This is a genomic window from Proteus hauseri (assembly GCF_040139125.1).
GTDB lineage: Bacteria > Pseudomonadota > Gammaproteobacteria > Enterobacterales > Enterobacteriaceae > Proteus > Proteus hauseri_B.
In genome coordinates this window covers 57,672-115,342 of the sequence record NZ_JBEEUB010000003.1, presented here as the reverse complement: position 1 = coordinate 115,342, position 57,671 = coordinate 57,672, and the positions used below count along the sequence as shown (strand labels likewise).

The following is a 57,671-nucleotide window of genomic DNA, read 5'->3' as shown; positions in this document are numbered from 1 at the left end:
GGTGGTAGATATCAAAGCTAACGCATTTGTGCATCATATGGTGAGAAACATTGTAGGGAGTTTACTGGAAATTGGTTGCGGTAATCAGGACATCACTTGGATGGCTGAGTTATTGGCATTAAAAGACAGAACTAAAGCCGCAGCAACAGCGAAAGCAAATGGGCTGTATTTAGTTGCCGTGGATTATCCTGACAATTTTGAGTTACCAAAACCTGCAATGGGACCGCTATTTTTAGCAGATAACCCATTTTAAATGTTTTAATAATAGAGCAGCCCCGATTTCTGAGGATTTATGGAATTATTAACGCAATTTGTTGATCTAATAAAATTTTTAATTGATTTTATTTTACATATCGATGCGCATTTAGCAGAGTTAGTTGCACAATATGGCACTTGGGTTTATGCCATTTTATTCCTGATTGTTTTTTGTGAAACAGGATTAGTGGTCACACCTTTCTTACCCGGTGATTCATTGTTGTTTGTTGCAGGGGCGCTTGCATCACTGGATACCAATGATGTGAATGTACATATTATTGTGGTGTTATTGCTTTGTGCGGCAATTTTAGGTGATGCAGTTAACTACTCAATTGGGCGGCTATTTGGTGAAAAACTATTTAGTAAGCCTAATTCTCGTATTTTCCGCCGTGAATATTTAGATAAAACACATGCTTTTTATGAAAAACATGGTGGTAAAGCAATAATTTTGGCAAGATTTGTGCCGATTATCCGAACCTTTGCACCATTCGTTGCAGGAATGGGTAAAATGTCTTATCGTCATTTTGCCTTTTATAATGTAACAGGGGCAATTGCATGGGTACTGCTATTTACTTATGCAGGATACTTTTTTGGTGACTTAGATATAGTTCAAAAGAACTTAAAATTGCTAATTGTTGCCATTATTGTTATTTCTATTTTACCGGGCGTTATTGAAATCATACGCCATCGCAGAGCGAGCGCAAAAGCGAAAAAAGAAAATGATAGCAAAGAGGTTTGAGCAGTTATCATTAGTTTTTGCCGTAGAATAGCCATAATAAAGAGATGCGCTGAAAATCAGTAAGCGGTATCATCGTAAACTTTGCTAACCACACAGCCAGTGCATTGTGGTTGATACGCTCACCATAACTCTACTTTAAATCATTAGAGGTGTAGCTAGGCGATAAGCGAATGAGTCACGAGAAGTATACAAAAGTATGTGTCTTGTGCGAATAAACGCAGTCAACAACGCTGCAACTTGAACTATGACGAGTATAAACTGGCGAAGGTCAGATTCAGACGAAAAGGTCCATTAATGAGCTGGATTGAAAAAATTCTTAATAAAAGCACTATCACAAGTTCACGTAAAGCCAATATCCCTGAAGGGGTTTGGACTAAGTGTGATAGCTGTGGACAGGTACTCTATCGCGCAGAGCTAGAGCGCAATTTAGAGGTTTGTCCTAAATGTGATCATCATATGCGCATTTCAGCGCGCCGTCGCCTTGAAACCTTTCTGGATTCAGGAAGTACCACAGAATTAGGTAGCGAATTAGAACCTAAAGATATTCTGAAATTCCGCGACTCTAAAAAATACAAAGACAGAATCAGCGCTGCTCAAAAGCAAACGCAAGAAAAAGACGCATTAATCGTCATGAAGGGAACACTAAAAACGATGCCTGTTGTTGCCGCATCTTTTGAGTTCGCATTTATGGGCGGTTCTATGGCTTCTGTCGTTGGTGCTCGTTTTGTTCGTGCTGTTGAACAAGCATTAGAAGATAACTGTCCACTGGTCTGTTTCTCAGCAAGTGGTGGTGCTCGTATGCAAGAAGCCTTGATGTCATTAATGCAGATGGCGAAAACCAGCGCAGCATTGGCAAAAATGCAAGAGCGTGGATTACCGTATATTTCTGTAATGACAGACCCAACAATGGGGGGTGTTTCTGCAAGCTTAGCTATGTTAGGTGATATCAATGTTGCTGAACCTAAAGCCTTGATCGGTTTTGCGGGACCTCGTGTTATTGAACAGACTGTACGAGAAAAACTGCCAGCAGGATTCCAACGTAGTGAATTCCTGTTAGAAAAAGGGGCGATAGACATGATTGTACGTCGTCCACAAATGCGTGATGAGCTGGCTGAATTACTGGCTAAATTGACTCAATACGATTTAGCAAAAGATGAAGATGAAATCATTGATGAAGCGTTTATCGCTGATGAGATTGAATCTGCAGATAATGAGCCAGAAATTAACATCGAAACGAATAAAAAAGAAGATGTCTAATATCATAACTGCTCCTAAAGCCACATCGCCTTTGTCGGTGTGGCTTTCTTATCATGAACATCTGCACTCTAGTGCCATTGATATGGGGTTAGAACGCGTTGCTCAGGTAGGAAAAATATTGGATGTGTTACGTCCTGCACCAAAAGTGATTACTGTTTCAGGCACTAATGGTAAAGGCACTACATGCCATATGTTAGAGTCAATTCTGATTGCATCAGGGTTGAAAGTTGGCGTTTACAGCTCACCGCATTTAGTTCGTTACACTGAACGTGTTCGTATTCAAGGTAAAGAGCTATCAGAATCTGCCTTTTGTGAGGTTTTTGCTCAAATCGAGCAAGCAAGAGGAGATATCTCCTTAACCTTTTTTGAGTATGGCACACTGGCCGCGCTGAAATTATTTCAGCAAGCACAGCTTGATGTGGTGATCCTCGAAGTGGGTTTAGGCGGTCGTCTTGATGCCACAAATATTGTTGATGCAGATATTGCTGCCATCACCAGTATTGCACTTGATCATACCGATTGGTTAGGTGCCGATAGAGAACATATTGGTAGAGAAAAAGCGGGTATCTTCCGTGCCCAACACTATGGTGTTGTTGGTGAGCCTGATATGCCTCAATCTATTGCTGATGTCGCAAATGAAAAGCACACTAAGCTTTTCCAACGCGGCGCAGATTGGTCATTTTCTGTCGATGGCGATTCTTGGCACTGGCGTTGTGCAGATAGACAATTTGAACAATTACCTATCCCCAATATTCCATTAGCTAATGCAGCAACGGCAATGGCTGTTGTGCGTTGTCTGTTACAATCAAATGATAAAGTCAGTCAGGGGATTACTCAGCAAAGTATTGTTGATGGTATGTCTCGTGCACAATTACCCGGTCGTTTCCAGGTTATTTCTCATCAGCCATTAGTGATTTTTGATGTTGCACATAATCCACATGCTGCTGGATATTTAACTGAAAAATTAGCACAATTACCGCGTCAATCTGATACCACAGTTCGTATCGTTGTTGGTATGCTAGGTGATAAAGATATCGCAGGTACATTGGCATGTTTAGCAAAACAAGCAGACAAATGGTATGTTGCACCACTAAATGAATTTCGTGGTGCAAAAGCGGATGTACTGGCTCAGTATCTTGATGCACCTGCGGTGTTTGACAGTGTAGAGCAGGCATGGCAACAAGCTATGTTAGATGCGAAAGCAAATGATATTGTTGTTGTCTGTGGTTCATTCCATACCGTTGCTCATGTAATGGAAATTTTGGAAAAGGAGAGTGTGGGTGGCTAGTAAATTTCAAAATCGCTTAGTCGGTGCCGTTGTGCTGGTGGCAGTGGGAGTCATTGTTTTACCTGCATTGCTTGACGGCGATAAGAAATATAACGAAGACCAGTTCGCCTCTATTCCGTTAGTTCCAAAACCAGGTGATGAGCAAGAAATTGAATCAATAGCACCGATTGAGCAAACAACAACACCGTCTACACCGTCAGAGGGTGCTTCTGAAGCAATGCTTTCTGAAGCGGTAACCGGTGTTGAGCAGCCCGCGGTTTCAACACCAGAGCCACCTGTTGTTCAACCAGTTACACCACAACCGCAGCCAGTGCCTGAACCACCTGCTGTAGTTAATCCACCTGTACAACCACCGTCACCACCCGTTGAGGAAACAAAACCACCAAAAGGTGAAGCGTGGGTTGTTCAACTTGGTGCATTAAAAAATATCGCTAAAGTTGAAGAGATTATTGCGAAAATGCATTTTTCAGGTTATCCGGTATATACCGTGCCAGCTCGTCCAGTATCAGGGCAAGTGACGCGAATTTATATTGGACCTAATGCCTCTAAATCAGAATTGCAGGCGATGTTACCTCATTTAAAAGAGTTAACTGGATTGCAAGGTGAGGTAAGAGCGTATAAACCTTAATATATTTTTAAATCTCATCAGATGAGTGATGTAACAAGGTGTTAACTTATTGCGGCGATTATGATTTTTCATATCGCCGTAAATTATTTTAAAATTATCGAAAATTAGCGTTACGCAAACGTTTTCGTTTTCTGTTAGAATGCTTCCGTATTAGTGCGGAGCATCGTTATTGGATAGAGAATTTATGGTCTGGATAGATTACGCCATTATTGCCATTATCGGGTTTTCCGCATTAGTCAGCCTGATCCGTGGCTTTGTTCGTGAAGCATTGTCACTTATCACCTGGGGTTGCGGTTTTTTTGTTGCTAGTCAGTTTTATCCTTATCTTGCCGTCTATTTTACCCGGTTTGAAGATGAACTGGTTCGTAACGGGATTGCGATAGTTTCATTGTTTATTGCAACATTAATTGTTGGTGCTGTAGTAAATTATGTTATTAGCTCTCTTGTTCAACGCACAGGGTTATCAGGTACAGATCGTGTATTGGGGGTCTGTTTCGGGGCATTAAGAGGCGTGCTTATTGTATCAGCACTGCTTTTTGTATTGGGTGCATTTACCCCAATGGCAGAGAGTGCTGATTGGCAACGTTCTGAACTTATTCCTCAATTCAACCATATCATTAGGTGGTTCTTTGACTACCTGCAAAATGCGTCAAGTTTCGTGTCGGAGAATGTAACCTCTCCGTCTGGCTGATGAGGATCTTTTCATGTGCGGTATTGTCGGTATCGCTGGAGTTAATCCAGTAAACCAATCAATTTATGATGCGTTAACGGTGTTACAACACCGTGGTCAGGATGCAGCAGGCATTGCAACGATAGACGGCAACAATGGTTTCCGTCTTCGTAAAGCTAACGGACTGGTGAAAGATGTTTTTGAAACTCGCCATATGCTGCGTTTAAAAGGAACTATCGGGATAGGTCATGTGCGTTATCCAACTGCGGGTAGTTCAAGTGCATCAGAAGCTCAGCCTTTTTATGTGAACTCTCCTTTTGGTATTACGTTGGCGCATAATGGTAATTTAACCAATGCGCATTTATTACGTCGCCAACTATTTGAGACTGCACGTAGGCATATCAATACCACCTCTGATTCTGAAATTTTACTCAATGTACTGGCATATGAATTAGACCGTTTCGATAACTTTCCCCTTGAGCCAGATAATATTTTTGCAGCTGTTGCAGCAATGCATAAAAAATTGCGTGGCGCTTATGCTTGCGTTGCGCTTATTATCAGTCATGGTCTTTTGGCATTTCGAGATCCCTTTGGTATTCGTCCTTTAGTGTTAGGTAAACGCACATTAGATGATGGTCGTTATGAATATATGGTGGCATCTGAAAGCGTTGCTTTAGACACCCTAGGCTTTGAGTTTTTACGTGATGTTGCTCCTGGTGAGGCTGTTTATATTACAGAACAAGGACAATTATTTACGCGCCAATGTGCAGAAAATCCACAATTAATGCCTTGCTTGTTTGAGTATGTTTATTTTGCCCGTCCTGATTCCTTTATTGATAAAATTTCTGTTTATAATGCGCGCTTGCGTATGGGGCAGAAGTTAGGGGCTAAAATTGCTAAAGAGTGGGATGATTTACAAATTGACGTGGTTATTCCTATTCCTGAAACATCATGTGATATTGCGTTAGAAATCGCCCATATACTCAATAAACCGTACCGCCAAGGTTTTGTTAAAAACCGTTATGTGGGGCGTACTTTTATTATGCCGGGTCAACAAGAGCGTCGTAAATCAGTGAGACGCAAACTTAATGCTAATCGTGCAGAGTTTCGTGATAAAAACGTACTCCTTATCGATGACTCCATCGTTCGTGGTACAACATCAGAGCAAATTGTTGAGTTAGCAAGAGAAGCAGGTGCAAAAAAAGTCTATTTTGCTTCAGCAGCACCAGAAGTTCGCTTCCCTAATGTGTATGGTATTGATATGCCAAATGCTAATGAACTGATTGCTCATGGACGTGAAGTTGATGAAATTCGCAAACTCATTGGCGCAGATGGCTTAATTTTTCAAGATTTATCAGATTTGATTGCCGCAGTTCAAGAAGAAAACCCAGATATTAGCCAGTTTGAATGTTCTGTATTTGATGGTGTATATATCACAAAAGATATTGATCAAGACTACTTAGATTACTTAGAAAATCTACGTCGTGATGATGAACATAAAATTCGTGATCAAAATGAAATAGAGAACTTAGAAATCTATAACGAAGGCTAAATTTGCGTTAATATAGCCACCTTATAAAGCGCTGATGCTAGAGTATTTCTACATCGGCGCTTGTTTTTTGAGGGTTAATCATCATAATGATTTGCGTTGATATATATTCTGAGGATTATAATGAAAAAGCTGATAGTTGGGCTAACTGGCGCTAGTGGTGCAATTTATGGCATACGCTTATTAGAGATACTAAAAGCGGTACCATCAGTAGAAACACATTTGGTAATAAGCCAAGCGGCTCGTCGTACTATCTCCTTAGAAACAACCTATTCGCTAAAAGAGATTCATGCACTAGCCGATGTCATTTATGACGATCGCGATATTGGCGCAGCCATCTCTTCAGGCTCATTTCGTGTTAGTGGCATGGTTATCTTGCCATGCTCAATTAAAAGCCTATCAGGTATTGTTCATAGCTATACTGATACACTTGTTACCCGTGCCGCCGATGTGGTGTTAAAAGAAGGGCGTAAATTAGTGCTATGTGTGCGTGAAACCCCGTTGCATTTAGGGCATTTACGCTTAATGACGCAAGCTGCTGAACTGGGTGCGGTGATTATGCCACCTGTTCCGGCATTTTATTTCCAGCCAAAAACAATTGATGACATTGTTAATCAAACCGTTAACCGCGTACTTGATCAATTTGATATTGATTTACCTGATGATTTATTTCAAAGGTGGGAGGGCGATAAGCCTGTTCGCTAAATATACTCGTCATACTTCAAGTTGTAGCGTTGTTGACTGCACTCATTCACGCTAGTCACATACTTTAGTATGCTCCTAGCGACTCATTCATTTGTCGCCTAGCTACATCTTGAATTATTTAGAGTATTTATTTAATAGAGTATCTATTCAATAGGGTATTTATTCCAACTGATTGAGAAGAGAAAAAGAGATTATTTTCCTGTGTTAATAATATCTTTTAGTGCCTCTTCTAATTGTGGGTAGCGAAATTCAAAGCCAGCATTGAGTAATTTCTCAGGGATAGCTTGTTGCCCTCCTAACACTAATGCTGCACTTTCACCCATAATAAAACGCAATGCTGTGGCTGGAACGGTCATTAATGCAGGGCGTTTAAATATTTTACCTAAAATACGAGTAAATTCGCTGTTTTGCACCGGATTAGGTGCTGTTAGATTAAATGCACCTTTAGCTTGTTCATCATTAAGTAGGAAAACAATGGCGTTGACCATATCATCGATATGGATCCACGGCATATATTGTGTTCCGCTACCTAATTTCCCGCCAAATCCTAGTTTAAAGGGCTTACTCATTTTAGGTAACGCACCACCTAATGTTGATAGCACAATGCCTGTACGTAGCAAACAGACCCTAGTTAATGGCGTTTGTGCCTCAAGGGCTATACGCTCCCACTTTGCACACAGTTCATGAGCGAACTCTGAGTTTGCTGGCGTTTTTTCAGTAACTAAGGTGTTTTTTTGATCACCATAAAAACCGACAGCTGAGCCTGAAATAAAAACAGAAGGTGGTGAATTACTTGCTTTAAATAAATTAACCAGCTTTTGCGTTAATTCACAGCGGCTATCAACTAATTTTCGTTTTTGTGCAGGTGTCCAGCGACTATCGGCTATTGGTTCTCCAGCAAGATTAATGACTGCATCGAACTCATCAAGATTTTTTTTATCACCTAATTGAGTCCAACAAGTTATCTCATTACAAAAATGTGAATAGACCTTTTGTGGCGAACGAGAAAGAACCGTAATTTCATGGTGATTAAGTGCAAGCTGGCAAACTAAAGCTTTGCCTATTAATCCGGTTCCGCCAGTGATAAGTATTTTCATCAAAAATCCTCCTGATTTTATTTCCTATATTGAAGATTAATATCATCCTGATGTGTTAGCCGATTTTTTATTAGCCAAATAACTTTTTAGATGCTGGGCGTTGGCTTATGGTATTAAACCACTTTTCTATTGCTGGATAATTAGCAAGATTAATATTGTGGTGATTGTGAGATCGCACCCATGTATAAGTAGCAATATCTGCAATACTGTAATGTGGACCACCAAGGTAAGGCGATTGGCTTAACCTTGTATTTAAAACGTTATATAAACGCTGAGTCTCTTCAGTATAACGTTTAATGGCATAAGGCACTTTTTCACTGGCATAACGAGTAAAATGATGATTTTGACCTATCATTGGACCAAATCCACCGACTTGCCAAAATAGCCATTGCAGTTGGTGTATTTTTTCTCGTTGTTCTTGGCTTAATAATTTGCCGCTTTTCTCTGCTAAATAAATCAAAATAGCGCCAGATTCAAAAATAGCGATAGGTTCGCCACCATCAGCTGGCGTGTTATCAACAATAGCAGGAATTTTATTATTGGGGGAAATAGCTAAGAATTCTGGTTTGAATTGATCACCTTTGCTGATATCAATGGCATGTAACTGATAAGGGATCCCGGCTTCTTCAAGAAAAAGCGTGATTTTCTGACCATTTGGGGTGTCGGCGTAATAAAGATCAATCATAGAAATCTCCAGAGTAAAACGAGCACTAAATGATAAGTATCTTCACAGTCTGCCTTTTAACACCACAAAAAGCAAAAAAGTGCAAGATGGATAAAACAACTAACGTATGATTATTATAGTGGTGAAATATAGCGGTTTTGATATATTCAGGATAAAAATTACGATAGTTTAGTATCGGTTAAAAAAGGTTTGTTGAGGATGGAACAAGAAAATACGGCAGTGGTCGAGTGGGTAGATATTGTTGATGATAAAAATGAAGTTGTTGCTCAAGCAACACGTCAACAAATGCGAGCGGAAAACCTACGACACAGAGCAACGTATATCGTCATTCATGATGGTATGGGTAAAATTCTGGCACAACGCCGAACAGAAACAAAAGATTTTTATCCGGGTTGGTTAGATGCCACAGCAGGTGGTGTTGTACAACAAGGTGAAAACTTACTAGAAAGCGCGCGTCGCGAAGCAGAAGAAGAACTCGGTATTGCGGGTGTTCCTTTTGCTGAACATGGGCAATTTTATTATGACGACGAAAGTTGTCGCGTATGGGGCAGCTTATTTAGTTGTGTTTCTCACGGTCCTTTCGCTTTACAAGCAGAAGAAATTGAGGAAGTTCGTTGGTTGACTCCCTCTGAAATCACAGAACGTTGTGATGAGTTCACTCCCGATTCACTAAAAGCACTTTCACTTTGGTTAACACGCAATAACAGCACACGTTTAGAAACAAGAGAAACTGTCGATTAAGGCGTACTTTGCCCTGTTTCAAAGCGATAAGCATGGTTGATAACGGTATCTTCAAATATAGCGTTATCATCTTCGTCTCGTAGTCGCTGTAAAAGTGTTATCAGATGTTTTCCAGCATCTTTGCCCATTTTATGATAATCAAAATGGATTGAGGTAAGTGAAGGAAAGATCTGAGCACTGTTATCAGAGCCTTCCAAACAAGCGATAGCCAAGTCCTGAGGGATCTTAATTAATCTACGCTGGCATTCAAATATCATTCCTAACGCAATACTTTCATGACTGCATATCACCGCATCTAATTCAGGTTGGCGTAATAAAATTTCGGTTAGCGCTTGTCGTCCATAAGCCATCGAAGCAGGATCAGGTGTCGTTACACTTTGCTCTGCATTTAAATAATTTTTAAGCAAAGCTCGAGACCAGCCTGTAATTTGCTGATGATGAAAACGTTGCCCTTGCAATGCACCAATGTAACCAATGCAACGCTTACCTTGGGAGACTAAATAGTCTGTTAACTCAAAAGTTGCCTGCTCATAAGGGCATTCAATACTAATAGCCGCTTGTTCATTAGATTGGCTTGCAACACTCACCACAGGTACATTGGCATTACTAATATGCAAAAAGTGGGTAGCACTTAATTGAGACCCAAAAGTGACTAATGCTGCGGGGTTACTTTGTAACAGCATATTGATGACATCAGTCGCTTTATGGGGTTGATGTTCATAACATCCTACTAAAATCTGATACTGATGACGATTAAGCACGTGTTGCAATGATTGCATAAAATCAGCACTGGCTTTATCGGTAAAAGAGGGCAAAAGAACTGAGACAATATGACTTTGTGCTGATGCTAATGCGCCAGCTGAAGCATTAGGGATATAGCCAAGCTCTTCAACCGCTTGGTTGACTTTTTCTCTTAATTTATCAGAAACAAGCTCAGGTGTGCGCAATGCGCGTGAAACGGTCATGGAACCGACACCTGCATGTTTGGCGACATCTTGTAAAGTGACGCGACCTGTATTTCTGCGCTTACGTGTTTTTATCATTCTTTTTTATACTTGTTTATCTCAATTTTCTTGGGTGCAGATCCTACCTGAAATCTTCTTATTATGCTGAAACAATACAGTGGCAATTGTTGGCATTTTCTGCAATTAACATTTTATTAAAATGATAGCGCTATCACAATTGTGAGTTTTCTATCTAGATAGCGCTACCATAAATGATTACTATCATTAGTAATAAAGCGAAAAGAATACTTCACTAAGGTTATAAATATGCTTAAAACATTACTAACACCTGATGTTGTGCAAGTTGTTTCACATGTCAGTGATTGGCGAGAAGCGATTAAAGTGGCATGTCAGCCATTGATCGATAAAGGTTATATTGAGCCTCGCTATGTCGATGCAATTTATAAATCACACGAACAAATTGGACCATACTATGTATTAGGTCCTGGCATTGCGATGCCGCATGCTCGACCAGAAGAGGGCGTTAATAAATTATCTTTAGCTTTAACCATTGTTGAGCAAGGTGTCGAATTTGGTGCTGATGAAAACGATCCAGTGAAACTACTGATAGTGTTGGCTGCAACAGATAACGATAGCCATATTAATGCCATTGTGAAATTAGCCGAATTATTTGATAACGATAAAGATATTCAAGCGTTACTTAATGCCAAAAGCAAAGCTGAAGTGTTTGCGGTTATCAACAACTATTAATTAACAATTATTGAAATTACCAAGGGGAATATAATGAAAATTACCGTTGTTTGTGGAAATGGTTTAGGAAGTAGCTTGATGATGGAAATTAGCATCAAAAGCATACTAAAAGATTTAGCGGTAAATGCAGAAGTTGATCACGTAGATTTAGGTTCAGCAAAAGGTACTCCAAGTGATATTTATGTAGGCACCCGAGATATCGCCGAACAATTAAATGCACAAGCCGTAAATGGAATCGTTGTCTCATTGGATAATATGATTGATAAAGTGGCAATGAAAGAGAAACTTTCTGCCGCATTACGTGAATTAGGCGCGCTATAAGGAGCCTATTATGGACTTTTTCCGCTTTCTAATGAGTGATGTGCTTTCAGAGCCTGCTATTTTAGTGGGGTTAATTGCACTGATAGGTTTAATTGCTCAGAAAAAACCAGTTACAGAGTGCATAAAAGGCACAGTAAAAACCATTATGGGTTTTGTTATTTTAGGTGCTGGTGCTGGCTTGGTTATTAATTCACTGGGTGATTTCTCTACTATTTTCCAACACGCTTTTGGTATTCAAGGTGTTGTGCCAAATAACGAAGCGATAGTCTCTATTGCACAAAAAAGTTTTGGTAAAGAGATGGCGTTGATTATGTTCTTTGCCATGCTGATTAATATTTTGATTGCTCGTTTAACACCGTGGAAATTTATTTTCTTAACGGGGCATCACACGCTATTTATGTCGATGATGGTCGCGGTTATTTTGGCAACAGCAGGTTTAGAAGGCACCGTATTAGTTGCGGTAGGTTCATTAGTTGTTGGGGTGTCAATGGTATTTTTCCCTGCTATTGCACATCCTTATATGAAAAAAATTACCGGTTCTGATGATGTTGCATTAGGGCATTTCTCAACTATCTCGTATGTGTTAGCTGGTTTTATTGGTAGTAAATTTGGTAATAAAGAGCATTCAACGGAAGAGATGAATGTACCAAAAAGCTTACTATTTTTACGTGACACACCAGTGGCTATCGCCTTTACTATGGGGATTATTTTTATCATTACTTGTTTATTTGCGGGCGATGCATTTGTTCGTGAAGTGAGTGGTGGTAAAAACTGGTTTATGTTCTCGTTAATGCAATCTATTACCTTTGCAGCGGGTGTTTATATCATTCTGCAAGGTGTCCGTATGGTTATTGCTGAAATTGTTCCTGCATTTAAAGGTATTTCAGATAAATTGGTACCTAATGCAAAACCTGCTTTAGATTGCCCAGTTGTTTTTCCTTATGCACCAAACGCAGTATTAGTTGGCTTTTTAAGTAGCTTTGCCGCGGGTGTTATTGGAATGTTTATACTTTATTTATTAGATTGGACAGTAATTATTCCGGGGGTTGTTCCACACTTTTTTGTGGGTGCAACCGCAGGTGTATTTGGTAATGCAACGGGAGGACGCCGTGGTGCAATATTAGGTGCATTTGCTCAAGGTTTATTAATTACGTTCTTACCTGTATTCCTATTGCCAGTACTTGGCGATATAGGGATTGCGAATACGACATTTAGTGATGCTGACTTTGGTGTTATCGGTATTCTATTAGGTATTATTGTTCGTTGATTGTTTTAATAATTAAGCTAAATAAAGCGCCTTATTAAAGTTAATTTATTAGGGCGTTTTTTTTATGTTTTTTTGGTAAAAAAGAGAGAGTTAAATTTCTTTTTTATATTCAATCTATTATGATTAGAGTGTTCCCCGTATACACGGGGATAAACCGATAGTCTTGTAGATGGTATTAATTATCGCGCAGTGTTCCCCGTATACACGGGGATAAACCGTGAGCAGGGTATACCTTATTCTGTATTGCTAAGTGTTCCCCGTATACACGGGGATAAACCGGTGTTGAAATTACCTCATCCTCTGTTTGTACTGTGTTCCCCGTATACACGGGGATAAACCGACGATTCTATCACTGATAAAAACGGTGCAATGGTGTTCCCCGTATACACGGGGATAAACCGAGATGTTAGTAACGTATCGAAATAATCATATTGTGTTCCCCGTATACACGGGGATAAACCGAATTATTATTACTAAAAGATAGTAGTGAAGAAGTGTTCCCCGTATACACGGGGATAAACCGGAAATTGGGCTGGGATCTTGTAGTCTGTACGTGTGTTCCCCGTATACACGGGGATAAACCGCCCTCTTTCTATATAAGAAAGTCTATCCATGAGTGTTCCCCGTATACACGGGGATAAACCGCTAAAAGAAATTGGCGACCAGTGGTGTACACCGTGTTCCCCGTATACACGGGGATAAACCGCCTATGTTAATGGGTTAGCCGAGGCTTACGGGGTGTTCCCCGTATACACGGGGATAAACCGGCAATTCAATCAATTAGTGGTGCTACAAAAAAGTGTTCCCCGTATACACGGGGATAAACCGCCTATCGCTGTTTCGGGGATTTGGAATTCATCGTGTTCCCCGTATACACGGGGATAAACCGTTTAATGGAAAACCACATATTTGGATTAAATAGTGTTCCCCGTATACACGGGGATAAACCGGCTATCAGGGCTTTCAACTGGAGTTCTTGACCGTGTTCCCCGTATACACGGGGATAAACCGCCTGACAAACGTCATCAGGCATAGAGTGATAAGTGTTCCCCGTATACACGGGGATAAACCGCGTTAAACGACATGATTAGCGATGGTAAATATGTGTTCCCCGTATACACGGGGATAAACCGGTTACGGCTCTTTGTTATGCGTACCGTGATTTGTGTTCCCCGTATACACGGGGATAAACCGGCGAAGAAGTACAAGCTGTAGCAGAGATGGACGTGTTCCCCGTATACACGGGGATAAACCGATAAATTCTGTGTTCGGGGAGGCAGGGGTAGTGTGTTCCCCGTATACACGGGGATAAACCATCAGTGTCGTATCTCGGTTGTTCATCATCTCCGTGTTCCCCGTATACACGGGGATAAACCGGAGGAGGGGTTAGCTTTCTTGTTTCCTTTCTAGTGTTCCCCGTATACACGGGGATAAACCGCCAGCTATCTCGTGATGTTGAAAAGAGACCGAGTGTTCCCCGTATACACGGGGATAAACCGTGGGCGAATGGTTAAATTTGGATATGGCGTATGTGTTCCCCGTATACACGGGGATAAACCGCAACGAGAATTCATCAAGTGGCGTCTCTGTTTGTGTTCCCCGTATACACGGGGATAAACCGGATTGGTTCATTAGGTAAATCAGCATCCATATGTGTTCCCCGTATACACGGGGATAAACCGGCATGGACGAAGACGAAATGCGCGAGCTTCTGGTGTTCCCCGTATACACGGGGATAAACCGTTACTGGCATTCCAGTGTGTAGAGCATGTTGAGTGTTCCCCGTATACACGGGGATAAACCGCCAAAGGTGTACGGCCTCTGGCTTCGGTTTGCGTGTTCCCCGTATACACGGGGATAAACCGCCTATATGTTTCGCGAATACATTATCAAAATGGTGTTCCCCGTATACACGGGGATAAACCGGGAAAAACGAGTTCTCAGATGAGTTTATGGCAGTGTTCCCCGTATGCACGGGGATAAACCGCTATATTTGAACTATTAAAAAGCGCGGATTAAGTGTTCCCCGTATGCACGGGGATAAACCGCCTTACCTTCATATTTCGCGTGTGTGCTTGACGTGTTCCCCGTATGCACGGGGATAAACCGTAAATATACATCACTAACCAATCAATTAACTTGTGTTCCCCGTATGCACGGGGATAATTATTCTTAAATATATATTGCTTCTAATTTTATTTTATAAAATAAACGAATAAGTAATAGTTAGTATTTTTTATTATTTTTAACAATAAAATGACATTTATAAAATTATTGTTTGTATACCGAGTAAAATAGTAGAGTTATAAATAAATAGGGGTCGGTCTAGTTTTTAGTATTAAATTAAGAAAATAGTTGTTATTTATTATAGACTGCAAAATATAGAAAATAGTGATTAGGTTAATATGAATAAAGACTATTACAGCTATTGGGGTAAATTTAAATCAGACAGTAATAGTGAGTGTTATCACTTACTTCCTTACCATAGTCTCGATGTAGCAGCTGTTGGCTCTATATTATTTTCAGCAGATACAAAAATTGTGAAAGATATTTCTAATTTCTTACAGATTAACCCCGAAGACTTCGTTAAATTATTTGGTTTTATACTCTCTCTTCATGATTTGGGGAAATTTTCTTCTTCATTTCAATATATTAGTCAAAATATTATTGATAAAAAGCAAATACCTGAAAGTCGGTTTTCTTACGATGGAAAAAATTATCGCCATGATCGTTTAGGTTATTATTTTTGGAACGAAATAAAAGAAACGATTTTTTCTTTGGTAATACCGGGCGGTGATTATAATAAGCGTAAATTATCAAATGGTTTTCTGATAATTATTGAAACAGTATTAGGGCATCATGGAAAACCAATTAATAAGAATGACATTGAGCATATGGAAAACTTTATCCATAAAAATAATAAAAATTCAGCGGTTAATTTTGCTTGTGATGCTTTTAAATTATTTAACCCTAGCATTTCAGCAGCGCTTTTTTATGATAAAGAGTGGCTAGGTAGATTAAAACAGATATCATGGCTTCTTGCGGGAATGACAACACTCGCTGACTGGATTGGTTCTAATAATGAGTATTTTCCTTATTATAAAAATAGAGTTTCATTATCTGAGTATTGGTTATTAACGTTAAAGCAAGCAGAGAAAGCTATATTATCAAGTGGTTTTAAGCGAGATTACCAAATATCTCCTTTTATTTCTGTTGAGCATAATTTTGGTTATAGACCCACACCACTACAGCAATGGGCTGAAAAAGTACCAATAAATGAACATCCCCAACTTTTTATATTAGAAGACACTACGGGAGCGGGTAAAACTGAAGCAGCATTAACATTAGCCCATCGATTAATGGAAGCTGATGCTGCTGATGGGTTCTATTTTGGTTTGCCTACAATGGCGACGTCTAATGCCATGTTTTCAAGAATTGTCAATTATTATACTAAAATATTTGATGAAAATAGCGAAGCACCCAGTATTGTACTTGCACATGGTGCTAGCATTATGAATGAACAATTTACTAATATTATTAGAGATGGGAACGAACAATATAATAGTCGAGATAATACTGCATCTGCACAATGCTATCAGTGGTTATCTGATTCTCGTAAAAAAGCGTTATTAGCAACAATTGGTGTCGGAACGCTAGATCAAGCTTTATTAGCCATGCTCCCTAGAAGGCACCAACCTTTAAGATTATTAGGATTAAATAGAAAAGTTATCATCTTTGATGAAATTCACTCTGCAGATGAATTTATGTTTGAAATTATTGAACATTTGTTATCTGCACATCTATATCAAGGTGGTTCTGTTATTCTACTAACAGCCACTTTATCACTTAAGCAAAGACAAAGAATTATTAATAGCTGGTTTGATGCACTAGATCAGCCGCAAAAAATGATACAGTCAAAAAGTTTTCCATTAGCAACACACTTAACATATTCCCCCAAAGTAGCAATGATGGAATATCCTTTAGAAAGTAGAAAGGAAGTCAGTCGACAAGTAAACGTTGAAATAATAAATGAAGAACAAGACTGTATTAATATTATAGTGAGTGCAGTAAATAATGGAAACTGTGTTGTTTGGATTAGAAATACGGTTAATGATGCTATTAAAGCATATCGTGATATAAATCAAAGGCTACCTGAAAATCAAGATAATTGCCTGTTATTCCATAGCCGATTTACACTACAAGATAGGAAAATACGTGAAGAACAAGTATTAAATCGATTTGGAAAACTGAGCACAGCTAAACAAAGAAAAGGTACAGTCTTAATTGCGACTCAAGTATTTCAAGAGAGTTTAGATGCTGATGCAGATATTATGATTTCAGATATTTGTCCTATTGACGATCTTATTCAACGATCAGGACGACTGCATCGACATACTCGCACAATAACTGGTGATTATACTGCAACAGAACAAGATAAACGTACAGCGCCTATATTATATGTGCATGCACCATTATTTACAGACGAACCTTCAAGTAATTGGCTTTCTCACTATTTTTCATCTACAGAAGCGGTTTATCGCTCCCCGGGGCGTTTATGGTTAACGTTAAGAAGCTTAATGCAATTAGGTGAAATAAAAATGCCACAAGATGCGCGGCAATTAATTGAGTCAGTTTATAGCGATAATGCTTATAATGAAATTCCACTATCGTTAATTCGACAAGAAAATAATAGTTTGGGTGAACAAAGAGCAAAAGCAGTAAAAGCTCAATTGCAACTATTAAAATTAAATAAGGGCTACAGTGAAGAGAGTTCAGAATTTTGGACAGAAGATTATTATGATATAAGCACACGATACAGCGATATCGAAATAGCTAATGTCCTTTTATTAAAGAAAATAGAAGATAATTATCTTCCTTGGGTAGAGGATCCTAATTTTTCTATTGCTTTAAGTACTGTAAAAATTTCGAAAAATAAATATGCCGATAAGCTCACTACTGTAACTGAAAATATAAAAGAAAAGATAAATAAACAATATCCACAAACGCGCTATTTACAATTGTGGATACCAGAAGAAGATATAAATTATCAATATGATCCTTTAATCGGTTTTAGTGAAAGACAGGAATTGTCATGAATATTATTAATCAACCTTGGTTGCCTTTTCGTTTTCGTAATGGAGAGATAAAAACCCTTCCTATCTCAGCTATTTCTCACCCTGATATTATCGACTTTGCTTTAAATAGAGCCGATTTTCAAGGTGCTGCTTACCAATTTGCAATCGGGTTATTACAAACGGTATTTGCACCAGAAGATGAAGATGAGTGGGAAGAATATTTTGCAACACCGCCTTCAGATAACACGCTAAAAAGTGCCTTTGATAAAGTCGCTCATGCTTTTAATGTAACAGGTGAAGCACCTTTATTTATGCAGGATTTTTCTTCATTAGAAGAGCAAAAAAATATACCTATAGCGCAATTATTAATTGATGCACCGGGTGAAAATGGAATAAAGCAGAATACTGATCACTTTATTAAACGAGGCATTGCTGATGTAATGTCATTAGAAATGGCAGTATTAGCACTGTTTACGCTACAGATAAATGCGCCTAGTGGAGGTCAAGGCCATCGAGTAAGTTTAAGGGGAGGCGGTCCTTTAACTACCTTGATATCACCTACCGATACAGAGGCAACGTTATGGCAAAAGCTATGGCTAAATGTGATTAATCGTGATTTTTGGGAATATGATGAGCCAAATTTTTACGATGGTAGTATTTTCCCTTGGTTAGTACCATTGAACTTAAAAGAGGGAATGGGAGAAAAAGTTTATCCTAATGATGTTCATCCTCTTCATATGTATTGGGCTATGCCTCGTAGAATAAGATTACAAGCAGAAAATAAGCCTGCAACATGCCAAATTAGTGGTGAAAATAGCAATATTACAGTGCAATACTATTTAACTAAAAATTATGGTTTAGATTACCAAGAAGGGTGGCTACACCCATTAACGCCTTATTACTGGGACACTAAAAAACCCGATACTTTCCCTAATTCTATTAAAGGAAGGGAAGGCGGAATTCATTATAATCTTTGGGATAGATTACTATTATCAAGTAGTGAAAATGGACAAAAATGTGCCACTGTAGTTAGTCATTATCTAAAGTTATATCAATCATTAGAGTTTACAAGAAAACCTCGATTACTTATTTTTGGTTATGATATGGATAATATGAAACCGAGAGGATGGTATGCTTTAGAAATGCCTATTTTTCATATAGAAGATAAATATCATAATAAAGTAATTAATGAAATAAAACTTATTCAATCATTGACTACTGAATGCTTGAAAAGTTTAAGAAATCAGATAAAAGCGGCATGGTTTGAACGACCTAAAGATATAAAAGGCGATATAAGTTTTATTGATTTAACCTTTTGGCAAAGAAGCGAGAGTATATTTTTTTCAACAGTACAAAATATTATTGAACAAACTCAGGAAGATGACTTTTTAACACCTGAACAAGCTAGCCTTTGGCTAAATAGTATAAGAAATATTTGTTTTTCCATCTTTGATGAATATGCATTGTCTTCATTAGGCACACAAAAAACAGTGAGTGGATGTATAAAGGCTAGGCAAAATTTAATCAGAGATCTTTATGGCAATAAAAAAATAAAAAGCTTTGCTACAGATTTTAAAATTACTAAGAAAAATGGAGAGGAACATGGGGTTTTATAAATCGGATAATATTACTCTGCATAGTCATCCAGAATTACAAGCTAATGTGCTACGTTGGTGGGAAAGCCTATTTTTATCGCCGGATGAATTAAGAAAAAAAGGAATTGCACCAGCACCTAATCGATATAAAGCAGAATTAAAACGTTGCGAATCTATTACTGCAATTATGTTAACGGAAGGGTTTCGCGCATTATGGCTTAGTTTTCCAACGGATTTAATTAATCAAGCTAAAACAGAGGATATTGAGCGTTGGGCAACGATTACTGCGGTGTTAGTTTATATTACACAAAATAGTGATAAACACTTTGCTACGGTAGCGGGTGAAAAAGATGAAAGTAAAAAGTCAATTATCAGCGAGTCACGTTTTTTACAACTTCAATCTTCTCGTACTTATGATGAATTTATAAGGCGCTTAAGACGAATTCTAATTCAAATTAAAGGAAAAGCATCTGTATTTTCAATGTGTAAAGATATTGAAAAATGGGTTTTAGAAAAACAAAGAATTCGAACTGTAAAAACTAATCAACAAGTTATCGTTGAGTGGGCAATGAAATATTATCAAGCCGCAATTTAACTATTTTAATAAAATTAAACAGGATAAAGACAATGAGCCAATTTATTCAGTTACATATTCTTACTTCTTACGCACCTTCTAATTTAAATCGTGATGATTTAGGCCGCCCAAAAACAGCAAGAATGGGTGGTTTTGAGCGTTTAAGAATAAGTTCACAAAGTTTAAAGCGTCATTGGCGTACTTCTGAGTTATTTGATGTTGCACTTTCAGGCAATATAGGGACTCGTACTAAGCAGTTTGGATTACAAATATATGATGAATTAATTAAAGGTGGTATTGCGGAAAAAGAAGCTAAAAAATGGACAGAGTTAATGGTTGACCAATATGGCAAACTAAAAAAAGAGAGTATTGAAACTGAACAACTTGTTCATATTAGTCATTTTGAAAAAGTGAAAGCATTCGATTTAATAAAATTACTTATTGAAGAACGTAGAGAACCAACGAAAGCAGAATTAGATGATTTAAAATCGAATAAAACATCTGTTGATATTGCATTATTTGGTCGAATGCTAGCATCCGCTCCAAAATATAATGTCGAAGCCGCTTGCCAAGTCGCTCATGCTATTAGTGTTCATAGTGCGGTTGTTGAAGATGACTATTTTACTGCTGTAGATGATTTAAATGATGGTAAAACAGATGCAGGGTCTGCTCATATTGGTGAAATGGGTTTTGCGGCTGCGCTTTTTTATAGTTATATCTGCATTAATAAAACTCAGTTAATTGAATCATTAGAGGGCAATGAAGAGCTCGCCAATAAAGCAATTCAAGCGTTAACTGAAGTAGCTATCAAAGTATCGCCAACAGGTAAGCAAAACAGTTTTGCCTCTCGTGCATATGCAAGTTATGTTTTAGCTGAAAAAGGAAGTTATCAACCACGCTCTTTATCTGTCGCATTTTTAAAACCTATCGATGATGAAGAGATGGAATTTTCTGCAATAACAGCATTAAATCAACGCATGGAAAATTTTGATAAAGTTTATGGCGCTTGTGCAGATTCACGTTATCAGCTAAATGCCGCAACAGGAGAAGGCTCGCTCTCTGAATTATTACAATTTATCGCTGAATAATAAGGAGATATCATGGCACAATATCTCGTTTTTCGGCTTTATGGACCCCTTGCTAGTTGGGGATTACCCGCTGTTGGTGGCGATAGGCAAACTGGGCTGGCGCCATCGCGTTCAGCTATCCTAGGTTTTCTTGGTGCTGCATTAGGAATTAAGCGAGAAGATGAATTAGCACTTACTCAATTACAGCAGAGTGTTTTAGTTGCAGTAAAACAGAAAGTGCCGAGTACTTTATTAAGAGACTACCATACTGCTCAGGTGCCTTCTGCACGCAAGAATATAATACATTCAACCCGGCGCAGCGAATTAGCTGAAAAAGATCTAAATACTGTTTTATCTAATCGAGACTATCGATGTGATGCCGTATGGATTATAGCAATTAAGCTGACTGATCATTCGAAATATACACTAGATAAACTTAAAAATGCATTACTTATGCCTACTTACACATTAAGTTTAGGTCGTAAGTCTTGTCCGCTATCTTTACCAATGATGCCTCAAATTGTAGAAACAGAACAACTACAAGACGCATTAGATATAACATTCCCAGCTATTATGTCTTCTGATAAAGCGGATAATTATTGGTTTAGTTCAGATGGGTGGGTAACTTACTATTGGGAAGGAAGTCGTCAAGAAATTGCGGGTAAAAATATAATGACGTTGCATCCGTGGGATGAGCCTGTAAATAGACAGCACTGGCAATTTCGCCAACGCGAAATGTACCAAATGAGTGTAAGAAAGGAGGGCGAATAATGTACTTGTCTAGAATTACAATAGGCGGTTCCACTGACTATTTACACTCGTTGCTCGCAAACGAACGGCAGGCAGGATATACCATTCATCAGTTATTGTGGCAGCTATTTACTGAAGAAACTGAACGCTCATTTCTTTATCGAGTAGAAATGGAGAAAAATGGAACGCCTATTTTTTATATACTTTCTTCTGTAATGCCAACTATTCAACACCGTTTTTTTAAAATAGAAACCAAACCTTTTTTACCCAAATTAACCACAAAAATGAAATTGGCATTTTCATTAAGAGCAAATCCAACGATTTGTATTACCGATAAAGAGGGAAAACAACATCGTCATGATGTTCTTATGCATGCTAAAAAGCAGGCTCAATTAAATGCCAACAATTATAATCAAGATGATATTCATAATTTAATGCAACAAGCCGCATTAAATTGGATAAGTTCTGAAAAGCGTTTAAATAAGTGGGGGATTTCATTAAATCATTTGCCAGATATTAAAGCCTATACGCCTGAACGTATTAAAAAATCGTCAGGAAAAATAATGGCTTTTTCTTCTGTTGATTATCAAGGTACCCTTACGATTGAAGATCCTGCTCTTTTTTGGCAACAATACCAACAAGGATTTGGTAGAGCAAAAGCCTTTGGCTGTGGGTTGATGCTAATTAGGACTATTTAATGGCGTTTATTCCTTTAAAGCCTATTCCAATTAAAGATCGTTATTCAATGATTTTTATTGGCATGGGGCGAATTGATGTAAAAGATGGTTCATTTGTTGTTATCGATGAAGTTAATGGCGAAAGGATGCTTATTCCCGTAGGTTCGCTGGCTTGTATTTTACTGGAACCTGGTACGCGTATTAGCCATGCGGCGGTTAAATTAGCAGCAACAACAGGAACGTTATTGATATGGGTTGGTGAGGCAGGTGTTCGGCTTTACTCTGTAGGACAACCCGGTGGTGCGCGTTCAGATAGATTACTTTATCAGGCAAAATTAGCGCTAGATAATGATTTACGACTAAAAGTTGTGCGTAAAATGTTTGAACTTCGTTTTGGCGAACCCGCGCCACTAAAACGAAGCGTTGATCAATTAAGAGGAATTGAAGGCGCGCGAGTTAGAAAACAGTATCAAATGTTAGCGAAAGAATTTAACGTCGATTGGAATGGTCGGCGTTATGATCCAAAAGATTGGGAAGCTGGAGATATTATTAATCGCTGTATTAGTGCGGCAACAGCTTGTTTATATGGTGTAACAGAGGCAGCTATTTTAGCAGCTGGTTATGCTCCTGCGATTGGTTTTTTGCATACAGGAAAGCCGCTTTCATTTGTTTATGATATTGCTGATATCATAAAATTTGATACCGTGGTGCCTGTTGCTTTTAAAGTAGCGTCATATAAAGTAATTTCCCCTGATCGTGAAGTTCGTCTTGCCTGCCGAGAAGCATTTCGTAAACATCAAACATTAAATAAGCTTATTCCTCTAATTGAGGAAATTCTTTCTGCTGGTGATATTTTGCCTCCTGAACCACCTTCTGATGCTCAACCTCCTGCGATCCCTCAAGCACGACCTTTTGGTGATGAAGGTCATAGAGAAAAATAGCAATGAGTATGATTGTCGTTGTTACTGAATCTGTACCACCTCGATTAAGAGGTCGATTAGCCGTATGGCTATTAGAAGTTAGGGCTGGTGTTTATATAGGTAATGTCTCAGCACGAATAAGAGAAATGATTTGGCAACAAATTAATGTATTAGCAGAGGATGGCAATGTTGTTATGGCATGGGGAACAAATACTGAGTCAGGTTTTGATTTTCAAACCTATGGAGAAAATCGCCGTGAACCGATTGACTTTGATGGTTTAAGATTAGTGTTATTTAAACCGTTAGAAGAGGAAGAATAATATTTGGTAGAAATAAATATGTTTTTTTATTTAATTAAATCAATTAAATATATTTAGAGTGTTCCCCGTATGCACGGGGATAAACCGGGTGTTTAAATATGTTTTCTTTGTGTCTGACCGTGTTCCCCGTATGCACGGGGATAAACCGCAAACTAACTCATTTGCGTTTCCTACTAACTAGTGTTCCCCGTATGCACGGGGATAAACCGTCTTCTAACACAGCGGCTTTTCCAGTTGAACCGTGTTCCCCGTATGCACGGGGATAAACCGATATTAGAGAGTTCATATATACACACGATAATGTGTTCCCCGTATGCACGGGGATAAACCGCCAGAACTCGCTCAAGTAAAACCGCGATATCAGTGTTCCCCGTATGCACGGGGATAAACCGGCTTTCTTGAGTGACGTTTATGTGACTGTTAAGTGTTCCCCGTATGCACGGGGATAAACCGCTGAAAGATGATTTATACGAAATGTTCGATAAGTGTTCCCCGTATGCACGGGGATAAACCTGAACATAGACACTATATTCAGCGCCCTACTTCGTGTTCCCCGTATGCACGGGGATAAACCGATTATTAACTGCAACATTTGCCAGATAATCATGTGTTCCCCGTATGCACGGGGATAAACCGCTAGTGCGGCATTAACACCTTCGGTTGAGCAGGTGTTCCCCGTATGCACGGGGATAAACCGCGAATGAAATCCATATTCACTTGTAGGGCTCGGTGTTCCCCGTATGCACGGGGATAAACCGCACAGGGCTATAACTGGATTGCAAAGATACACAGTGTTCCCCGTATGCACGGGGATAAACCGCAGTATGACGAGAAGTTAGAAGAAGCTCAGAAGTGTTCCCCGTATGCACGGGGATAAACCGAGGTTATAACATGGCACAATGCCCTGATGATAGTGTTCCCCGTATGCACGGGGATAAACCGGAATATAAAATGAAATATGAAGAGTATGATCAGTGTTCCCCGTATGCACGGGGATAAACCGGAATTTCAGTAACCCACTTATCCCCGTTACCAGTGTTCCCCGTATGCACGGGGATAAACCGAATGATTACTATTTTATAAATGCAGGAAATGGGTGTTCCCCGTATGCACGGGGATAAAACCAATCCACTGTAAACTATCAAATAAAAACACTATCAGTGATAGTTTTTCAAATTTTATCTAAAAAGAGAGCTAGCACCTGCCTTGGCAGGTTTTTTTGTTATATCAATAATAACATATGAATTTATATGTTTATTTTATGAATAAAAATGCTTATTATCCTTAGTGAATATTCACATTGTGTATATTTTCGTGCCTAATTAATTACAACAAAATAATTGGTTCAAGGTCTTACATCACAATCACTAAGGAAAAATAAGATGTCTTTTGGTTTACGATATCTTGCGCTGTTACCTCTTTTGGTTATCACTGCTTGTCAACAACCGGTTAATTACAATCCACCAGTAACGCAAACAACTCAGGTTCAGCCTGCAATTGTTAATAACTCATGGATTGAAATTTCACGCAGTGCGCTTGATTTTAATGTGAAAAAAGTTCAATCGCTGTTAGGCGAGAAATCTTCTCTTTGTGCAGTATTAAAAGGGGATGCTTATGGTCATGATTTATCACTCGTTGCACCAGTAATGATTGAAAACAATGTGCAATGTATTGGTGTGACCAATAACCAAGAGTTAAAACAGGTACGTGATTTAGGTTTTAACGGGCGTTTAATGCGAGTTCGTAACGCGACAGAGCAAGAGATGTCTCAAGCCACTGCCTATAATGTAGAAGAGTTAATTGGCAATCTTGATATGGCAAAAAAATTAGATGTTATTGCTAAACAACAAAATAAAATTATCCCTATCCATTTGGCGTTAAATTCAGGTGGAATGTCGCGTAATGGCTTAGAGGTAAATAACAAAGCAGGGCTTGAAGAAGCGAAGCAAATTGCCCAGTTAGCTAACCTTAAAGTGGTTGGTATTATGTCTCACTATCCTGAAGAAGATGCGGATAAAGTAAGAGAAGATCTTGCACGTTTTAAACAGCAATCGCAAAAGGTATTGGAAGTTACAGGGCTAGATCGTAAAGATGTGATACTACATATGGCAAATACCTTTGCCACGATCACGGTGCCTGAATCATGGTTAGATATGGTACGTGTTGGTGGTATTTTCTATGGTGATACTATCGCAAGCACAGACTACAAACGTGTGATGACGTTTAAATCAAATATTGCATCAATCAATTATTATCCTAAAGGTAATACAGTGGGTTATGATCGTACTTATACCTTAAAACGTGACTCTGTATTAGCCAATATTCCCGTTGGTTATGCTGATGGTTATCGACGAGTATTCAGTAATGCAGGGCATGCATTAATTGGTGGTCAACGTGTTCCTGTGTTGGGTAAAACCTCCATGAATACTGTGATTGTTGATATAACCTCCCTTAAAAATATCAAATCAGGTGATGAAGTGGTGTTTTTTGGTCAGCAAGGTAATGCTGAGATTACAGCTGAAGAAGTTGAAGATATCAGTGGTGCGCTATTTACTGAAATGTCCATTTTATGGGGCGCAACTAATCAACGTGTGTTAGTTGATTAAAGTAGGGTGCTTGTAACCACAAAACGCAACAACGTGTTATGAGAAATTGTGGGGGAAAATTCCCCCACAAAGCTATTTATCGCAAGATAAAGTCGCTTGAACTACTGTATGACCACTACGAATATTGAAAGAGCATAATCTTTCATGCCTAAGTAGTGATAAACACAGTGCTGTCATGCAGACAGCAATCAGCCCTATCAGGGCAAATTTAGTCATTTCTCTTGACTCTCCTTTTTAAAGGAGACAGAATCGACGTTGTCTGGCGTTGAGACTGCCTCGGATTTTAGTAAATTAAAATTCGGGGCTTTCGTCTTTTTGGCGCTCGCAAATGCTTGAACCAAAATGATCCAAGCACCCACCTGCATACTAACAGAAATCGACCTCATTCCTATCTTTTTTTGAGTAAAAACAGTGTAAATACATTAGTTAAATCAATGCGTTAGTTGGTTTTATTATTGTGAAAATAAGAGTGAAAGAGAGGGGGCGAGAAGTGGGGTACTCATCTGTGTATTGTAAGTCATTAAAGTAGGGTGCTTGTAACCACAAAACGCAACAACGTGTTATGAGAAATTGTGGGGGAAAATTCCCCCACAAAGCTATTTATCGCAAGATAAAGTCGCTTGAACTACTGTATGACCACTACGAATATTGAAAGAGCATAATCTTTCATGCCTAAGTAGTGATAAACACAGTGCTGTCATGCAGACAGCAATCAGCCCTATCAGGGCAAATTTAGTCATTTCTCTTGACTCTCCTTTTTAAAGGAGACAGAATCGACGTTGTCTGGCGTTGAGACTGCCTCGGATTTTAGTAAATTAAAATTCGGGGCTTTCGTCTTTTTGGCGCTCGCAAATGCTTGAACCAAAATGATCCAAGCACCCACCTGCATACTAACAGAAATCGACCTCATTCCTATCTTTTTCTGAATAAAAATAGTCTAAATAAATAAGTAAAATCAATGTATTAGTTGTTTTTGTATGGTGTGTTTATAAGTGGGGTTTCTCTTGACTCTCCTTTTTAAAGGAGACAGAATCAAGTTGTTGAGCTCTTGAGACTGCCTCGAATTTTAGTTAAATAGAAAATCAGTAGAATAAAAAACGCCAGATGAAATTAATCATCTGGCGTTGTTCTAATTGAAGCAAACTTCAATAATTATGCGTTTTCTTGTTGGCTTGCTTGAATTGCTGTCAAGGCAACGGTGTAGACGATATCGTCAACTAATGCACCACGAGAAAGGTCATTCACTGGTTTACGCATACCTTGTAACATTGGTCCGATTGAAACCAAGTCAGCTGAACGTTGTACCGCTTTATAAGTGGTGTTACCGGTGTTCAGATCAGGGAAGATAAACACAGTCGCTTTACCTGCAACTGGTGAATTTGGTGCTTTAGATTTAGCAACGTCAGCCATAACTGCTGCGTCGTATTGTAAAGGACCATCAATCATCAGATCAGGACGTTTTTCTTGTGCTAAACGAGTTGCTTCACGGACTTTCTCTACATCACTACCTGCACCTGAGTTACCAGTAGAGTAAGAGATCATTGCAACACGTGGGTCGATACCGAATGCAATGGCAGAATCTGCAGATTGAATTGCGATTTCAGCCAGTTGTTCAGCGGTTGGATCTGGGTTAATTGCACAGTCACCATAAACATAAACTTGTTCTGGTAACAGCATAAAGAACACAGAAGAAACCAGTGAGCTACCTGGTGCCGTTTTAATTAACTGTAGTGGTGGGCGAATAGTGTTTGCGGTGGTATGAACAGCACCAGAAACTAAACCATCAACTTCACCTTTTTCTAGCATTAATGTGCCAAGAACAACGTTATCTTCTAACTGTTCACGAGCAACAACTTCAGTCATGCCTTTATTTTTGCGCAGATCAACTAAACGAGGTACATAGATTTCACGTACTTCTTTAGGATTAACAAGCTCAATACCAGTGCCTAATTCAACACCTTGAGCTGCTGCTACGCGGCGAATTTCTTCAGGATCACCTAACAGAACACATGTTGCGATACCGCGCTCAGCACAAATAGAGGCTGCTTTAACCGTACGTGGTTCATCACCTTCTGGCAGAACGATGCGTTTTTTCGCTTTACGAGCTAGTTCAGTTAATTGATAACGGAATGCTGGTGGAGATAAACGGTTAGGGCGTTCTGAATTAGCGGTTAATGAATCAATCCATTCTGCATTGATATGTTGAGCAACGTAGTTTTGAATTTTTTCAATACGTTCATGGTCGTCTGCTGGTACTTCTAAGCTAAAGCTTTGCAGATTTAAAGAGGTCTGCCAAGTATTTGCATTTACCATAAAGATAGGCAAGCCAGTTTCAAATGCACGTTCACAAAGCTGTTTGATTGGAGCATCGATTTGATAACCACCAGTCAGTAAAATAGCACCGATTTCAACACCATTCATTGCAGCAAGACATGCAGAAACTAATACATCAGGACGATCCGCTGAAGTCACTAACAGTGAACCAGGACGGAAGTGTTCTAACATATGTGGGATACTGCGAGCACAGAACGTGACAGACTTAATACGACGAGTTTCGATATCGCCTTTATTAACGATAGTCGCATTTAAGTGTTTTGCCATATCCGTTGCACGGGTAGCAATTAAGTCAAAGTTCCATGGAATGCAACCCAGTAAAGGTAGTGGGCTGTTTTTTTCGATGGTTTGTAAATCAACATTTGAGATAGTTGCTTTGCTTGAATCATCAAAGATTTCTGATAAATCAGGGCGAGTACGACCTTGATCATCAACAGGTGCGTTAAGTTTATTAACGATAACACCCGTAATATTCTGATTTTTAATACCACCGAACTCAGCACGAGCAAATTCAATACGCTCTTTTAGCTGTTCTGCGGTGTTGTTACCTAATGCAGTAACGAAAACAATTTCAGCACCTAATGTTTTGGCAATCTCATAGTTTAATGATTGAGCAAAAGGATGCTTACGCATAGGTACCAAACCTTCGATGAGAATAACTTCTGCATCAGCGGTATTTTCATGGTATCTAGCAACAATCTCTTCCATCAGAACATCTTTTTGGTTTGAGCTGAGTAGTGACTCAACATAATCCATATTTAAAGGTTCTGAAGATTGAATAGTAGAGTGGGAGCGGATAATTGCGGTTGTCTGATCTAATGCACCTTTAACACGAGGCTGTGCAATAGGTTTGAACACACTCAGGCTAACGCCTTTTTGTTCCATAGAACGGATAACACCCAAGCTGACGCTGGTTAAACCTACGCGTGTATCAGTTGGGACTAGCATAATTGTACGGGACACGGAAACCTCTTTAGATATCGGTTGCTCGTTATGTAGAACAGTACTGCCAGCTTAAAAACTGGCAGTACATCAAAAAACTTAAGCGGTCAGACGGCTTGCGTCTTGAGCGATTACTAACTCTTCGTTAGTTGGAATAACAACAGCAAGACGGCTGTTATCGGTAGTGATAGTGCCTGATTTACCGAAACGAGCATCTAAGTTACGTTGATGATCAACTTCAAAACCTAATAGAGCTAGTTTTTTCAGCGATAATTCACGTACCATTGCTGCGTTTTCACCGATACCACCTGTAAAGATAATAGCATCTAAACGACCTTCCATCAGTGCACAGTAAGAACCGATGTATTTCGCTAAACGATGGCAATAAACATCCATTGCACGTTTTGCATCTGCTTTAGTGTCGTAGTTATCTTCAACATAACGGCAGTCACTGGTGACTTCAGTTAAACCTAACAGACCCGATTCTTTAGTCAGCAGTTTGTTGATATCTTCAACGCTCATACCTAAAGTGTCGTGTAAATGGAATACGATAGCAGGATCGATATCACCACTACGTGTACCCATTACTAAACCTTCTAATGGAGTCAGACCCATAGAAGTATCAACACATTTACCGTTAACAATAGCAGAAACAGAACCACCATTACCTAAGTGGCAAGTGATTACGTTCAGTTCATCAACAGGTTTATTTAACATTTTAGCGGCTTCACGAGAAACATAGAAATGGCTTGTTCCGTGAGCACCGTAACGACGAATGCTGTGATCTTTATATAAGCTGTATGGCAGAGCATACAGATAAGCTTCTTCAGGCATTGTTTGGTGGAATGCAGTATCAAATACAGCAACCATTTTTTCAATTAAATGAGGGAACGCTTTGCGTGCTTCTTCGATACCAATAAGGTGAGCTGGGTTATGCAGTGGTGCAAACGGAATAGCTGCTTCGATACCGTCGATAACTTCATCAGTAATGATGACAGACTTAGTGAATTTCTCGCCACCGTGAACAATACGATGACCAATTGATGCTATTTGTGCAGAAAGCTCTGGTTTTTCAGCCAGAATAGTATTAACAATAAAGTTTAATGCTTCGCTATGGGCAGCACCGGCGCCTAAAGCCGCTTCGTGTTTCTGACCATCCATTTTCCACTTCAGGCGGGCTTCAGGTAGGTTGAAGCACTCAGCCAAACCTGAAAGGAATTCTTCACCATTTTCTGGGTTGATAATTGCAAATTTAAGAGAAGAACTACCGCAGTTCAGTACCAGCACCAGCTTACTTGACATGGAATTACCTATTTATCTTGTTGTCGTAGTGTCTTTTATATTATAAAGACGGTGGTTAATAAAACGTCAATCATAAAAGCCTATCGCATTACTATGATGACATTAATGACGCGCATCATGCTTAAAGTGAAAAACCTGATGCTAATTATAGTTGCCAATCATTAATTGGACGATTTTTATTCACCCTAGAGCGATTTCTAGTAAAATCGGCGAAAAGGGTCAAAAATCACGCCGGCAAACAAAATATAGCGCTTTATTGCCACAAAGCTTTAGAATGGGCACAGGATACAGAGTAAAGGCAACAAAGACAAAATATACTTAATTCTACTAAAAGATTTTTATTCTTTATAGATATTTTTTAAAAGTTACAGAAGAAATTGATTGAGGTCATTATGAGCGAACCGACAGTCACTCCCCCAGGCTTCTTTAAAAAGCTACGTTTGGGTAATGAGTATTTAAAAACCTGGCCGGTTGAAAAGCAGTTAGCCCCTGTTTTTCCTGAAAATCGAATGGTCAAAGCAACGCGATTTGGTATTCGTTATATGCCTCCTATCGCTATTTTTACTATGACGTGGCAAATTGCTTTAGGTGGTAACTTAGGCCCTGCAATTACAACCGCGTTATTTGCCTGTAGTCTGCCAATGCAAGGATTATGGTGGTTAGGTAAACGAGCTGCGACACCTTTACCCGCAACATTGCTGCGTTGGTTTTTTGATATTCGGACTAAATTTGAACAAGCTGGCATCGCATTAGCCCCTGTCGAACAAACACCGACTTATCTCTCTTTAGCAAAATTACTAAAGCGTGCTTTTAAGCAATTAGATCGCTCTTTTCTTGATGATGTGTAGAAGATTTATCTTGCTTCTTTGGTTTGCCATCTAGCTTGTATCAAATACCCCTGTTGAGATCAAAAAACGGCTAGTTAGGACTACTCAAGCGTTTTGATTAATGCCATGATTCTGCCAATAATTTCTTTGGAGAATAATGATGGAAATGACACACGCACAACGCCTGATCCTCTCTAATCAATACAAAATGATGACAATGATGGATCCTGATAACGCTGAACGTTATCGCCGCTATCAGACAATTATCGAACGTGGCTATGGCTTGCAATTACGCGAGCTTGATCGTGACTTTGATGAGATGTCAGAAGAGACTTGCCGTACCATTATTAATGTCATGGAAATGTATCATGCTCTACAGGTGTCTCGTGACAACCTAAAAGAGTCAGATATGATGGATATTCGACGTGTCGCATTTATGGGCTTTGATGCAGCAACAGAATCTCGCTATCTTAGTTATGTGCGGTTTATGGTAAACACAGAAGGGCGCTATACCCATTTTGATAGTGGCAGTCATGGATTTAACTCTCAAACACCAATGTGGGAAAAATACCAAAGAATGCTAGCGGTATGGTTAGCTTGCCCGCGTCAATATCATCTTAGCGCAGTTGAAATTCAACAAATTCTTAATGCGTAATAGTTAACGCATCACTGCAAGGTAGAGATAAAAAATGGCAATCACATGTAAAGGTTTTCTGTTTGATTTAGATGGTACATTAGTTGATTCATTGCCTGTTGTTGAACATTGTTGGGCGCTGTTTGGTGAAAGAGTGGGCGTATCAACACAGGAAATTAATGACTATATTCATGGAAAGCCTGCCATAGAGTCGATTCGCCATTTTATGCCTAATGCGAGTGAACAAGAAATTACAGAAACCTTCCGCTGGTTAGAAAAACTAGAATCTACCCAAACGGAAGGTTTAGCACCACTTCCTGGTGCGATAGCGCTTATTAATCGTCTTAATGAATTAACTATTCCTTGGGCAATAGTGACATCAGGTACTGTACCTATTGCAACAACACGTCAATCTGTCACGGGTATTCCTGAACCAAAGCATTGGGTTACTGCAGAATGTATCAATAAAGGTAAACCAAATCCTGAGCCTTATCTTTTAGGGGCTAAAAAACTTGGTTTATTGCCACAAGAGTGTGTGGTTTTTGAAGATGCAGCTGCGGGAATTTACTCAGGATTAGACGCGGGTTGTCAGGTAATTGCGGTTCACGCTCCTCTTACACTTCCTCGCCGTAATGAGATTCATTTAATTATTGAATCACTAAAAGATATTCAAATCGAAAAGCAAGCTGAAAAGGTTGTAATAAAGCACAAAAGTTAATCATTTATTTGATCATACTAGAAGACTTATAGTTACAAAAATGGTCTACTTATCAATGTAGTGAATTGATGTCTTAACCTGTTTTCACTTATTGCTGATCGAGGCCATTTTGAATAGCGAATTGTTATGGGTTTTAAGCCTGCTATTGATAGCTATTGTCCTTTTTACGACCAACAAAATCCGCATGGATGTGGTCGCTTTACTTGTCATTATCGCATTTGTTCTTAGCGGTACACTCACCTTAAATGAAGCTACGGTAGGATTTAGTGATCCTAACGTATTACTCATTGCGGCTCTATTTGTTATAGGGGAAGGGTTAGTCAGAACCGGTGTTGCTTATCAAATGGGTGATTGGCTGGTTCGAGTTGCGGGTAGTAGCGAAATAAAAATGCTTGTATTACTGATGATATGCGTTGCCAGTCTTGGTGCATTTATGAGTTCAACAGGCGTTGTCGCGATATTTATTCCCGTCGTTCTTAGTGTGGCAGCACGAATGAAAATATCGCCTGGTCGCTTAATGATGCCTCTGGGTTTTGCGGGTCTTATTAGTGGATTAATGACATTAGTCGCTACACCACCCAATATGGTGGTAAACAGTGAGTTAGTAAGAGAAGGGCTGCCAAGTTTTCAATTTTTCTCAATTACGCCAATTGGTATCGCCGTATTATTCGCAGGCATCCTATATATGCTGGTGGTACGCCGCTGGCTAGGAAATAACGATAATGGTAAGCAAAAAGAAGCTTATCGTCGTACTTTCCGTGATCTTATTCGTGATTATCAGTTAGCGGGGCGTGCTCGTCGTTTGGCAATTCGTAAAGGTTCACCGCTAGTAGGCCATTCACTTGATGAATTACATTTACGTTCTCGTTATGGTGCAAACGTTGTCGGTATTGAACGTTGGAGGCGCTTTCGGCGTGTCATGGTAAGTGCGACAGGTGGCACTGAATTAAGAGAGCGTGATGTTTTATTAGTTGATATGTCAGCCAGTGATGTCGATTTACGCGAATTTTGCCGTGAACAGATGTTAGAACCCATGGTATTACGTGGTGAATATTTTTCTGAGCAATCACGTGATGTGGGTTTAGCTGAAGTTTCCATGAACCCAGATTCTGAGTTGCTCGGAAAATCGTTAAGAGAAATTAAATTCCGTACTCGCTATGGATTAAACGTGGTTGCGATTCGCCGTGAAGGTGGGGCATTACCAGGTAAGATTGTTGATGAACCTTTACGTTTAGGGGATGTGTTGTTAGTTATTGGGGATTGGAAATTAATCCGCATACTATCAACGAAACCTCGCAACTTTATTGTGCTTAATTTAGCGGCTGAAGTTGAAGCCGTTGCTCCGGCATCATCGCAAGCCCCCCACGCTCTATTTTCACTCGCCTTAATGGTGGCATTAATGGTAACCAATGAAGTACCTAACTTTATTGCAGCATTAATTGCGTGTTTGTTGATGGGGAAATTCCGTTGCCTTGATATGGAAAGTGCTTATCGTTCTATCCACTGGCCAAGTATTATTTTGATTGTGGGTATGATGCCATTTGCCGCAGCACTGCAAAAAACGGGCGGTATTGAGCTAATTGTTAATGGCTTAATGGATGTTGCGGGTAGTGCCGGTCCTCAAGTAATGCTGGTGTGTTTATTTATATTGTGTGCGGCTATTGGATTGTTTATTTCTAATACTGCAACTGCGGTACTTATGGCACCTATTGCCATTGCGGCGGCGAATCAGATGGAAGTATCGCCACTACCATTTGCCATGGTGATAGGCGTTGCGGCATCAGCAGCATTTATGACCCCAGTTTCATCCCCTGTGAATACGCTGATACTTGAACCGGGTGGTTATAAGTTTGCCGACTTTATTAAAATTGGTGTGCCATTTACCATTATTGTGATGTTTATTAGTGTCTTTTTAATCCCGATACTATTTCCATTCTAAATAGCTGAATGTTGCTGAAACGTCGTTTGTTAATTAATAAACGACGTTTTTTATTTATTAGTCAGTGGTTTTTTATTTGATGCATGCATCATATCTATTGGTGTGTGTTTTTTGAAAATGATTTTCAATTAAAAGTGTATGCTTTATATATACATTTATTTATAGATAAAGAGATAATTATGAGTATTACATTTCAAACTACTAACAATAGCGGAAAAGTTGTTGGTATAGGTTCTAATGAAAAAAGTAAATCAATTTTTTCAAAATTAGCATCCAGTATTAATAGTATTAAAAATAATATTGCCAATTTTTTTAATGCAACTAAATCGAATGTTACGATAGAAAATCCTATAAATTTAAATCAGATACAGAAAGACTTATTAGGTAAAAATGAAGAGGAAAAAAATATTAGGCAAACTTATAATAAGCACTCATCGAAAAATTTAAAGGAAAGTATTCAAGCAAGTATTTCAAAATATCCACAAGAAATAGAATATAAATCTTTTGAAAACTATAATAATCCACAAGCTGAAAAAATAAATTTAAATAGAAATTTGTGGATTTCAACAGTGATGCGTACAGATGAACCTCAACTAGAAAATAAAGGATCTGTTAGTCGTATTCAGTATGAAAGTTCACCTTACTTCCAGTCTATTAGTAATAAAAATACTTTTAAAAATTAATATTGATTGAAAAATCAGCTTACGATGTTACATCATCATAAGCTGATTTTTTTACTCACTAATCTCATCAAGCGATAAACTAAATCCGGGTACAAAAATCTTCATAAAATAGTCCATTTCAGGGCTATTTCTTTCGGCTAAGGTCTTTTCTAAACGATTCTTTGCCAGATTAAATTCACTATTACCTGCGGCTAACTCTTCAAGGCATTTTAAATAAGCACATAAACTATCAGCTTGTTTTACAATAAACGCCTCTTCTTCATTATGCAGTTGCTCATCAATCAGTGGGCGAAAATCGTCTTGTAGCGCTTCTGGCAGCATTTCAATCAATTTTTGCTGTGCGTATTTTTCTATTTTTTTATATTCGTGAGCAATTTGTGGATTGTGATATTTAATGGGGGTTGGCATATCACCAGTAATGACTTCACTGGCATCATGATACATCGCCTGTAATGCAATACGTTCAGCATTGACATTACCATCAAAGATACGATTTTTTATCACCGCTAAAGCATGAGCAACAAAAGCCACTTGTAAGCTGTGTTCAGACACATTTTCTTGGCGAATATTACGCATTAAAGGCCAACGAGTAATGAGTTTTAAACGAGAAAGGTGGGCAAAAAAGTAACTCATAATATCTCCCAATTGCGTGATTGAAGACATTATTGTGAGTGGTTCAATAACAGATGTAAACGACTTACAAGAATAAAATAAAAAAGACAGCATAATCAGATATCGTGCTGTCTTTTATGTGAGGTGACGATCAGTATTTACTGATGATAACCGGCAATAAAGCGACCAAATTTTTGAATCGCCATATCTAAATCATCTTCACGAGGAAGAGTCACGATACGGAAATGGTCTGGATATGGCCAGTTAAATGCCGTTCCTTGTACTAACAATACTTTCTCTTGTAGTAACAGGTCGAGGATCATCTTTTGATCATCTTTAATACTAAAGCGGTTCAAGTCTATTTTAGGGAACATATATAATGCGCCCATTGGCTTAACGCAAGAAACACCCGGGATTTGGTTAATCAGTTCCCAAGCGCGATTACGTTGCTCATATAAACGACCACCCGGTAGAATAAACTCACTAATACTTTGGTAACCACCTAATGCCGTTTGAATCGCATGTTGCATGGGTACGTTGGCACATAAACGCATCGATGCCAGCATATCTAAGCCTTCAATATAACTTTTAGCATGCTTTTTGGGACCGTTTAAAACCATCCAACCTTGACGAAAACCGGCTACACGATAAGTTTTTGATAAACCATTAAAGGTAACAGTGAGTAAATCAGGCGCCATTGCCGCAATAGAGTGGTGCTCTGCATCGTCATAAAGAATTTTGTCATAAATCTCATCAGCAAAGATGATTAGATTATGTTGACGGGCAATCTCAACGATTTCCATCAAGATATCTTTGCTATATACCGCACCTGTTGGGTTATTTGGGTTGATGATAACAATACCGCGGGTATTGTTAGTAATTTTACTGCGAATATCATCTAAATCAGGGAACCAACCTTGTTGCTCATCACACATATAATGTACTGCTGTACCACCTGATAGTGATACTGCCGCAGTCCATAGTGGATAATCTGGTGCTGGTACTAACATTTCGTCGCCATCATTTAGCAACGCTTGCATGGCTTGGACGATGAGTTCAGAAACACCATTACCAATATAGATATCTTCAACAGTCACATCACGCATATCACGGGCTTGGTAGTGTTGCATGATAGCTTTACGTGCAGAAAACAGCCCTTTGGAGTCGCTATAGCCCTGCGAACTTGGTAGGTTGCGAATAACATCAACCAAAATTTCATCAGGCGCTTCAAAACCAAAAGGTGCCGGGTTACCAATGTTGAGTTTTAATACTTTATTACCTTCTTCTTCCAGACGCTTTGCTTCTTGCAAAACCGGACCTCGAATGTCGTAGCAGACATGATCGAGCTTATTTGATTTTTTAATCTGATTCATAGCACGCTTACCTAATAGGGTATGACTTATATCTACATAGTAACGACATAACGACACATTAGTTCAGAGCGTTATCACTATATAAGATACAAATGAAAAGGCTGTCCCAGCAAAATGACTGTTCTAACACTCTACTCTTACGTTACAAACTTTTGAAGATGTTGAGTAATTTTTGGTGTAAAAGGTCGGTATATTCTAAGAATGTTATTTTGATAACTGATTGTATTGTTTAAGTTAGATGTATGTTCTAGTTTCTTTTAAAATATTGAAGTATTTAACTAGTGAAAAGGGGGTTTTTAGTGTGCGGTTTGAAAATAACTTAGCGTAATACACAGGTTGATGAAATGTTGCATAATCAATTATTGAATAATTTTATTGAGTTTGTATTATCTGACTTAATATATTAAATTTTCAAATATTATGGTTAAATCTACTTTATTCTATAGCAATCAAATAGTTTAAGTATAAATTAAATTTAAATCTTAAATTTAGTTTATAGGGGAAGATACTTAAACGAGAGTGCATAGTTAAGATAATTTAAATTATTTTCAAATTGTTAAAATTTATGAATGGAAAGACAATATAGTATGATCCAAGTCTAACTTGTGATGACGGCTGGCAGTTCTTTCTTGTTAATACTCGAAATGATAATAAAATTTAATTTGTTACAAAAAGATGCAATTCCTTTCTATCTAGGAGGTGTAAACCATAAGAAACAAATGTAAAGTATCCAGTATGTCTTTGCTCTCTTTTTCAGAGTAGAGTACTGTCTAAATCGGAGGTCTCTTTTAGACTTTTGATATAAAACACCAGGTATATGTAATTTAAAAATCAAAAATAAGTGAAGAATAAACAATGATTAATGCAAATCGTCCGATAATGAACCTCGACCTCGATCTGCTAAGAACGTTTGTCGCTGTTGCAGATTTAAACACTTTTGCAGCCGCGGCAGCAGCAGTTTGTCGAACCCAATCTGCGGTAAGTCAGCAGATGCAACGTTTAGAGCAATTGGTTGGCAGAGAGCTGTTTGCCCGCCATGGTCGTAATAAACTTTTAACAGAACATGGCCTACAACTGCTAGGTTATGCTCGTCAAATTCTACGTGCTAACGATGATGCTACGGCTTCATTAACTTATAGCGATGCTGAAGGTGAGTTACGTATTGGCGCTTCAGATGATTCAGTAGACACTTTATTACCGTTTCTACTCAATCGTATTGCGTCAGTTTATCCGCGTTTAGCTGTTGATGTACGTATTAAGCGTTCTCAATATTTTGAGACAATGCTTGATAACCATGAAATTGATTTGGCACTAACAACGGCGCGTATTGGTCATCATCCACGCACCGCGTTACGTACATCGCCTGTTTTATGGCATTGTGCGCCAGATTACCAAATACAAATGAATGAACCACTGCCATTAGTGGTTATGGATGAAACCAATCCATTCCGCCAATTGGCAACCAATACGTTAGATGATGCTGGTATTCAATGGCGCATTGCTTATGAAGCTGCTTCTTTATCAGCAGTTCGTGCAGCAGTGAATGCAGAGGTGGGGATCACTGCACGTCCACTTGAAATGCAAAATGCTGATTTACGTATTTTAGGTGAAAGTGAAGGTTTACCTCGCTTACCAGAAACACAGTATTGGTTATATCGTAATTTCGATGAGCAAAATGAAGCGGTATTAACGGTATTCAATGCTATCGAAAATAAGAAAACACCTTATACAGTAACAGCAGCAGAAGATATTAGCTCGACAGAACTTGAGTAATCACTTTATGCCAAAGTGTTATTTTTAATACCAAGGCATAAGCTACGTTTTAATGTACCGTTAAAAATTAAATAACAGTCAAATAAGACTGAATAGTGATGAATAAGATGAACGGAAATAAGTGCAAGATTTTGCATTTGTTTCCGTTTTTTTATGGTTATTTTTTGTGGTAGTAACATAACTTTAATATTTATGTAAATTAATACATTCATCTTTGTGACATAGTTCTCTCCATCGTCCGCTTATATTTGTTAAAAGAATGTATGCCTTTGACCTCGGTTACACGCTTGTAGGATTTGTTAACAAATAAAAGGTTTGTCTAGGTATTCCTAGAATAAACTCGCAAATTAAAAAGGATATTTGACCTCCTCCACATTATTGGAAAGTTAATTTGTTAAAATTTGGATAAAATTTAAACTGTTTATGTATTTTTTCGACTATTTTGTGAGTTTGATCAAGAAAATAAGGCACATTTGCCTATATTGAGTCAGGTTTTTCCTGAGATACTGGTGTAGTAAAATCGAATTATCGGTTAGACTGAACGTGTTAGCAGAAAATTTGTAGGTTGACTGACACGTTTTAGCATTAGCCAATAATTGGGTGTTAAAATAGCGTGTTAAATTTGTTAAAAAGCGATGGGGAACTGAGTGGTTTATCGCAAAGTTTTCCAAAAAAGAAGAAAGGTTTGAATAGACTGTTATCATTTGTTTAATTAGCAAGTCTGTTCTTTACGCCTTTTTTTTCGTAATTATAAATGTGGTGTAAACCGCCGGATAAGAGTTGGTTAATTGACACCACCTTTGATGAGTAAGCAATGAGTATGTCTACAACCACCGAAGTTATCGCCCATCATTGGGCATTTGCTGTCTTTCTGTTAGGTGCATTGGGGTTATGTTCGCTCATGTTGCTGGGTGCCCGCTATTTAGGCGGACGTGCGCAAGCAAGGGCAAAACATGTTCCTTATGAATCAGGCCTTGATTCAGTCGGCAGCGCTCGTCTGCGCATGTCAGCCAAATTCTATTTGGTTGCTATGTTTTTCGTTATTTTCGATGTTGAAGCACTGTTTCTTTATGCCTGGGCTGTTTCCGTTCGTGAAGTAGGCTGGCTAGGCTTTATTGAAGCGGCCGTCTTCATCGCTATCTTATTAGCTGGATTATTCTATTTAGTTCGTATTGGTGCATTAAATTGGACACCTGTTCGCTCTCGTCGTGAAAGCGCAGGAAATACACACGTTAGATTAACCAGCGGCAAACATCCGCAGCAGTAATAAGCGAGGCATTAGAAATGGATTATACGCTCACCCGCATAGATCCGAACGGTGAGAATGACCGTTATCCCCTGCAAACACAGGAAATTGTCAGTGACCCATTAGATGCTCACGTTCATCGCAGCGTGTATATGGGAAAACTGGAACATGCGTTGCATGACGTTGTGAACTGGGGAAGAAAAAACTCTTTATGGCCGTATAACTTCGGTCTTTCCTGTTGTTACGTTGAAATGGTGACGTCATTTACTGCTGTACATGACGTGGCGCGTTTTGGTTCTGAAGTATTACGAGCATCACCGCGTCAAGCCGACTTTATGGTGGTTGCAGGAACCTGCTTTACTAAAATGGCACCCGTTATTCAACGTTTATACGATCAGATGCTAGAGCCAAAATGGGTTATCTCCATGGGCGCTTGTGCTAATTCTGGTGGTATGTACGACATTTATTCAGTGGTTCAGGGTGTTGATAAATTTATTCCAGTCGATGTGTATATTCCTGGATGTCCACCCCGTCCTGAAGCTTATATGCAGGCACTGATGCTGTTACAAGAATCCATTGGTAAAGAGCGTCGCCCATTGTCATGGGTTGTCGGCGACCAAGGTGTTTATCGTGCCAATATGCAGTCAGAACGAGAAAGAAAGCACGGTGAACGTATCGCAGTTAAAAATCTGCGTACACCAGACGAAATTTAAAGGCTTTTGCCTAAGACGTAACCAGAGCAATGTGTTGCGATCATAGTAACCCTGATCAAAGTTGTGGTGAATAGAAATGACCGATCAGATAGCGCAAAAAGGCGCTCGGCCAACGTGGGAAACAACCGATCATATCGATGATCAGGTTGTTAATGAACTGCGTCAGAAGTTTGGGCCAGATGCGTTTACATTCCAGCCTACTCGCACTGGCATGCCAGTTGTGTGGGTAAAGCGGGAACAACTTATTGAGGTAATGCTATACCTCAAATCTTTACCAAAACCTTATGTCATGCTGTTTGATATGCATGGCTTTGATGAGCGTCTACGTACACATCGTCAAGGCTTGCCAGCAGCTGATTTTTCCGTTTTCTATCACTTGATATCAATTGACAGAAATAAGGATATCATGCTGAAAGTCGCATTAAGTGAAAATGACCTTAATGTTCCGACAATCACATCGATCTTCCCTAATTCCAATTGGTATGAGCGTGAAGTCTGGGATATGTTTGGGATTGTCTTTAATGGACACCCAAATTTACGCCGTATCATGATGCTTCCTGATTGGGAAGGTCATCCACTGCGTAAAGATTATCCAGCTCGTGCGACCGAGTTTGATCCCTATGTGCTGACAAAGCAGAAACAGGATCTGGAAATGGAGTCGCTGACATTCAAACCTGAAGAGTGGGGGATGAAACGCGGTACTGAGAATGAGGACTTTATGTTCTTAAACCTTGGTCCTAACCATCCATCCTCTCACGGTGCATTCCGTATTATTCTTCAGCTTGATGGTGAGGAAATCGTCGACTGTGTACCTGATGTGGGTTACCACCATCGTGGTGCAGAAAAAATGGGTGAACGCCAATCTTGGCATAGCTATATCCCATATACAGACAGAATCGAATACCTTGGCGGATGTGTTAACGAAATGCCTTATGTACTCGCAGTTGAAAAACTGGCGGGTATTGAAGTGCCTGAACGCGTTAAAGTCATTCGTGTCATGCTATCAGAGCTATTTCGTATTAATAGCCACTTACTGTATATCAGTACCTTTATTCAAGACGTTGGTGCGATGACACCAGTCTTCTTCGCTTTTACTGACCGCCAAAAAGTGTACAACATTGTTGAAGCGATTACGGGTTTCCGTATGCATCCAGCATGGTTCCGTATTGGTGGTGTCGCGCATGACTTACCTCGCGGTTGGGAGCGTCTGTTACGTGAATTCTTAGACTGGATGCCAAAACGTCTAGATTCTTACGTAAAAGCGGCACTAGAAAATAGCATCTTAAAAGGTCGTACTATCGGTGTTGCCTCTTATAACTCAAAAGAAGCGTTAGAGTGGGGGGTTACAGGTGCGGGTCTTCGTGCAACTGGTGTAGAGTTTGACGTTCGTAAATGGCGTCCATACTCAGGTTATGAAAACTTTGAGTTTGAAATTCCTGTAGCAAGTAACGGCGACTGTTATGACCGCGTTATGCTTAAAGTTGAAGAATTACGTCAAAGCTTACGTATTCTTGAACAGTGCTATAAAAATATGCCAGAAGGTCCATTTAAAGCAGACCATCCATTGACAACGCCTCCACCAAAAGAGCGCACATTACAGCATATCGAAACCATGATTAACCACTTCTTACAGGTTTCATGGGGTCCGGTTATGCCTGCTAATGAATCATTCCAGATGGTTGAAGCCACTAAAGGGATCAACAGCTATTACTTAACCAGTGATGGCAGCACAATGAGCTATCGTACCCGTATTCGTACACCGAGTTTTGCTCACTTGCAACAAATCCCAGCGGTTATCCGCGGTAGTCTGGTTTCTGACTTGATTGTCTATCTGGGTAGTATTGATTTTGTAATGTCGGATGTGGATCGTTAATCATGCAAAATGAATTTAACCAAAAAGATGATGCAGTGCAGATCGAGATTGTTGATGTCACGCATTCAAAGAAAGCGACGTTTGTGTTAACTGAAGAAGAACGCGCTGAAATTGAACAAGAAAAACATCACTACGAAGATCCGCGTGCAGCGTCTATTGAAGCACTGAAAATTGTGCAAAAGAACCGTGGTTGGGTCGAAGACGGAGCAATTTATGCCATTGCTGATGTGCTTGGGATCCCCGCTAGTGATGTTGAAGGCGTTGCTACGTTCTATAGCCAAATTTTCCGCCAGCCTGTTGGTCGTCACATTATCCGCTTTTGCGACAGTGTGGTTTGCCATATTACAGGTTATCAAGGCATTCAGGCAGCCATTGAAAAGCATCTAAATATCATTCCGGGACAAACTACACCGGATGGTCGCTTTACATTGCTGCCAACCTGTTGTTTAGGTAACTGTGATAAAGGTCCTACCATGATGGTAGATGACGACACACACAGTTATGTCAAACCTGAAAATATTGAACAGTTACTGGAGCAATATCCATGACAGCAATTTCAGGAGTGAAACCGGTTATTCGTAGCGCAGAAACGCATCCGCTTACGTGGCGTTTACGTGAAGACCGTCAGCCTGTATGGCTGGATGAATACCGTGCAACAAACGGTTATAAAGCGGCAGAAAAAGCACTAAAAGGTATGTCACCAACTGAGGTGACAAACGAAGTGAAAGATGCTGGGCTAAAAGGGCGTGGTGGTGCGGGATTCTCAACAGGCTTGAAATGGAGCCTGATGCCAAAAGATGAAAGCATGAATATTCGCTACATCCTTTGTAATGCGGATGAAATGGAGCCGGGTACTTATAAAGACCGTCTTCTAATGGAAGAACTTCCACATCTGCTCATCGAAGGGATGATTATTGGCGCTCACGCACTGAAAGCTTATCGCGGTTATATTTTCCTTCGTGGTGAATATATTGAGGCAGCCAAAAATCTGCGTCATGCAATAGAAGAAGCGAAAGCGGCAGGGTTTTTAGGAAAAAACATCTTTGGTTCAGGTGTTGATTTCGAACTGTTTGTTCACACAGGTGCTGGTCGTTACATCTGTGGTGAAGAAACGGCATTGATTAACTCCCTTGAAGGGCGTCGTGCTAACCCACGTTCTAAACCACCATTCCCAGCAACATCGGGTGCATGGGGCAAACCAACTTGTGTGAATAACGTTGAGACACTGTGTAACGTGCCAGCGATTATCGAACACGGTAAAGATTGGTATATCGGTTTAAGCGCAGGAAAGAGCCCAGACGCAGGGACGAAATTGATGGGTTTCTCTGGCAGAGTGAAAAATCCGGGTTTATGGGAACTCCCTTTTGGTACCACTGCGCGTGAAATTCTTGAAGATTACGCAGGCGGTATGCGCGATGGTCTTAAGCTAAAAGCGTGGCAGCCAGGTGGTGCAGGGACTGACTTCTTAACGGAAGATCATCTCGATCTCCCAATGGATTTTGGCACGATAGCAAAAGCAGGTAGCCGTTTAGGTACTGCACTCGCGATGGCGGTCGATAATGAAATTAATATGGTTTCATTAACCCGTAACTTAGAAGAGTTTTTTGCTCGTGAATCTTGTGGCTGGTGTACACCTTGTCGTGATGGTTTACCGTGGAGTGTTGAAATCTTACGTGCGATAGAAAATGGTAAAGGTCGCCCTGGAGATATCGAAACACTTGAGCATTTATGTCGCTCATTAAGCTCTGGGCATACATTCTGTGCTCACGCGCCGGGTGCGGTAGAACCTCTACAAAGCGCAATTAAATATTTCCGTGAAGAATTTGAGGCAGGCATCATTCAAGAAGATTATACGAATGCCAACCTTATCAGAGGTATTCAGCCTAACTTGCTGAAAGATCGCTGGTAGTTTTTTACGATACATTCTAGGTTTAACGCCTGCAATGCAGGCCTTTGGGAAGCATGCTGACTATGGCTACGATTCATGTAGACGGCAAAGAATACGAAGTTAACGGGGCTGATAACCTGTTAGAAGCCTGCCTTACCTTGGGGCTCGATATTCCTTATTTTTGCTGGCACCCGGCGCTTGGAAGCGTTGGCGCTTGCCGCCAGTGTGCGGTTAAGCAATATCAAAATGCTGAGGATACCCGCGGTCGTTTGGTGATGTCTTGTATGACACCAGCGACTGATGGCACGTTTATCTCTATTGATGACGAAGAAGCGAAGAAATTTCGTGAAAGCGTTGTTGAATGGTATATGACAAACCATCCTCACGATTGTCCAGTTTGTGAAGAAGGCGGTAACTGCCACCTTCAAGATATGACGGTAATGACCGGTCATACTATGCGTCGCTATCGCTTTACTAAGCGTACACATAGAAACCAAGATCTGGGGCCGTTTATTTCTCATGAAATGAACCGGTGTATTGCTTGTTACCGCTGTGTTCGATATTACAAAGATTATGCTGATGGTACTGATCTTGGCGTCTTTGGTGCGCATAACAACGTCTATTTTGGACGTGTTGAAGATGGCACATTAGAGAGCGAATTTTCAGGTAACCTTATCGAAATCTGCCCAACGGGTGTATTTACCGATAAAACACACTCATCTCGCTATAACCGTAAGTGGGATATGCAGTTTGCACCAAGTATTTGCCAAGGCTGTAGCATGGGTTGTAACACAAGCCCCGGTGAACGTTATGGTGAATTACGTCGCATTGAAAACCGTTATAACGGAACGGTAAACCGCTATTTCCTCTGTGACCGTGGACGTTTTGGCTATGGTTATGTGAATTTAGCAGACAGACCTCGCCAACCTAAAAAACGTTTAGGTAGCAGCTGGTTAGAAATCAATGCACTGCAAGCAACACAAGCCGCAGCTGATATGCTGAAAAAAGGTCAACGTGTTGTGGGTATCGGTTCACCTCGTGCAAGTATTGAAAGTAACTTTGCACTACGCGAAGTCGTTGGTGCTGAGAACTTCTATAGTGGCATTTCAGCAGCAGAACAAAAACGTTTAACGCTAATGCTTGATATTTTACAAAAAGGCGGTGTTCGTACACCATCTTTACGCGAAATTGAAAGCTACGATGCGGTACTGGTGTTAGGTGAAGACTTAACGCAAACCGGTGCACGCATGGCACTATCTGTTCGCCAAGCGGTGAAAGGTAAAGCGCGTGAAATGGCGGCAGCTCAAAAAGTGGCTGATTGGCAAATTGCGGCGATTATGAATATCGGGCAACGTGCTAAATACCCACTGTTTGTTACTCATGTTGATGAAACTCGTCTTGATGATGTTGCTGCGTGGAGCTATCGCGCACCTGTTGTTGATCAAGCGCGTTTAGGTTTTGCTATCGCTAACACTATTAATGGTGAAGCGCCTGCGGTTGACGGCATGGATGAAGCGCTGAATAAACATATCGATATGGTTGTTCAAGCACTCTCTCAAGCGAAAAAACCATTAATTATTAGTGGTAGTCATGCAGGTAGCGAAGATGTCATCAAAGCCGCTGCGAACATTGCTTTTGCATTAAAAGCAAAAGGTAATGACGTTGGTCTTTCTTATGTTGCAGATGATGTAAACAGCATGGGATTGGCAATGATGAATGCGCAACCACTCGATGATGCATTAAAAATCATGCGTAGTGGTCTGGCTGATACCGTTGTGGTGATAGAAAACGATTTATATCGTCATTACGATGCCGATGCGATTGATGATGCGGTTGCTAAAGTAGATAACTTTATTGTTATCGACCACCAGCAAACTGAGATTATGGCAAAAGCACATCTTGTGCTACCTGCTTCTTCTTTTGCTGAAAGTGACGGTACCGTGGTTAGCCAAGAAGGTCGTGCACAACGTTACTTCCAAGTCTATGAGCCATCATTCTATAACAAAGAAATTGTTATGCATGAGAGTTGGCGCTGGTTGAACGGTATTGATTCACAGTGGCATGAAAGAACGTTGGATTGGACACAGTTAGACAATGTGATTGAACATTGTGCAGCACGTCTTCCACAGTTTGCGGGTATTGTTGATGCAGCACCAAATGCGGCATTCCGTATTCGTGGACAAAAACTGGCACGTGAACCACATCGTTACAGTGGTCGTACATCAATGTTGGCGAATGTCTCTGTTCATGAACAGCGTCAGCCAAAAGATATCGACACTGCATTTGCTTTCTCAATGGAAGGAAATAACAGCCCAACCGCTCCTCGTCAGCAAATTCCATTTGCATGGGCACCGGGTTGGAACTCACCACAAGCATGGAATAAATTCCAAGCAGAGGTGGGTGGAAGCTTACGCTTTGGTGATCCGGGTGTGCGTTTAATCGAAACAAATGAAAACACACTAGGCTATTTCGCTGAAATTCCTGCGCCATTTAGTGCGGAGAAAAATCAGTGGAAGGTGGCACCTTATTACCGTCTATTTGGTAGTGAAGAGTTATCACAACGCGCTGAGGTTATCCAATCTCGTATGGAAACCGCTTATTTAACCTTAAGTGAATCAGATGCTAAAGCATTGGCATTAACTCAAGGACAACAAGCGATGTTTACTTACGAAGGCCGTGAATTTACTTTACCGGTGAAAATCAGTATGCACCTTACTCAAGGGCAAATTGGTTTACCGTTAGGTATGGCGGGGATCTCCCCATCACTGGCGGGTGCATCGGTTCGTCATCTGCGGGGTATTGCATAATGAGCTGGTTATCTCCTGAAGTTACAGAGATTTTACTCACTGTCTTAAAAGCCGTGGTGATCCTCCTTGTGGTGGTCACTTGTGGTGCTTTTATGAGTATGGGTGAGCGTCGCTTACTGGGTCTGTTCCAAAACCGTTACGGACCTAACCGTGTGGGTTATGCAGGTTCTGCACAGCTAATTGCGGATATGATCAAAATGTTCTTTAAAGAGGACTGGATCCCGAAATTTGCTGACCGCTTTATCTTTACCATTGCACCTGTTATCGCATTTGCATCTTTATTGCTCTCTTTTGCAATAGTGCCAGTCAGCTCAACGTGGGTTGTTGCTGACTTAAACATCGGTATTTTATTCTTCCTGATGGTCGCAGGGCTTGCGGTATATGCCGTATTGTTTGCTGGCTGGTCAAGTAATAATAAATATTCGCTGTTAGGTGCAATGCGTGCATCAGCACAAACTGTAAGTTATGAGGTGTTTTTAGGGCTCTCTATCTTAGGGGTTGTAGCGCAAGCAGGGTCATTTAACTTAACTGATATTGTTAACTCACAATCAACTGTCTGGAATGTTATTCCTCAATTCTTTGGCTTTATTACCTTTGCGATAGCGGGTGTTGCGGTATGTCACCGTCATCCATTTGACCAACCAGAAGCCGAGCAAGAATTAGCAGATGGTTACCATATTGAATATTCCGGTATGAAATTCGGTCTGTTCTTTGTGGGTGAATATATCGGTATCGTTGCGGTTTCAGGCTTAATCGTGACGCTGTTCTTTGGTGGTTGGCAAGGACCTTTCTTACCGTCATTCGTTTGGTTTGCACTGAAAACAGGATTCTTCATGATGATGTTTATCCTTATTCGTGCCTCTTTACCGCGTCCGCGTTATGACCAAGTGATGTCGTTCGGTTGGAAAATTTGCTTACCGTTAACTTTAATCAATCTGCTGGTAACTGCTGCAGTGATACTTTACAACGCTCAATAAGGGGTGATTGAACCATGACTTTAAAAGAGTTATTGACTGGTTTCGGCACCCAGGTACGAAGCATTTGGATGATAGGCTTACACGCCTTTGCCAAACGCGAAACACAGATGTACCCGGAAGAACCTGTCAATGTTGCACCACGTTATCGTGGACGTATTGTATTGACGCGTGATCCTGATGGAGAAGAGCGTTGTGTTGCTTGTAACCTGTGTGCAGCAGTGTGTCCAGTTGGTTGTATTTCATTACAGAAAGCCGAGCATGAAGATGGTCGTTGGTATCCGGAGTTTTTCCGTATCAACTTTTCTCGCTGTATCTTTTGTGGGTTATGTGAAGAAGCTTGTCCGACAACAGCATTGCAATTAACACCTGATTTCGAGATGGGTGAATTCAAGCGTCAGGATCTGGTTTATGAAAAAGACGATCTGTTGATTTCAGGGCCGGGCAAATATCCTGAATATAACTTTTACCGTAAAACAGGTATGGCGATTAACGGCAAAGATAAAGGTGAAGCGGATGATGAAGCTAAACCTATCGATGTCAAAAGCCTGTTACCGTAAGGAGCGATATTCATGGAATTTGCATTTTACATAGCGGGACTGATTTCAATCCTTGCAACACTAAGAGTCATAACGCATACCAATCCAGTACATGCTTTGTTGTATCTGGTTATTTCGTTAATCGCGCTCTCTGTGGTTTTCTTCTCACTTGGCGCTTACTTTGCAGGTGCATTAGAGATCATCGTTTACGCAGGTGCCATTATGGTGCTGTTTGTGTTCGTTGTGATGATGCTCAACTTAGGTAAAACCGTTGTTGATCAAGAGAAACAGTGGTTACAACCTAAGTATTGGATTGGTCCTGCACTGTTATCTCTCGCTTTATTAGCGGTACTGATTTACGCGATTAGTAGCGTGACACATGGTGAGATTAGTGGCGAAGTGATTGGTGCTAAAGAAGTCGGTATTAGCCTGTTCGGACCTTATATTCTGGCAGTTGAGTTAGCTTCAGTGCTCTTATTGTCAGGGTTGATTGTCGCTTATCATATTGGTCGTGATCAGAGCCATGATGACCTCGTCGAAAACGAAAATGCAGGGGAGCAAAAATGATACCTCTTCAACATGGTTTGATCTTGGCTGCGGTACTGTTTGTGTTAGGTTTTACCTGCTTAGTACTTCGCCGCAACCTGTTGTTTATGTTGATCGGACTAGAAATAATGATTAATTCAGCTGCACTGGCATTTGTTGTCGGCGGTAGCTTTTGGGGTCAAACTGATGGTCAGATAATGTATATTCTGGCAATCAGCTTGGCAGCGGCAGAGGCAAGTATTGGCTTGGCATTGTTGTTACAACTTCATCGCCATCGTCAAAACCTCAATATTGATACAGTTAGTGAGATGCGCGGATGAATATACTCTATTTAACCATTCTGCTACCACTACTGGGATTTTTACTGCTCGCTTTCTCACGTGGTCGTTGGTCTGAAAACGTATCAGCATGGATTGGTACAGGTTCAGTTGGTTTATCAGCATTAACAACGCTTTGGGTTGGTATGGATTTCTTTGCTCAAGGGCAAGAAACTCAAGTACAAACATTATGGACATGGATGGCAGTAGGGGATTTCAATATCCCATTTACCCTTGTTCTTGATGGTTTGTCATTAACCATGCTGGGTGTTATTACGGGTGTTGGTTTCTTAATTCATATGTATGCATCTTGGTATATGCGTGGTGAAGAGGGGTATTCTCGCTTCTTTGCTTATACCAACTTATTTATTGCGAGCATGGTGGTGTTAGTTCTCGCAGATAATATGTTACTGATGTATATGGGTTGGGAAGGGGTTGGTCTGTGTAGCTACCTATTAATTGGCTTCTATTACAGCAATCCAGCTAACGGCGCTGCCGCGATGAAAGCATTTATCGTAACGCGTGTTGGTGATGTGTTCTTAGCTATCGGTATGTTTATTCTTTACGACCAGTTAGGTACATTGAGCTTCCGCGAAATGGCAGTACAAGCACCATTACTAATGGAATCAGGCTCTACGGTTGTTAACTGGGCAATGTTAATGGTATTAGGTGGTGCAGTCGGTAAATCAGCACAGCTACCATTACAAACTTGGTTAGCAGATGCGATGGCAGGTCCTACACCTGTATCTGCATTAATCCACGCCGCAACCATGGTAACCGCGGGTGTTTACTTAGTTGCACGTAGCCATGCACTGTTCTTAATGGCACCGGAAGTACTGGAATTAGTCGGTATTATTGGTGCTGTAACCTTAGTATTAGCCGGCTTTGCCGCGCTGGTACAAACGGATATCAAACGTATTCTCGCTTACTCAACCATGAGCCAAATTGGTTATATGTTCTTGGCTTTGGGTGCACAGGCATGGGATGCGTCAATTTTCCACTTAATGACACACGCTTTCTTTAAAGCATTACTGTTCTTATCAGCAGGCTCGGTGATTGTTGCCTGCCACCATGAACAGAATATCTTTAAGATGGGCGGTTTACGTAAGAAGATCCCATTTGTGTATGCTTGCTTCTTAATTGGTGGCGGTGCGTTATCCGCATTACCACTGTTAACAGCAGGGTTCTTCAGTAAAGATGAAATCTTATGGGGTGCGTATTCAAACGGGCATTTTAATATGATGCTTGCAGGGTTGATTGGTGCGTTGTTTACATCACTTTATACCTTCCGTTTGATTTTCATCGTATTCCATGGTGAAACCAAAACCGAAGCACATCAAGTTAAAGGCTTTACACATACTTTCCCATTAGCGGTATTGGCTATTTTATCAACCTTTATCGGTGCGTTGATTACTCAACCTCTGGGCGCTGTTTTCCCTGAAGGTACAGCATCGCATGATGGCAAATATGTGTTAGAAGTGCTTTCTGGTGTGGTAGCGATTGTGGGCGTTGCCATTGCAGCATGGTTATATCTGAAACAGCGTCAATGTGTTTCTCAGGTTGCCAATACTCGTACAGGTCGTTTCTTCTCAACATGGTGGTTCCATGCTTGGGGATTTGATGCGCTGTATGAAGTGCTGTTTGTCAAACCTTATAAAGGTGCGGCATGGCTTATCCAAAACGATCCTGTTAATCAATTCTTTAACGCTTTCGGTTGCCTATTTAAAGGTGCCAATAAAGGATTGAGTTTCAGTGAGAATGGATTAGCACGTTGGTATGCGGCTTCTCTCGGTTTAGGTGCAGTGCTGGTTATCGCTCTGCTGCTTCTGGTTTAATTAAGGGACACATTGCGCCATGTTATTACCCTGGCTAATACTTATTCCCTTCATCGGTGGTCTGCTAAGTTGGCAGGCTGAGCGAATCGGCTCGCAAATCCCTCGCTGGGTTGCGTTGCTGACGATGGGATTAACACTCGTTATTTCTGTGCAACTCTGGTTGCAGGGCGATTATCATCTTATCAGTGCTGATGGAGCACCACGTTGGACAGAGTTTTACTTTGTACCGTGGATCCCTGCTTTAGGGATTAATATCCAATTTGCACTTGATGGCATGTCATTGCTGATGACTGTATTGACTGCGATTTTGGGTATTCTAGCAGTACTCTCTTCGTGGAATGAAAATCAGCCATCACAAGGGGCTTTCCATTTTAACTTGCTGTGGATCTTAGCAGGTGTTATGGGCGTCTTCTTGGCAACGGATCTATTCTTATTCTTCTTCTTCTGGGAAATGATGTTAATCCCAATGTATTTCCTTATCTCTTTATGGGGACACAAAGGAAGTAGCGATAAGAAACACGTTAGCGCAGCGACTAAGTTCTTTATCTATACACAGGCAAGTGGTCTGTTAATGCTATTGGCAATTATTGGATTAGCGGTAGCGTTCTATCGTGAAACAGGAATTTGGACCTTTAGCTACGACACATTATTACAAGCACATACTGTATTAGGTTCTGAACTACAATTTATCCTGATGCTGGGTTTCTTTGCTGCTTTTGCGGTAAAAATGCCTATTGTTCCTGTTCATGGCTGGTTAGCGGATGCTCACGCAGAAGCACCAACAGCAGGTTCTGTTGATTTATCAGGTATTTTGTTAAAAACAGCGGCTTATGGTTTATTGCGTTTTAATTTACCGCTATTCCCAGAAGCTTCTGCGCTGTTAGCACCTGTTGCTATGTGGTTAGGTTTAATCACCATTTTCTACGCGGCACTGTTAGCGTTCCGTCAGACTGATATTAAACGTCTTGCGGCTTACAGTAGTATTTCTCACATGGGCTTTATCGTTATTGCGATTTATGCTGGCTCTGTATTGGCGTACCAAGGTGCGATTATTCAAATGATCACCAATGGTCTGTCAGCCGCAGGTCTATTTATCATGTGCGGTATGCTGTATGAGCGCTTAGGTACTCGTGATATGAACCAAATGGGTGGATTGTGGAAAAGCATCCGTTTCTTACCAGCGTTTTCACTGTTCTTTGCTGTTGCCTCTTTAGGTATGCCAGGAACAGGTAACTTTGTTGGTGAGTTTATGATCCTATTTGGTACTTATGGTCAATTTAAACTGATCACGATTATTTCGGTCTTTGGTTTAGTCTTTGCCTCAGTTTACGCACTGTGGATGATGCAACAGGCTTACTATGGTTCACCGAAAACAGCTGAAAGAACCTATAAAGGGTTGGATCTGAGAGAATTTATTATCCTGATGTCGTTAGTTGTCATGCTGGTTATCTTGGGCTTCTTCCCACAACCAGTATTAGATACTTCAATATCGGCGATGGAAAATCTCCAGACTTGGTATTCCGCTTCTATCTCAACTGTAAGGCCGTAATTCGCCATGACAATAACTCCTCAACAACTGATCGCACTGTTACCGCTGTTGATCGTCGGATTGACGGTGGTGGTTGTGATGCTGTCCATTGCGTGGCGACGCGATCATTTTACGATTGCCACTTTGACAGTCACCGGTTTTATCATTGCGCTAGGATCGCTCTACTATGTTAATGCGTTAGGCGTGGTAGATGTGACAACACTCTATCATGTCGATGGATATTCCAGTTTCTTCACCGCACTGATTATTATTGCGGGAATTGGAACCATTGCGTTTGCTTATCCTTGGTTAGAAGGTTATCAAGATAACAAAGAAGAGTTTTATATGCTGGTCGCGATAGCGGTAGTCGGGGGGATTTTACTCTCTTCTGCACACCACTTCGCATCGATGTTTATTGGTATTGAATTACTGACATTACCGCTGTTTGGTCTTATCGGTTATGCATTCCAACAACGTCCATCACTGGAAGCAAGCATAAAATATATGCTGCTTTCAGCGGCGGCATCGTCTTTCTTGTTATTTGGTATGGCACTGCTTTATGCCGAAGCAGGAAACCTATCGTTTACTGCAATGGGTCAAAGCTTAAGTGACAGCAATATCCACAAACCTTTAGTATTAGCAGGTTTAGGGATGATGCTGGTGGGTATCGGCTTTAAATTGTCGTTATTCCCATTCCAATTATGGACACCAGATGTTTACCAAGGCGCGCCAGCACCAACAGGTGCGTTCTTAGCAACCGCAAGTAAGATTGGAATTTTCGCCGTTGTTATGCGTCTATTCCTTGAAGCACCTGCGGCAGATAGCGAAACCTTACGTATGATCTTAGGTTTCATGGCAATTGCCTCTATCTTGTTTGGTAATATCATGGCGCTGACACAGAAAAACGTAAAACGTTTACTGGGTTACTCTTCTGTATCGCACCTTGGTTATCTGTTAGTCGCACTGATTGTGTTGCAATATAGCCCTGTACTTGCACAAGAGACCGCTGAGATCTATTTAGCAGGTTATTTATTTGCCAGTTTAGGTGCATTTGGTGCCATTGCAGTTGCTTCTAGCCCATATCGTGAAGGTGAGCTTGAATTACTTGAAGATTACCGTGGGCTATTCTGGCGTCGTCCGGCTGTTGCACTGGTGATGTCGCTGATGATGCTATCATTAGCGGGTGTGCCAATTACGTTAGGCTTTATTGGTAAACTGTATGTCATTATTGCAGGTATCGATTCTAGCTTATGGTGGTTAACTGGCATGGTCGTATTAGGTAGTGCAATTGGTCTTTTCTACTACCTACGCGCTGCTGCGATAGTTTTCTTACGCAAACCAGACAATGACAACACACCAGTGATTGCAACTACTTCACAAAATATGGCTGCTTTTGTTGCGCTAATTTGTGCGATAGTTGTCATTGCATTAGGTGTTTGGCCACAGCCATTAATTGAATTAACTAACTTTGCGATTATTTCTCCTGCGGTGAATTAATATCAGCGAGTCTTAGTTAACTTAAGAAAAAGCCTGATTTTTAATCAGGCTTTTTTATTGCTTAACGTCTAGCGGGGTTAGTTACAGCTAATTTGATGCTTACAATAAAAATGCACAGTAACTAATTAATAATCATGAAGAAACTTATCTAAAAATAGAATATGAGGAGAAATAATATTATTAGTATTTGATATATTATTTTTTAATTGTGTTAGTTGATTGATTAGCGATAGCCAATATTTGTCAAGTAAAGCGAGTTGGTTAGTTAATGAGCTTAGGTGAAGCACTATATTTGTTAAAGAGTGATAATGTGTCAACGTAAAAATAATGACACGTTTTTGATTTTCTAGCTCAGTCAGATTTTTGATTTTAGCGATGTAATCATCAATAAGCTGATGTCGCGTCTCTACAATTTTTTGATATGTGAATCCTTTATCAAGTTGAGAAAAAAACTCACCTAGTAATTCTATCAGCATTCTTAATATATTCTTTCCAGAACTATCAATATTTAATGTAGTAATTGTCTCTTTAGATGGAATGCCAACATTAAAGATATCATTAATACTTTCATTATTAATAACATCTTCACCTTTAGTAATAATATCAATTTTATCCTTAATATTAGTTATTTTTCCTTTTTCGATTAATATTTTGTTACTAATTTCAATGGACGATTTTTCTTCATTAATAATTAATAAATTAATTTTATCTTTTAATATTATTCCATTTAAAGAGTTTCTTTTAATGTTTATTTTATGCCTGTGATTATTTATAATATCAATAGATTCATCAATATCTTCTTTGAAAATATTTTCTATTATATTTTTTTCATTTTCAAGTTTTTTTGAAATTTGTGGAGGAAAGTCTTTTCTCAATATTTCATTATTTATTTCACCAATTGTATTTATGGTCTCTGTTAGTAATTTCTGCTTTAATCTACTTTTCATTAATATTGAAAAGTTAACAATAGTATCTAATGTTTTATTATTTTCAATATATATAGAAGTTAATTCATCGTTTAATTCATTACTGTTTCTAGATAACTTTGCACTGAGTTGACGAATTTTTTTTACAGTGTTAAAAAATAGATGATGTTCAAATTTATCTTTGGTATCCATATGATTGTTAATTTTGCTCATAACTGTTCCTTTAGTTATTTAGATGCATAAAAGGTGGATAATGCTTCATCAAATATAGCGATCATCTCTTTTGAATAACCGATGACCATATACCAAGGTGCAATCATTTTTTCTAAATAAATACTGAAACGTATAAGCTCCATTGCATTATCTACTTTTCTCAAGTTTGTCAGAGAGGCGTTAATTTCAGTTAATGTTGCTTGCCACATATATTCAAGATGCTCTAATGCCATGTTAGCATCTTCAATATATTGCTCAATTTCATCAAGGTCAGTATGAAGTTTTTGTAAGCATGATGAGATCTTGGAATAGTGTTTTATTTCACTATTAACTTGATTGAGCCTATCAATCATCTCATTCTTTTTCTTACGAGTTTCTTCTGCTTTAGCACCAAAAATACCTCCTGTAATAATCACACCAATAATACCAAAAGCTAATCCGGTAAAAGCGAGTTTAACAAACTGTTTATACTCTTCCTTCAACATTTCGATTTCATTTTCTAGCAAGGTTCTTTCTTCAATTAGCATGGTATCATTACTATTAAGGTGTTCATTGATAATTATTTTTTTATTGATTACCTCATGATAAATGGATTGATTAAATGTGCCATTACTACTCTCCCCACCAATAATTTTCATTCTAAAATCATAAATCATATCTTTTAATTTTAATGTTTTTTCGTATTCATTATTGATATCACTCTTCATGCTTTCTAATATAGTGATCAGTTGGGTGGTAACTTCTTTATCTTGCTGTGTATATTTAAAATTAGAAAACTCATTATCTGATATATCTTCTATTCTTGTGTTTATTTTACTTAATAATGGCATTTGGCTAATAAATAATAAAACCTGTTCTCCTGTTGTCGTTATTTCCCTTCCTATAATTTCAAGGTCGATAGCTTGTTGTTTAATAGAGTACTCTATTTTATTCCATTCAAAAGCATGTTTTCTCATTTTTAAAAAGAGAGCTTGAATGTTATCTGGGGAAATTTGAGAATCCTTAATATCATCATAACCAAGAAATTCAACAACTGCCTCTTTTTGATAAGGCAGTATTAATACTTTATCAATATAAGTTTTGATTTTATTAAGATCATAAGAAGTGAAAATACCAGGGTTACGTCCTCCA

At 39.6% G+C, this 57,671-nt stretch carries 51 protein-coding genes and 2 CRISPR repeat arrays (2 of these 53 cut by a window edge); of the genes, 40 read left to right on the top strand and 11 right to left on the bottom strand.

Going from position 1 to position 57,671, the window contains the following annotated elements; genetic code table 11:
* From truA to ABN099_RS06255, 8 genes are all read left to right on the top strand, one after another.
* On the top strand, positions 1–253 hold the 3' end of the coding sequence (gene truA / locus ABN099_RS06290) for a tRNA pseudouridine(38-40) synthase TruA (protein WP_349462817.1). 593 nt of this gene lie to the left of the window's left edge; the window shows 253 of its 846 coding nt (coding positions 594–846); its start codon lies beyond the left edge, outside the window; the stop codon is at positions 251–253.
* A gap of 39 nt (positions 254–292) precedes the next feature.
* Positions 293–994: a DedA family protein gene (locus ABN099_RS06285; RefSeq protein WP_349462816.1), complete on the top strand. Its 702-nt coding sequence runs from the start codon at positions 293–295 to the stop codon at positions 992–994.
* Between the two features lie 294 nt (positions 995–1,288).
* Complete coding sequence (gene accD / locus ABN099_RS06280) at positions 1,289–2,251, top strand: acetyl-CoA carboxylase, carboxyltransferase subunit beta (protein WP_349462815.1); 963 nt, start codon at positions 1,289–1,291, stop codon at positions 2,249–2,251.
* The gene (folC, locus tag ABN099_RS06275; RefSeq protein ID WP_349462814.1) at positions 2,244–3,539 is read left to right on the top strand and encodes a bifunctional tetrahydrofolate synthase/dihydrofolate synthase; all 1,296 of its coding nucleotides are present in this window, start codon (positions 2,244–2,246) and stop codon (positions 3,537–3,539) included. Before accD ends, folC begins: the two co-directional genes overlap by 8 nt.
* The gene (gene dedD, locus ABN099_RS06270) at positions 3,532–4,167 is read left to right on the top strand and encodes a cell division protein DedD (RefSeq protein WP_349462813.1); all 636 of its coding nucleotides are present in this window, start codon (positions 3,532–3,534) and stop codon (positions 4,165–4,167) included. The genes folC and dedD overlap by 8 nt, the downstream gene beginning before the upstream one ends.
* A gap of 184 nt (positions 4,168–4,351) precedes the next feature.
* Positions 4,352–4,858: a colicin V production protein gene (cvpA, locus tag ABN099_RS06265; RefSeq protein WP_064720499.1), complete on the top strand. Its 507-nt coding sequence runs from the start codon at positions 4,352–4,354 to the stop codon at positions 4,856–4,858.
* A 13-nt stretch (positions 4,859–4,871) separates the two neighbouring features.
* Complete coding sequence (purF, locus tag ABN099_RS06260; protein WP_349462812.1) at positions 4,872–6,389, top strand: amidophosphoribosyltransferase; 1,518 nt, start codon at positions 4,872–4,874, stop codon at positions 6,387–6,389.
* Between the two features lie 120 nt (positions 6,390–6,509).
* Positions 6,510–7,091, top strand: coding sequence for a UbiX family flavin prenyltransferase (locus tag ABN099_RS06255; protein ID WP_349462811.1), 582 nt, complete (start codon positions 6,510–6,512; stop codon positions 7,089–7,091).
* 191 nt (positions 7,092–7,282) lie between these two features.
* Here the strand turns inward: ABN099_RS06255 and ABN099_RS06250 are convergent, their stop codons facing one another.
* Both ABN099_RS06250 and ABN099_RS06245 read right to left on the bottom strand, forming a co-directional pair.
* Positions 7,283–8,188, bottom strand: a complete 906-nt coding sequence (locus tag ABN099_RS06250; protein WP_349462810.1) for a TIGR01777 family oxidoreductase — start codon at positions 8,186–8,188, stop codon at positions 7,283–7,285.
* Positions 8,189–8,258: 70 nt separating this feature from the next.
* Positions 8,259–8,873 (bottom strand): glutathione binding-like protein, encoded by a 615-nt coding sequence (locus tag ABN099_RS06245; protein WP_349462809.1) that lies wholly within the window; start codon positions 8,871–8,873, stop codon positions 8,259–8,261.
* 198 nt (positions 8,874–9,071) lie between these two features.
* On the opposite strand from ABN099_RS06245, the gene yfcD reads away from it, so the two are divergent.
* Positions 9,072–9,614 carry an NUDIX hydrolase YfcD gene (gene yfcD, locus ABN099_RS06240; RefSeq protein ID WP_349462808.1) on the top strand — a complete coding sequence of 181 codons (543 nt, stop codon included), beginning with the start codon at positions 9,072–9,074 and terminating at the stop codon, positions 9,612–9,614.
* Here the strand turns inward: yfcD and ABN099_RS06235 are convergent.
* The gene (locus ABN099_RS06235) at positions 9,611–10,657 is read right to left on the bottom strand and encodes a LacI family DNA-binding transcriptional regulator (protein WP_349462807.1); all 1,047 of its coding nucleotides are present in this window, start codon (positions 10,655–10,657) and stop codon (positions 9,611–9,613) included. The two genes, yfcD and ABN099_RS06235, sit on opposite strands and share 4 nt — an antisense overlap.
* 228 nt (positions 10,658–10,885) lie before the next feature.
* On the opposite strand from ABN099_RS06235, the gene ABN099_RS06230 reads away from it, so the two are divergent.
* The 12 genes from ABN099_RS06230 (at position 10,886) to alr (ending at position 26,501) form a co-directional block, all read left to right on the top strand.
* Entirely contained in the window at positions 10,886–11,329 is a 444-nt protein-coding gene (locus ABN099_RS06230; RefSeq protein WP_349462806.1) for a PTS sugar transporter subunit IIA, read from the top strand.
* A gap of 33 nt (positions 11,330–11,362) precedes the next feature.
* The gene (locus ABN099_RS06225; protein WP_349462805.1) at positions 11,363–11,650 is read left to right on the top strand and encodes a PTS sugar transporter subunit IIB; all 288 of its coding nucleotides are present in this window, start codon (positions 11,363–11,365) and stop codon (positions 11,648–11,650) included.
* A gap of 10 nt (positions 11,651–11,660) precedes the next feature.
* The gene (locus tag ABN099_RS06220; RefSeq protein ID WP_349462804.1) at positions 11,661–12,917 is read left to right on the top strand and encodes a PTS ascorbate transporter subunit IIC; all 1,257 of its coding nucleotides are present in this window, start codon (positions 11,661–11,663) and stop codon (positions 12,915–12,917) included.
* 128 nt (positions 12,918–13,045) lie between these two features.
* Positions 13,046–15,087: a CRISPR direct-repeat array (repeat unit 29 nt; unit sequence GTGTTCCCCGTATACACGGGGATAAACCG).
* 235 nt (positions 15,088–15,322) lie between these two features.
* Complete coding sequence (cas3, locus tag ABN099_RS06215; protein WP_349462803.1) at positions 15,323–18,013, top strand: CRISPR-associated helicase Cas3'; 2,691 nt, start codon at positions 15,323–15,325, stop codon at positions 18,011–18,013.
* Entirely contained in the window at positions 18,010–19,608 is a 1,599-nt protein-coding gene (gene casA, locus ABN099_RS06210; RefSeq protein ID WP_349462802.1) for a type I-E CRISPR-associated protein Cse1/CasA, read from the top strand. The genes cas3 and casA overlap by 4 nt, the downstream gene beginning before the upstream one ends.
* Complete coding sequence (gene casB, locus ABN099_RS06205; RefSeq protein ID WP_349462801.1) at positions 19,595–20,182, top strand: type I-E CRISPR-associated protein Cse2/CasB; 588 nt, start codon at positions 19,595–19,597, stop codon at positions 20,180–20,182. The genes casA and casB overlap by 14 nt, the downstream gene beginning before the upstream one ends.
* A gap of 32 nt (positions 20,183–20,214) precedes the next feature.
* The gene (gene cas7e, locus ABN099_RS06200; protein ID WP_349462800.1) at positions 20,215–21,249 is read left to right on the top strand and encodes a type I-E CRISPR-associated protein Cas7/Cse4/CasC; all 1,035 of its coding nucleotides are present in this window, start codon (positions 20,215–20,217) and stop codon (positions 21,247–21,249) included.
* Between the two features lie 12 nt (positions 21,250–21,261).
* The gene (gene cas5e / locus ABN099_RS06195; protein ID WP_349462799.1) at positions 21,262–21,999 is read left to right on the top strand and encodes a type I-E CRISPR-associated protein Cas5/CasD; all 738 of its coding nucleotides are present in this window, start codon (positions 21,262–21,264) and stop codon (positions 21,997–21,999) included.
* A complete protein-coding gene (gene cas6e / locus ABN099_RS06190) occupies positions 21,999–22,676 on the top strand; it encodes a type I-E CRISPR-associated protein Cas6/Cse3/CasE (protein WP_349462798.1) in 678 nt (225 codons plus the stop codon). Before cas5e ends, cas6e begins: the two co-directional genes overlap by 1 nt.
* Complete coding sequence (gene cas1e / locus ABN099_RS06185; RefSeq protein WP_349462797.1) at positions 22,676–23,596, top strand: type I-E CRISPR-associated endonuclease Cas1e; 921 nt, start codon at positions 22,676–22,678, stop codon at positions 23,594–23,596. Before cas6e ends, cas1e begins: the two co-directional genes overlap by 1 nt.
* A 2-nt stretch (positions 23,597–23,598) precedes the next feature.
* Positions 23,599–23,895: a type I-E CRISPR-associated endoribonuclease Cas2e gene (gene cas2e, locus ABN099_RS06180; protein WP_023581709.1), complete on the top strand. Its 297-nt coding sequence runs from the start codon at positions 23,599–23,601 to the stop codon at positions 23,893–23,895.
* A gap of 58 nt (positions 23,896–23,953) precedes the next feature.
* Positions 23,954–25,020: direct repeats of the CRISPR family, unit length 29 nt; unit sequence GTGTTCCCCGTATGCACGGGGATAAACCG.
* Between the two features lie 257 nt (positions 25,021–25,277).
* Positions 25,278–26,501, top strand: a complete 1,224-nt coding sequence (gene alr / locus ABN099_RS06175; protein ID WP_349462796.1) for an alanine racemase — start codon at positions 25,278–25,280, stop codon at positions 26,499–26,501.
* A 72-nt stretch (positions 26,502–26,573) separates the two neighbouring features.
* On the opposite strand, the gene ABN099_RS06170 is transcribed toward alr, so the two are convergent.
* The 4 genes from ABN099_RS06170 to ackA form a co-directional block, all read right to left on the bottom strand.
* Positions 26,574–26,717 carry a Hok/Gef family protein gene (locus ABN099_RS06170; RefSeq protein ID WP_071788551.1) on the bottom strand — a complete coding sequence of 48 codons (144 nt, stop codon included), beginning with the start codon at positions 26,715–26,717 and terminating at the stop codon, positions 26,574–26,576.
* Positions 26,718–27,097: 380 nt separating this feature from the next.
* A complete protein-coding gene (locus tag ABN099_RS06165) occupies positions 27,098–27,241 on the bottom strand; it encodes a Hok/Gef family protein (RefSeq protein WP_071788551.1) in 144 nt (47 codons plus the stop codon).
* A 412-nt stretch (positions 27,242–27,653) separates the two neighbouring features.
* The gene (gene pta / locus ABN099_RS06160; RefSeq protein WP_349462795.1) at positions 27,654–29,798 is read right to left on the bottom strand and encodes a phosphate acetyltransferase; all 2,145 of its coding nucleotides are present in this window, start codon (positions 29,796–29,798) and stop codon (positions 27,654–27,656) included.
* Between the two features lie 78 nt (positions 29,799–29,876).
* The gene (gene ackA, locus ABN099_RS06155; RefSeq protein ID WP_349462794.1) at positions 29,877–31,079 is read right to left on the bottom strand and encodes an acetate kinase; all 1,203 of its coding nucleotides are present in this window, start codon (positions 31,077–31,079) and stop codon (positions 29,877–29,879) included.
* A 392-nt stretch (positions 31,080–31,471) separates the two neighbouring features.
* On the opposite strand from ackA, the gene yfbV reads away from it, so the two are divergent.
* From yfbV to ABN099_RS06130, 5 genes are all read left to right on the top strand, one after another.
* The gene (gene yfbV, locus ABN099_RS06150; protein WP_064720478.1) at positions 31,472–31,927 is read left to right on the top strand and encodes a terminus macrodomain insulation protein YfbV; all 456 of its coding nucleotides are present in this window, start codon (positions 31,472–31,474) and stop codon (positions 31,925–31,927) included.
* 139 nt (positions 31,928–32,066) lie between these two features.
* Positions 32,067–32,561, top strand: a complete 495-nt coding sequence (locus ABN099_RS06145; protein WP_349463121.1) for a YfbU family protein — start codon at positions 32,067–32,069, stop codon at positions 32,559–32,561.
* 34 nt (positions 32,562–32,595) lie between these two features.
* On the top strand, positions 32,596–33,258 hold the full coding sequence (locus ABN099_RS06140) for a sugar phosphatase (protein WP_349462793.1): 663 nt from the start codon (positions 32,596–32,598) through the stop codon (positions 33,256–33,258).
* Between the two features lie 109 nt (positions 33,259–33,367).
* The gene (locus ABN099_RS06135) at positions 33,368–35,197 is read left to right on the top strand and encodes an SLC13 family permease (RefSeq protein ID WP_349462792.1); all 1,830 of its coding nucleotides are present in this window, start codon (positions 33,368–33,370) and stop codon (positions 35,195–35,197) included.
* 179 nt (positions 35,198–35,376) lie between these two features.
* Complete coding sequence (locus ABN099_RS06130; RefSeq protein ID WP_349462791.1) at positions 35,377–35,880, top strand: hypothetical protein; 504 nt, start codon at positions 35,377–35,379, stop codon at positions 35,878–35,880.
* A 51-nt stretch (positions 35,881–35,931) separates the two neighbouring features.
* Here ABN099_RS06130 and yfbR read toward each other — a convergent pair whose 3' ends face one another.
* Positions 35,932–36,513: a 5'-deoxynucleotidase gene (gene yfbR / locus ABN099_RS06125; protein WP_349462790.1), complete on the bottom strand. Its 582-nt coding sequence runs from the start codon at positions 36,511–36,513 to the stop codon at positions 35,932–35,934.
* A 137-nt stretch (positions 36,514–36,650) separates the two neighbouring features.
* Complete coding sequence (locus ABN099_RS06120) at positions 36,651–37,865, bottom strand: pyridoxal phosphate-dependent aminotransferase (RefSeq protein ID WP_349462789.1); 1,215 nt, start codon at positions 37,863–37,865, stop codon at positions 36,651–36,653.
* A gap of 855 nt (positions 37,866–38,720) precedes the next feature.
* On the opposite strand from ABN099_RS06120, the gene hexA reads away from it, so the two are divergent.
* The 14 genes from hexA (at position 38,721) to nuoN (ending at position 55,401) form a co-directional block, all read left to right on the top strand.
* Positions 38,721–39,638, top strand: a complete 918-nt coding sequence (hexA, locus tag ABN099_RS06115) for a transcriptional regulator HexA (protein WP_349462788.1) — start codon at positions 38,721–38,723, stop codon at positions 39,636–39,638.
* Between the two features lie 814 nt (positions 39,639–40,452).
* Positions 40,453–40,905, top strand: a complete 453-nt coding sequence (locus ABN099_RS06110; RefSeq protein WP_064720464.1) for an NADH-quinone oxidoreductase subunit A — start codon at positions 40,453–40,455, stop codon at positions 40,903–40,905.
* A gap of 17 nt (positions 40,906–40,922) precedes the next feature.
* On the top strand, positions 40,923–41,597 hold the full coding sequence (locus ABN099_RS06105) for a NuoB/complex I 20 kDa subunit family protein (protein WP_072068608.1): 675 nt from the start codon (positions 40,923–40,925) through the stop codon (positions 41,595–41,597).
* A gap of 76 nt (positions 41,598–41,673) precedes the next feature.
* Positions 41,674–43,470, top strand: coding sequence for an NADH-quinone oxidoreductase subunit C/D (gene nuoC / locus ABN099_RS06100; RefSeq protein WP_349462787.1), 1,797 nt, complete (start codon positions 41,674–41,676; stop codon positions 43,468–43,470).
* A 2-nt stretch (positions 43,471–43,472) separates the two neighbouring features.
* Complete coding sequence (gene nuoE / locus ABN099_RS06095; protein WP_349462786.1) at positions 43,473–44,018, top strand: NADH-quinone oxidoreductase subunit NuoE; 546 nt, start codon at positions 43,473–43,475, stop codon at positions 44,016–44,018.
* On the top strand, positions 44,015–45,379 hold the full coding sequence (nuoF, locus tag ABN099_RS06090) for an NADH-quinone oxidoreductase subunit NuoF (protein ID WP_349462785.1): 1,365 nt from the start codon (positions 44,015–44,017) through the stop codon (positions 45,377–45,379). Before nuoE ends, nuoF begins: the two co-directional genes overlap by 4 nt.
* A gap of 62 nt (positions 45,380–45,441) precedes the next feature.
* Complete coding sequence (gene nuoG, locus ABN099_RS06085; RefSeq protein WP_349462784.1) at positions 45,442–48,165, top strand: NADH-quinone oxidoreductase subunit NuoG; 2,724 nt, start codon at positions 45,442–45,444, stop codon at positions 48,163–48,165.
* Entirely contained in the window at positions 48,165–49,142 is a 978-nt protein-coding gene (gene nuoH / locus ABN099_RS06080) for an NADH-quinone oxidoreductase subunit NuoH (RefSeq protein ID WP_349462783.1), read from the top strand. Before nuoG ends, nuoH begins: the two co-directional genes overlap by 1 nt.
* 14 nt (positions 49,143–49,156) lie before the next feature.
* Positions 49,157–49,699: an NADH-quinone oxidoreductase subunit NuoI gene (nuoI, locus tag ABN099_RS06075; protein ID WP_036935576.1), complete on the top strand. Its 543-nt coding sequence runs from the start codon at positions 49,157–49,159 to the stop codon at positions 49,697–49,699.
* A gap of 12 nt (positions 49,700–49,711) precedes the next feature.
* A complete protein-coding gene (nuoJ, locus tag ABN099_RS06070; RefSeq protein ID WP_349462782.1) occupies positions 49,712–50,245 on the top strand; it encodes an NADH-quinone oxidoreductase subunit J in 534 nt (177 codons plus the stop codon).
* Positions 50,242–50,544 carry an NADH-quinone oxidoreductase subunit NuoK gene (gene nuoK, locus ABN099_RS06065; protein WP_349462781.1) on the top strand — a complete coding sequence of 101 codons (303 nt, stop codon included), beginning with the start codon at positions 50,242–50,244 and terminating at the stop codon, positions 50,542–50,544. The genes nuoJ and nuoK overlap by 4 nt, the downstream gene beginning before the upstream one ends.
* Complete coding sequence (gene nuoL, locus ABN099_RS06060; protein WP_349462780.1) at positions 50,541–52,376, top strand: NADH-quinone oxidoreductase subunit L; 1,836 nt, start codon at positions 50,541–50,543, stop codon at positions 52,374–52,376. The genes nuoK and nuoL overlap by 4 nt, the downstream gene beginning before the upstream one ends.
* Before the next feature lie 19 nt (positions 52,377–52,395).
* A complete protein-coding gene (nuoM, locus tag ABN099_RS06055; protein ID WP_349462779.1) occupies positions 52,396–53,925 on the top strand; it encodes an NADH-quinone oxidoreductase subunit M in 1,530 nt (509 codons plus the stop codon).
* A gap of 6 nt (positions 53,926–53,931) precedes the next feature.
* Entirely contained in the window at positions 53,932–55,401 is a 1,470-nt protein-coding gene (gene nuoN, locus ABN099_RS06050) for an NADH-quinone oxidoreductase subunit NuoN (protein ID WP_349462778.1), read from the top strand.
* Positions 55,402–55,526: 125 nt separating this feature from the next.
* On the opposite strand, the gene ABN099_RS06045 is transcribed toward nuoN, so the two are convergent.
* Positions 55,527–56,540 carry an alpha-xenorhabdolysin family binary toxin subunit B gene (locus ABN099_RS06045; protein WP_349462777.1) on the bottom strand — a complete coding sequence of 338 codons (1,014 nt, stop codon included), beginning with the start codon at positions 56,538–56,540 and terminating at the stop codon, positions 55,527–55,529.
* Between the two features lie 14 nt (positions 56,541–56,554).
* A protein-coding gene (locus ABN099_RS06040) for an alpha-xenorhabdolysin family binary toxin subunit A (protein WP_349462776.1) crosses the window boundary here: on the bottom strand, positions 56,555–57,671 show its 3' portion. Its footprint extends 95 nt past the window's final position; the window shows 1,117 of its 1,212 coding nt (coding positions 96–1,212); its start codon lies beyond the right edge, outside the window — the gene reads right to left on this strand; its stop codon occupies positions 56,555–56,557.

Bases quoted from the DNA above. Each gene is read 5' to 3' on its own strand.
- nuoM (WP_349462779.1), top strand. From the start codon at position 52,396: ATGTTATTACCCTGGCTAATACTTATTCCCTTCATCGGTGGTCTGCTA.
- ABN099_RS06250 (WP_349462810.1), bottom strand. From the start codon at position 8,188: ATGAAAATACTTATCACTGGCGGAACCGGATTAATAGGCAAAGCTTTA.
- cas7e (WP_349462800.1), top strand. From the start codon at position 20,215: ATGAGCCAATTTATTCAGTTACATATTCTTACTTCTTACGCACCTTCT.
- cas3 (WP_349462803.1), top strand. From the start codon at position 15,323: ATGAATAAAGACTATTACAGCTATTGGGGTAAATTTAAATCAGACAGT.
- ABN099_RS06285 (WP_349462816.1), top strand. From the start codon at position 293: ATGGAATTATTAACGCAATTTGTTGATCTAATAAAATTTTTAATTGAT.
- ABN099_RS06220 (WP_349462804.1), top strand. From the start codon at position 11,661: ATGGACTTTTTCCGCTTTCTAATGAGTGATGTGCTTTCAGAGCCTGCT.
- ABN099_RS06225 (WP_349462805.1), top strand. From the start codon at position 11,363: ATGAAAATTACCGTTGTTTGTGGAAATGGTTTAGGAAGTAGCTTGATG.
- hexA (WP_349462788.1), top strand. From the start codon at position 38,721: ATGATTAATGCAAATCGTCCGATAATGAACCTCGACCTCGATCTGCTA.
- casA (WP_349462802.1), top strand. From the start codon at position 18,010: ATGAATATTATTAATCAACCTTGGTTGCCTTTTCGTTTTCGTAATGGA.
- ackA (WP_349462794.1), bottom strand. From the start codon at position 31,079: ATGTCAAGTAAGCTGGTGCTGGTACTGAACTGCGGTAGTTCTTCTCTT.
- folC (WP_349462814.1), top strand. From the start codon at position 2,244: ATGTCTAATATCATAACTGCTCCTAAAGCCACATCGCCTTTGTCGGTG.
- ABN099_RS06130 (WP_349462791.1), top strand. From the start codon at position 35,377: ATGAGTATTACATTTCAAACTACTAACAATAGCGGAAAAGTTGTTGGT.
- cas1e (WP_349462797.1), top strand. From the start codon at position 22,676: ATGGCGTTTATTCCTTTAAAGCCTATTCCAATTAAAGATCGTTATTCA.
- nuoJ (WP_349462782.1), top strand. From the start codon at position 49,712: ATGGAATTTGCATTTTACATAGCGGGACTGATTTCAATCCTTGCAACA.
- cas5e (WP_349462799.1), top strand. From the start codon at position 21,262: ATGGCACAATATCTCGTTTTTCGGCTTTATGGACCCCTTGCTAGTTGG.
- ABN099_RS06255 (WP_349462811.1), top strand. From the start codon at position 6,510: ATGAAAAAGCTGATAGTTGGGCTAACTGGCGCTAGTGGTGCAATTTAT.
- yfbV (WP_064720478.1), top strand. From the start codon at position 31,472: ATGAGCGAACCGACAGTCACTCCCCCAGGCTTCTTTAAAAAGCTACGT.
- ABN099_RS06105 (WP_072068608.1), top strand. From the start codon at position 40,923: ATGGATTATACGCTCACCCGCATAGATCCGAACGGTGAGAATGACCGT.
- nuoK (WP_349462781.1), top strand. From the start codon at position 50,242: ATGATACCTCTTCAACATGGTTTGATCTTGGCTGCGGTACTGTTTGTG.
- accD (WP_349462815.1), top strand. From the start codon at position 1,289: ATGAGCTGGATTGAAAAAATTCTTAATAAAAGCACTATCACAAGTTCA.
- ABN099_RS06120 (WP_349462789.1), bottom strand. From the start codon at position 37,865: ATGAATCAGATTAAAAAATCAAATAAGCTCGATCATGTCTGCTACGAC.
- alr (WP_349462796.1), top strand. From the start codon at position 25,278: ATGTCTTTTGGTTTACGATATCTTGCGCTGTTACCTCTTTTGGTTATC.
- purF (WP_349462812.1), top strand. From the start codon at position 4,872: ATGTGCGGTATTGTCGGTATCGCTGGAGTTAATCCAGTAAACCAATCA.
- nuoC (WP_349462787.1), top strand. From the start codon at position 41,674: ATGACCGATCAGATAGCGCAAAAAGGCGCTCGGCCAACGTGGGAAACA.
- nuoG (WP_349462784.1), top strand. From the start codon at position 45,442: ATGGCTACGATTCATGTAGACGGCAAAGAATACGAAGTTAACGGGGCT.
- nuoI (WP_036935576.1), top strand. From the start codon at position 49,157: ATGACTTTAAAAGAGTTATTGACTGGTTTCGGCACCCAGGTACGAAGC.
- cvpA (WP_064720499.1), top strand. From the start codon at position 4,352: ATGGTCTGGATAGATTACGCCATTATTGCCATTATCGGGTTTTCCGCA.
- nuoF (WP_349462785.1), top strand. From the start codon at position 44,015: ATGACAGCAATTTCAGGAGTGAAACCGGTTATTCGTAGCGCAGAAACG.
- yfcD (WP_349462808.1), top strand. From the start codon at position 9,072: ATGGAACAAGAAAATACGGCAGTGGTCGAGTGGGTAGATATTGTTGAT.
- ABN099_RS06145 (WP_349463121.1), top strand. From the start codon at position 32,067: ATGGAAATGACACACGCACAACGCCTGATCCTCTCTAATCAATACAAA.
- nuoL (WP_349462780.1), top strand. From the start codon at position 50,541: ATGAATATACTCTATTTAACCATTCTGCTACCACTACTGGGATTTTTA.
- ABN099_RS06245 (WP_349462809.1), bottom strand. From the start codon at position 8,873: ATGATTGATCTTTATTACGCCGACACCCCAAATGGTCAGAAAATCACG.
- nuoE (WP_349462786.1), top strand. From the start codon at position 43,473: ATGCAAAATGAATTTAACCAAAAAGATGATGCAGTGCAGATCGAGATT.
- nuoN (WP_349462778.1), top strand. From the start codon at position 53,932: ATGACAATAACTCCTCAACAACTGATCGCACTGTTACCGCTGTTGATC.
- ABN099_RS06235 (WP_349462807.1), bottom strand. From the start codon at position 10,657: ATGATAAAAACACGTAAGCGCAGAAATACAGGTCGCGTCACTTTACAA.
- casB (WP_349462801.1), top strand. From the start codon at position 19,595: ATGGGGTTTTATAAATCGGATAATATTACTCTGCATAGTCATCCAGAA.
- ABN099_RS06170 (WP_071788551.1), bottom strand. From the start codon at position 26,717: ATGACTAAATTTGCCCTGATAGGGCTGATTGCTGTCTGCATGACAGCA.
- ABN099_RS06230 (WP_349462806.1), top strand. From the start codon at position 10,886: ATGCTTAAAACATTACTAACACCTGATGTTGTGCAAGTTGTTTCACAT.
- ABN099_RS06140 (WP_349462793.1), top strand. From the start codon at position 32,596: ATGGCAATCACATGTAAAGGTTTTCTGTTTGATTTAGATGGTACATTA.
- ABN099_RS06165 (WP_071788551.1), bottom strand. From the start codon at position 27,241: ATGACTAAATTTGCCCTGATAGGGCTGATTGCTGTCTGCATGACAGCA.
- nuoH (WP_349462783.1), top strand. From the start codon at position 48,165: ATGAGCTGGTTATCTCCTGAAGTTACAGAGATTTTACTCACTGTCTTA.
- yfbR (WP_349462790.1), bottom strand. From the start codon at position 36,513: ATGAGTTACTTTTTTGCCCACCTTTCTCGTTTAAAACTCATTACTCGT.
- ABN099_RS06110 (WP_064720464.1), top strand. From the start codon at position 40,453: ATGAGTATGTCTACAACCACCGAAGTTATCGCCCATCATTGGGCATTT.
- cas2e (WP_023581709.1), top strand. From the start codon at position 23,599: ATGAGTATGATTGTCGTTGTTACTGAATCTGTACCACCTCGATTAAGA.
- ABN099_RS06045 (WP_349462777.1), bottom strand. From the start codon at position 56,540: ATGAGCAAAATTAACAATCATATGGATACCAAAGATAAATTTGAACAT.
- cas6e (WP_349462798.1), top strand. From the start codon at position 21,999: ATGTACTTGTCTAGAATTACAATAGGCGGTTCCACTGACTATTTACAC.